The 57135-nt window shown below is 65.2% G+C and carries 46 protein-coding genes (2 of these 46 running past the window's edge); 25 read left to right on the forward strand and 21 right to left on the reverse strand.

The features are described from left to right. From rnd to N5C91_RS04460, 3 genes are all read left to right on the forward strand, one after another. A protein-coding gene (rnd, locus tag N5C91_RS04450; RefSeq protein ID WP_236171445.1) for a ribonuclease D crosses the window boundary here: on the forward strand, positions 1-768 show its 3' portion. It extends 372 nt beyond the left edge of the window; only the last 768 of its 1140 coding nucleotides appear in the window; its start codon lies off the left edge, out of view; its stop codon occupies positions 766-768. Positions 769-801: 33 nt separating this feature from the next. After that, positions 802-1095: a YcgL domain-containing protein gene (locus N5C91_RS04455; RefSeq protein ID WP_236171444.1), complete on the forward strand. Its 294-nt coding sequence runs from the start codon at positions 802-804 to the stop codon at positions 1093-1095. Positions 1096-1344: 249 nt separating this feature from the next. Continuing rightward, positions 1345-2277, forward strand: a complete 933-nt coding sequence (locus N5C91_RS04460) for a D-2-hydroxyacid dehydrogenase (RefSeq protein ID WP_236171443.1) — start codon at positions 1345-1347, stop codon at positions 2275-2277. Between the two features lie 147 nt (positions 2278-2424). Here the strand turns inward: N5C91_RS04460 and N5C91_RS04465 are convergent, their stop codons facing one another. Beyond that, a complete protein-coding gene (locus tag N5C91_RS04465; protein WP_236201746.1) occupies positions 2425-3018 on the reverse strand; it encodes a nitroreductase family protein in 594 nt (197 codons plus the stop codon). Between the two features lie 247 nt (positions 3019-3265). Here N5C91_RS04465 and N5C91_RS04470 point away from each other — a divergent pair, with 247 nt between their 5' ends. Beyond that, complete coding sequence (locus tag N5C91_RS04470) at positions 3266-3715, forward strand: YcgN family cysteine cluster protein (RefSeq protein WP_236175062.1); 450 nt, start codon at positions 3266-3268, stop codon at positions 3713-3715. 1 nt (position 3716) lies between these two features. Here the strand turns inward: N5C91_RS04470 and N5C91_RS04475 are convergent, their stop codons facing one another. Further along, a complete protein-coding gene (locus tag N5C91_RS04475; protein WP_236175061.1) occupies positions 3717-4064 on the reverse strand; it encodes a CPCC family cysteine-rich protein in 348 nt (115 codons plus the stop codon). Next, complete coding sequence (locus N5C91_RS04480; RefSeq protein WP_279828114.1) at positions 4064-6124, reverse strand: S9 family peptidase; 2061 nt, start codon at positions 6122-6124, stop codon at positions 4064-4066. Before N5C91_RS04480 ends, N5C91_RS04475 begins: the two co-directional genes overlap by 1 nt. 103 nt (positions 6125-6227) lie before the next feature. Here N5C91_RS04480 and N5C91_RS04485 point away from each other — a divergent pair, with 103 nt between their 5' ends. From N5C91_RS04485 to N5C91_RS04500, 4 genes are all read left to right on the forward strand, one after another. Continuing rightward, positions 6228-6698: an MFS transporter gene (locus N5C91_RS04485; RefSeq protein WP_236175059.1), complete on the forward strand. Its 471-nt coding sequence runs from the start codon at positions 6228-6230 to the stop codon at positions 6696-6698. Positions 6699-6762: 64 nt separating this feature from the next. After that, positions 6763-7209 carry an HIT family protein gene (locus N5C91_RS04490; RefSeq protein WP_236175058.1) on the forward strand — a complete coding sequence of 149 codons (447 nt, stop codon included), beginning with the start codon at positions 6763-6765 and terminating at the stop codon, positions 7207-7209. A 3-nt stretch (positions 7210-7212) separates the two neighbouring features. Beyond that, positions 7213-7986, forward strand: a complete 774-nt coding sequence (locus N5C91_RS04495; RefSeq protein WP_236175057.1) for a class II glutamine amidotransferase — start codon at positions 7213-7215, stop codon at positions 7984-7986. A gap of 98 nt (positions 7987-8084) precedes the next feature. Continuing rightward, complete coding sequence (locus N5C91_RS04500; RefSeq protein ID WP_279828117.1) at positions 8085-8609, forward strand: DUF2937 family protein; 525 nt, start codon at positions 8085-8087, stop codon at positions 8607-8609. 128 nt (positions 8610-8737) lie between these two features. Here the strand turns inward: N5C91_RS04500 and aceK are convergent, their stop codons facing one another. Next, positions 8738-10474, reverse strand: coding sequence for a bifunctional isocitrate dehydrogenase kinase/phosphatase (gene aceK / locus N5C91_RS04505; RefSeq protein WP_279828119.1), 1737 nt, complete (start codon positions 10472-10474; stop codon positions 8738-8740). Between the two features lie 151 nt (positions 10475-10625). On the opposite strand from aceK, the gene N5C91_RS04510 reads away from it, so the two are divergent. Further along, on the forward strand, positions 10626-11123 hold the full coding sequence (locus N5C91_RS04510) for a GNAT family N-acetyltransferase (RefSeq protein ID WP_279828121.1): 498 nt from the start codon (positions 10626-10628) through the stop codon (positions 11121-11123). Between the two features lie 85 nt (positions 11124-11208). Continuing rightward, positions 11209-12114 carry a DMT family transporter gene (locus N5C91_RS04515; RefSeq protein WP_236201752.1) on the forward strand — a complete coding sequence of 302 codons (906 nt, stop codon included), beginning with the start codon at positions 11209-11211 and terminating at the stop codon, positions 12112-12114. A gap of 250 nt (positions 12115-12364) precedes the next feature. On the opposite strand, the gene N5C91_RS04520 is transcribed toward N5C91_RS04515, so the two are convergent. The 5 genes from N5C91_RS04520 to N5C91_RS04540 form a co-directional block, all read right to left on the reverse strand. Beyond that, positions 12365-13270, reverse strand: coding sequence for a DMT family transporter (locus N5C91_RS04520; protein ID WP_279828123.1), 906 nt, complete (start codon positions 13268-13270; stop codon positions 12365-12367). 618 nt (positions 13271-13888) lie between these two features. After that, positions 13889-14935, reverse strand: a complete 1047-nt coding sequence (locus N5C91_RS04525; protein ID WP_236201767.1) for a polyamine ABC transporter substrate-binding protein — start codon at positions 14933-14935, stop codon at positions 13889-13891. Between the two features lie 260 nt (positions 14936-15195). Beyond that, positions 15196-16170: a cysteine synthase A gene (gene cysK, locus N5C91_RS04530; protein ID WP_279828125.1), complete on the reverse strand. Its 975-nt coding sequence runs from the start codon at positions 16168-16170 to the stop codon at positions 15196-15198. An 80-nt stretch (positions 16171-16250) separates the two neighbouring features. Continuing rightward, on the reverse strand, positions 16251-16451 hold the full coding sequence (locus N5C91_RS04535; RefSeq protein WP_236201755.1) for a helix-turn-helix transcriptional regulator: 201 nt from the start codon (positions 16449-16451) through the stop codon (positions 16251-16253). A gap of 9 nt (positions 16452-16460) precedes the next feature. Further along, entirely contained in the window at positions 16461-16850 is a 390-nt protein-coding gene (locus N5C91_RS04540) for a hypothetical protein (RefSeq protein WP_279828129.1), read from the reverse strand. A gap of 231 nt (positions 16851-17081) precedes the next feature. On the opposite strand from N5C91_RS04540, the gene N5C91_RS04545 reads away from it, so the two are divergent. The 4 genes from N5C91_RS04545 to N5C91_RS04560 all read left to right on the forward strand — a co-directional run bounded on the left by N5C91_RS04545 (position 17082) and on the right by N5C91_RS04560 (position 20810). Continuing rightward, positions 17082-17927 carry a MoxR family ATPase gene (locus tag N5C91_RS04545; protein WP_279828130.1) on the forward strand — a complete coding sequence of 282 codons (846 nt, stop codon included), beginning with the start codon at positions 17082-17084 and terminating at the stop codon, positions 17925-17927. Positions 17928-18048: 121 nt separating this feature from the next. Continuing rightward, entirely contained in the window at positions 18049-19230 is a 1182-nt protein-coding gene (locus tag N5C91_RS04550; protein ID WP_279828131.1) for a VWA domain-containing protein, read from the forward strand. Positions 19231-19455: 225 nt separating this feature from the next. After that, positions 19456-20475 carry an AraC family transcriptional regulator gene (locus N5C91_RS04555; protein WP_236175048.1) on the forward strand — a complete coding sequence of 340 codons (1020 nt, stop codon included), beginning with the start codon at positions 19456-19458 and terminating at the stop codon, positions 20473-20475. A 119-nt stretch (positions 20476-20594) separates the two neighbouring features. Further along, positions 20595-20810 carry a DUF3079 domain-containing protein gene (locus tag N5C91_RS04560; protein WP_024765270.1) on the forward strand — a complete coding sequence of 72 codons (216 nt, stop codon included), beginning with the start codon at positions 20595-20597 and terminating at the stop codon, positions 20808-20810. 75 nt (positions 20811-20885) lie between these two features. Here the strand turns inward: N5C91_RS04560 and N5C91_RS04565 are convergent, their stop codons facing one another. Together N5C91_RS04565 and N5C91_RS04570 are read right to left on the reverse strand one after the other, a co-directional pair. Then, positions 20886-21452 (reverse strand): hypothetical protein, encoded by a 567-nt coding sequence (locus N5C91_RS04565; protein WP_279828137.1) that lies wholly within the window; start codon positions 21450-21452, stop codon positions 20886-20888. A gap of 169 nt (positions 21453-21621) precedes the next feature. Then, positions 21622-24081 carry a DUF3772 domain-containing protein gene (locus N5C91_RS04570; protein WP_279828139.1) on the reverse strand — a complete coding sequence of 820 codons (2460 nt, stop codon included), beginning with the start codon at positions 24079-24081 and terminating at the stop codon, positions 21622-21624. Positions 24082-24334: 253 nt separating this feature from the next. Here N5C91_RS04570 and N5C91_RS04575 point away from each other — a divergent pair, with 253 nt between their 5' ends. From N5C91_RS04575 to N5C91_RS04590, 4 genes are all read left to right on the forward strand, one after another. After that, complete coding sequence (locus N5C91_RS04575) at positions 24335-25375, forward strand: histone deacetylase family protein (RefSeq protein WP_236175045.1); 1041 nt, start codon at positions 24335-24337, stop codon at positions 25373-25375. 104 nt (positions 25376-25479) lie between these two features. Further along, positions 25480-26577, forward strand: a complete 1098-nt coding sequence (locus N5C91_RS04580) for an extracellular solute-binding protein (protein WP_236175044.1) — start codon at positions 25480-25482, stop codon at positions 26575-26577. 210 nt (positions 26578-26787) lie between these two features. Further along, entirely contained in the window at positions 26788-27726 is a 939-nt protein-coding gene (locus N5C91_RS04585) for a DMT family transporter (protein WP_279828141.1), read from the forward strand. Positions 27727-27901: 175 nt separating this feature from the next. Beyond that, positions 27902-28036: a PA1414 family protein gene (locus N5C91_RS04590; protein ID WP_275094722.1), complete on the forward strand. Its 135-nt coding sequence runs from the start codon at positions 27902-27904 to the stop codon at positions 28034-28036. 61 nt (positions 28037-28097) lie between these two features. Here the strand turns inward: N5C91_RS04590 and N5C91_RS04595 are convergent, their stop codons facing one another. The 6 genes from N5C91_RS04595 to speB all read right to left on the reverse strand — a co-directional run bounded on the left by N5C91_RS04595 (position 28098) and on the right by speB (position 35395). After that, a complete protein-coding gene (locus N5C91_RS04595; protein ID WP_236175042.1) occupies positions 28098-28823 on the reverse strand; it encodes an MBL fold metallo-hydrolase in 726 nt (241 codons plus the stop codon). Between the two features lie 432 nt (positions 28824-29255). Further along, positions 29256-30857, reverse strand: a complete 1602-nt coding sequence (locus N5C91_RS04600) for a 5-guanidino-2-oxopentanoate decarboxylase (RefSeq protein ID WP_279828144.1) — start codon at positions 30855-30857, stop codon at positions 29256-29258. A gap of 100 nt (positions 30858-30957) precedes the next feature. Beyond that, on the reverse strand, positions 30958-32337 hold the full coding sequence (locus N5C91_RS04605) for a sodium:solute symporter (RefSeq protein ID WP_045212329.1): 1380 nt from the start codon (positions 32335-32337) through the stop codon (positions 30958-30960). Between the two features lie 131 nt (positions 32338-32468). After that, positions 32469-33983, reverse strand: a complete 1515-nt coding sequence (locus N5C91_RS04610; protein ID WP_279828147.1) for a cytosine permease — start codon at positions 33981-33983, stop codon at positions 32469-32471. A gap of 25 nt (positions 33984-34008) precedes the next feature. Next, positions 34009-34419, reverse strand: a complete 411-nt coding sequence (locus tag N5C91_RS04615; RefSeq protein ID WP_236175039.1) for a nuclear transport factor 2 family protein — start codon at positions 34417-34419, stop codon at positions 34009-34011. Between the two features lie 16 nt (positions 34420-34435). Then, positions 34436-35395, reverse strand: a complete 960-nt coding sequence (gene speB / locus N5C91_RS04620; RefSeq protein ID WP_279828149.1) for an agmatinase — start codon at positions 35393-35395, stop codon at positions 34436-34438. A 288-nt stretch (positions 35396-35683) separates the two neighbouring features. Between speB and N5C91_RS04625 the strand changes: the two genes are divergently transcribed. From N5C91_RS04625 to N5C91_RS04640, 4 genes are all read left to right on the forward strand, one after another. After that, complete coding sequence (locus N5C91_RS04625) at positions 35684-36580, forward strand: LysR family transcriptional regulator (RefSeq protein ID WP_024765259.1); 897 nt, start codon at positions 35684-35686, stop codon at positions 36578-36580. After that, on the forward strand, positions 36577-37170 hold the full coding sequence (locus tag N5C91_RS04630; RefSeq protein ID WP_279828153.1) for a DTW domain-containing protein: 594 nt from the start codon (positions 36577-36579) through the stop codon (positions 37168-37170). Before N5C91_RS04625 ends, N5C91_RS04630 begins: the two co-directional genes overlap by 4 nt. Positions 37171-37533: 363 nt before the next feature. Then, positions 37534-39144, forward strand: a complete 1611-nt coding sequence (locus N5C91_RS04635; protein WP_279828155.1) for an ABC-F family ATP-binding cassette domain-containing protein — start codon at positions 37534-37536, stop codon at positions 39142-39144. Between the two features lie 177 nt (positions 39145-39321). Further along, complete coding sequence (locus N5C91_RS04640; protein ID WP_236175035.1) at positions 39322-39759, forward strand: acetyltransferase; 438 nt, start codon at positions 39322-39324, stop codon at positions 39757-39759. Between the two features lie 121 nt (positions 39760-39880). Here the strand turns inward: N5C91_RS04640 and N5C91_RS04645 are convergent, their stop codons facing one another. Further along, a complete protein-coding gene (locus N5C91_RS04645; RefSeq protein WP_279828158.1) occupies positions 39881-40237 on the reverse strand; it encodes an antibiotic biosynthesis monooxygenase in 357 nt (118 codons plus the stop codon). Between the two features lie 74 nt (positions 40238-40311). On the opposite strand from N5C91_RS04645, the gene soxR reads away from it, so the two are divergent. After that, a complete protein-coding gene (gene soxR, locus N5C91_RS04650; protein ID WP_279828159.1) occupies positions 40312-40773 on the forward strand; it encodes a redox-sensitive transcriptional activator SoxR in 462 nt (153 codons plus the stop codon). 210 nt (positions 40774-40983) lie between these two features. Here soxR and N5C91_RS04655 read toward each other — a convergent pair whose 3' ends face one another. From N5C91_RS04655 to N5C91_RS04665, 3 genes are all read right to left on the reverse strand, one after another. Beyond that, positions 40984-42336 (reverse strand): HlyD family type I secretion periplasmic adaptor subunit, encoded by a 1353-nt coding sequence (locus N5C91_RS04655; protein ID WP_236201082.1) that lies wholly within the window; start codon positions 42334-42336, stop codon positions 40984-40986. A 5-nt stretch (positions 42337-42341) separates the two neighbouring features. Then, entirely contained in the window at positions 42342-44504 is a 2163-nt protein-coding gene (locus N5C91_RS04660; RefSeq protein ID WP_236175064.1) for a type I secretion system permease/ATPase, read from the reverse strand. 178 nt (positions 44505-44682) lie between these two features. After that, positions 44683-46041 (reverse strand): TolC family outer membrane protein, encoded by a 1359-nt coding sequence (locus N5C91_RS04665; RefSeq protein WP_236175031.1) that lies wholly within the window; start codon positions 46039-46041, stop codon positions 44683-44685. Between the two features lie 482 nt (positions 46042-46523). On the opposite strand from N5C91_RS04665, the gene N5C91_RS04670 reads away from it, so the two are divergent. Together N5C91_RS04670 and N5C91_RS04675 are read left to right on the forward strand one after the other, a co-directional pair. Beyond that, positions 46524-55844 carry a retention module-containing protein gene (locus tag N5C91_RS04670; RefSeq protein ID WP_279828162.1) on the forward strand — a complete coding sequence of 3107 codons (9321 nt, stop codon included), beginning with the start codon at positions 46524-46526 and terminating at the stop codon, positions 55842-55844. Between the two features lie 190 nt (positions 55845-56034). Next, a protein-coding gene (locus tag N5C91_RS04675; protein ID WP_236175029.1) for a thiolase family protein crosses the window boundary here: on the forward strand, positions 56035-57135 show its 5' portion. Its footprint extends 84 nt past the window's final position; the window shows 1101 of its 1185 coding nt (coding positions 1-1101); its start codon is at positions 56035-56037; the stop codon falls past the right edge of the window.

Genomic DNA, 57135 nt, shown 5'->3' on the forward strand with positions numbered 1-57135 from the left:
AAGCTGGTGCTGGAAATCCTCGGTCTCGACCTGCCCAAGGATGAAACCCGCTCCGACTGGTTGCAGCGCCCGCTGACCGACATGCAGGTGCGCTACGCCGCCGAGGATGTGCAGCACCTGGCCGAGGTCTATGTGAAGCTGGCGCCGCGCCTGAGCGACGAGAAGTTGCAGTGGCTGCTGGCCGATGGTGCCGACCTGACGCAGAACCAGAGCCGTGTCAGCGATCCGCAGCAGGCTTACCTCGACGTCAAGCTGGCCTGGAAGCTCAATCCCCAGCAGCTGGCCGTGCTGCGCGAACTGTGTGTCTGGCGCGAGGAGCAGGCGCGGTTGCGCAACAAGCCGCGCAACCATGTGCTGCGCGAGCACACCCTGTGGCCGCTGTCGCGCTTCCAGCCTGGCGACAAGGTTGCACTGGCACGCATCGACGACATGCACCCGCGTACCGTGCGCCAGGACGGCGACACCCTGATCGCCTTGATCGCCCATGCGGCGAAGCTGCCCGAGGCCGATCGCCCGCAGACCCTGCCCGAGCCGCTGCCGCGCGAAGTCACCCCGGTATTGAAGAAGCTGCGCGAAGTCGGCCAGAAGCAGGCAGAGCGCCTGGAGATGGCGCCCGAACTGATGTTGCGCAAGAAGATTCTCGAAGCCCTGCTCAAGACCGGCTGGCCGAACGGCCCCTACCAGTTGCCCGATTCGCTGCAAGGCTGGCGTCGCGAGCTGATGGGGCAGGCCCTGCTGGACAGCCTGGCTGCCCCCACTGCCGAATAACGCGGCTCACACCATCATGCAGAAAGAACCGATATGAAACGCATCTGCTCCATCTACAAGAGTCCGCGCAAGAACGAGATGTACCTGTACGTCGACAAGCGTGAAGCCCTCAGCCGCGTGCCCGAGGCGCTGCTGGCCGCGTTCGGCGCGCCACAGCACGCCTTCGACCTGGTCCTGAGCCCGGAACGCCAGTTGGCTCGCGAGGACATCAACGTAGTGCTGGAAAACATCGAGAAACAAGGTTTTCACCTGCAGATGCCGCCGGCGGAGGAGGAGTACATCCAGCACCTGCCGGAAGAATTGCTGCGGCGGAACGATCCGGTCTGATCCTGACTTCCTGATCTTCCCCGTCAAGCCGCGAACTCGCTCAGTGCTGGCACTGTGCAAGTTCGCGGCTTGAGCGCATTATGCGCGGAGAAACAGGGTTCAACGGAGCGGAACGCTTGGTCTCTGGCTGTGTCTATAGCCGCCTGACTTCCCTAGAACTGACCACGTTTATCCCAGGGAAGCTCCCTTGAAGCGAGTCCAGATGCGCCAGCCGGAAATGCTCCACCGTTCGAAGCGAAAGGCCTGACCATGCGCCTGCTCGTACTCGATCGCGAACACTCCCTCTACGCCGCCCTGCTGATGGCGGCCGAACCCCGTTTGACGGTGATCTCCGGCAACAACCCCGACACCCTGGTGGAGGCGGCTGCAGAGTGCCCGGTGTGGCTCGGCGAGCCGACCCTGGCGGCACAACTGCTGCGCCAGGGCGTGCATCCGGTATGGATCCAGTCCAGCTGGGCGGGCATCACCCCGCTGCTGGCCGACGACCTCCCCAAGGATTACGCCCTGACCCGTGCCGTCGGCATCTTCGGCCAGGTCATGACCGAATACCTGCTCACCTACATGCTTGCCCACGAGCGCCAGTTCCTCGGCCGCCTGGCCAGCCAGGTCGGCGTGCAGTGGGACGACCGCGCCCCGGGCAGCCTGAGCGGCCGGCAGATCCTCATTGTCGGCACCGGTGAGATCGGCCAGGCGGTGGCACACATGCTGGCGCCCTTCGGCGTGGACCTGGTCGGCGTGGCGAAGAACCCGCGCGCGCTGGTGCCCTTTGGGCGCATGGGCGGGCTGGATGACCTGCCGCGCCTGGCCGAGACCGCCGACTATGTGATCAACCTGCTGCCCGACACGCCGGAAACCGCGGATATCTACAACCTCGCGTTGTTCCAGCGGATGAAGCCCACCGCATTGTTCCTCAATGCTGGGCGCGGCACTTCGGTGGTCGACGAGGACCTGGTCGCGGCGCTGGAAGCCAACCAGCTGGCCGGCGCGGTGATCGACGTCTGTCGCCAGGAGCCGCTGCCGACTTCGCACCCGTTCTGGCACACACCACGCCTGCTGCTGACCGGCCACACCGCCGCGCCGACGCTGCCGAGCCTGCTGATCGACCTGTTCCGCGACAACCTCACGCGCTTCTGGGCGGGACAGGCGATGCGCGGCGAGGTGGATTTCTCCCGCGGGTACTGATCGTTGCGTACATGAAAAAGGCCCCTTTCGGGGCCTTTTCTTTTGCTCTGCTGCAGGAGCGAGCTTGCTCGCGAACCGCCTGCCACCGTGCATTGCAGGTTCGCGAGCAAGCTCGCTCCTACAAGTGCGGAAGCCCGGGGCGGGGGCTTACAGCGAGAAATCGCCCTCGGCGACGATCTCCGCCAGCGGCCGGCGCGCATTCGGTACTTCGCGGGCCTGCAGGCTCTCGGAGAGGATCGACTTGTCGCCCAGTTTGCCGATGGCGATCACCGCGTGGATCTCGTGATCCGCCGGGACCTTCAGCTCGCTGCGCGCCAGTTCGCGGTCGAAACCGGCCATGCCATGGGTATGCCAGCCCGCCAGGCTCGCCTGCAGAGCGAGGAAGCCCCACGCTGAACCCGTGTCGAAACTGTGCCACAGGGCAGGCTTCTCCTCGCTGGAGCCGGGCGGCGCGAAGGTGGTCTTGGACAGCACCACCACCAGCGCCGAGGCGTGTTGCGCCCAGCCGCGGTTGAACTCGCCGAGCAGGTTCAGGTAACGCTGCCAGTTCGGCGTGTCGCGCAGGGCGAAGAGGAAGCGCCAGGGCTGCGAGTTGAAGGAGGACGGCGCCCAGCGCGCGGCCTCGATGAAGCTCAGCAGAGTCTCCTGGGGAATGGCTTCGCCGCTGAAGGCGCGGGGCGACCAGCGATTGATGAACTGCGGGTCGATGGGGTGCTCGGAAACGCGAGGGTTGGCGCTCATGGTGGCTCCTTGAAGGGCGTGGAATCTGCCGATGGTGCCGTGGTCGGCCGGGCATCGCGGTGGGGGCGGGCGGCTGGCGGGTCTCGCGGCACTGGTAGCAGGCAGGCGGACCGGGCCCGTGGGGCGATCAAACTAACCAGCGCGACGCGCTCTGGCAAGCGCCGCGCGGTCAATGGTCGCCTGCGCTTGGCCTTACTGCTCGCGAGGCTTAGACTTTGCGCCCCGTGAAATAGCACCTGATTAAAAAATGGCCGCCAAAGTCGAACCCTTCTGGAAACGCAAGACCCTCGACCAGCTCGATCAGGAAGAGTGGGAGTCGCTGTGCGATGGCTGCGGCCTGTGCTGCCTGCAGAAGCTGGAGGACGAGGACGACGGTACCGTCTACTACACGCGCATTGCCTGCAAGCTGCTGGACCTGAAGACCTGCCGCTGCACCGATTACGCCAACCGCCGCGCCAGCGTACCCGACTGCATCCAGCTCACTCCGGCCCAGGCCGACGAGTTCCGGTGGCTGCCGCCAACCTGCGGCTATCGCCTGGTATCCGAAGGCAAGGACCTGCCGCTGTGGCACCACCTGGTCTGCGGTGATCCGGACGCGGTGCATCACGAGCGCATTTCGCAGTCCGGACGCATGCTCGCCGAAGGTTCGGTGGCGGAAGACGATTGGGAAGAGCACCTGATCTTCCGCGCCGGCTGAGTCAGCCCAGCGCCTGCGTGCGCAACCAGTAGCAGGCTTCCTCACCTGTCAGTGGGGCCTCGCCATCCGGCAGGTCCACGCGCTTTTCCCACAGCGGGAACCAGCGGTCATCTTTCTCGTCGTCGATGGTCGCCGGGCGCACCTGCGTGCGCAAGCGCCGTTCGCAGGCGCCCCATTGCACGAAGTTGACCTGCGCCTCGATCAGGCTCACGGCATTGGCACCGCCGCGCGCGTCGGGGAAGCACAGTTGCAGGTGATCATCTTCCCAACAGCAGATCTCGCAGATTTCGTACGACCCCGGAGGGTCGCCGAAACTGAAGTAGCCGCAGCAGGGGCAGGTGTAGAGCATCAGGCGTTGCCTTCGATGCCCAGTACCTTGAACAGGAAGGCGTACTCCAGCGCGACATCCTTCAGGCCCTGGTAGCGGCCGCTCATGCCGCCGTGACCGGCGCCCAGGTCGGTCTTGAGCAGCAGCAGGCGCTCGTCGGTCTTGCTGACGCGCAGCTTGGCCACCCACTTGGCGGCTTCCCAGTACTGCACGCGGCTGTCGTTGTAGCCGGCCACCACCAGCAGTGCCGGGTAGTCCTGGGCGCTGACGTTCTCGTAGGGCGCGTAGGCACGGATGCGCTCGTAGACCTCAGGCTCCTGCGGATTGCCCCACTCGTCGTACTCGGTGACGGTCAGTGGCAGGTCAGGGTTGAGCATGCTGTTGAGCACGTCGACGAAGGGCACTTCGGCAATGGCGGCGGCGAACAGCTGCGGGCTCTGGTTGAGCACTGCACCGATCAGCAGGCCGCCGGCGCTGCCGCCGCTGATGGCCAGTTGCGCCGGGGTGCTGTAGCCGTGGCTCAGCAGGTGCTCGGCACAGGCGATGAAGTCGTTGAAGGTGTTCTGCTTGTGCTCCAGCTTGCCGGCGCGGTACCAGGCTTCACCCAGTTCGCCGCCGCCGCGCACATGGGCGATGGCGAAGACGAAGCCGCGCTCGAGCAGGCTCAGGCGCGCGTGGGAGAACCAGGGGTCGAGGCTCTCGCCGTAGGCGCCGTAGCCGTAGAGGTAGAGTGGCGCCGGCTGGCCACGAGCGATGCTCTCGAGCACATCGCGGCGGCCGACCAGGCTGATCGGCACCTGTACGCCGTCGCGGGCGACCGCCCAGAGGCGGCGGCTTTCATAGGCGTCGGCATCGAACGGGCCTTCCACCGGGGTCTGCTTCAATACCTTCTGTTCGCCGCTGGAAAGCTCCAGCTGGCGGATCTGCGCCGGACGGTTGAGGGCTTCATAGCGCAGGCGGATCACCGCGCTGTCGAACTCCAGGCTGTCCTGCACGTAGAGGTTGTAGGCGGCGTCCGGCAGGTCGACACGGTGCGCCGGTTGGCCGTGCGGGTGGACTTCGACGATCGGCAGGCCGCCTTCGCGCAGGCTCAGGGTCAGCGCGCTGGCGCTCAGGGTCAGGCCTTCGAGCATCACGTCGTCGCGGTGCGCCACCAGCTCGCGCCAATGGGGGCGCATCGGCTGCGCTTCGCTGGCCTGGTAGAGGGCGAAGTTGATGCCGGTCTGGTTGCTGCGGATCAGCCAGGCCCAGTCACCCTCAAGACGACCGTGGTCCGGATAGTACTCGTGGCCTTCCTCGCGGGGCGCCAGGCAGACGAACTCGCCTTCCGGCGTACTGGCGTCCAGTACCCAGGCCTCACTGGTGGTCTTGCTGTTCAGCAGCAGCACCAGTTGGCGCTCGGAGCTGGCGCGGTAGCAGTTGAGGAAGAAGCGTCCGTCAGGTTCCTCGAAGATCAGCTGTGCGCCGCTTTCGCCCAGGCGATGGCGGTAGAGTTTGTGCGGACGGTGGGTGTCGTCCAGCTCGCCGAAGAACAGCGTGCGGTTGTCGTTGGCCCAGGTCAGGCTGCCATCGCAATCGTCGAAGGGCAGGGTGGTGACACTGCCATCAGCCAGTTCCTTCACGTACAGGGTATATATCTCGTCGCCACTGGTATCCAGGCTGTAGGCCAGCCTCGAATGATCGGGACTGATGCTGAAGGCACCGACCGACAGGAAACCGTCGCCAGCCAGGGCGTTCGGGTCCAGCAGCAACTGCTCGGCGCTCTCGTCGACGCTCAGCGAACCATCGGCCGGGCGCGGGCTGCGGTAGTGGCGCGGGTACTCGTCGCCAGCCGTGGTGCGCTGGTAATAGAGCCAGGGGCCCCAGGGCGTGGGCAGCGACAGGTCGGTCTCGCGGATACGGCTCTTGATCTCCTGGAACAGCGATTCGCGCAGGTTCGTCTGAGGAAGAAGCCGATCTTCGAGGTAGGCATTTTCTGCTTTCAGGTACTCGAGGACGTCTTCCGCATCGCGGTTTTCCAGCCAGGCGTAAGGATCGGCGGCGGCCTCGCGGCGGGCGATGGGGGGCTGGCGGTCAGTCATGGCGAATCCTCGGCGGCGGCATGGATGACGCCTGGCTGCGCACCCACGGGGAAAAGGAGCTATCATACGCACCCCTCTGTCGACACCGCACGTACGTACGCGCATGAACGAACACGATTACACGCTTGCCTGGGGCGCCTATATCGCCGCCGGCCTTGGCCTGACCCTGGTCTGGTTCCTGATGACCGGCTGGATGTGGCGCTGGCTGCGCGAACCCCTGCGGGTGATCGTCATCGTCCTGCTGTTCACCCCGACCCCGGTGGACCCGGCAAACAACCTGTACGCCCCGGCGATCGCGATCACCGCGCTGGACGTGGTGTTCAAGGTAGGCAACAACGCCTGGCGTGCCGTCTCCGATCTCGCCCTGGTACTGCTCGCGGCGTTTGGCCTGTACCTGCTGTTCGTGCTGATCCGCTGGCCGCTGGAGCGCTCCATGAAGAAGCGCCGCCAGGAGAAGATCGACGAAGACGAGCCGACCCTGCGCCAGTTGATGCAGCCTGAACTGGTTGAGGGCGTGGACTCCCACCCCAGCGAACGGCACGACAACCGCGCGCGGATCGAACCGCGCCTGTAGTCCGGCCTTGCGTCCCGCCCTGCACGCGTCCAGCATGAACTGAACGGCCTTTCGAGGAGTTCCCATGGACTGCGTGTTCTGTGCCATCGCGGCCGGTCGCGTGCCGGCCCGTACCCTCTACGAAGACGATCATTTCATCGTGCTGCTGGACATCTATCCGCTGCGCCCTGCGCACCTGCTGCTGGTGGCCCGCGAGCACGCGACCTTTCTGCACCAGCTCCCCGAGGCGGCGCAGCAGGACCTGATCCCGCTGGCCGAGCGCATGCAGCGTGTGTTGCGCCGCGCTGGCTATGGGCGGGTCGGCATCAACCTGCTGGTCAACGACGGTCCTGCGGCCAACCAGCATGTCCCACATTTTCATCTGCACCTTATCCCGCGTGAGTTGAGCGACTTGCCGGCGCTGCTGCTGCGCGCACTGACGCGGTTCCTGCCGCTGGGGCGGAAAAGGATGCAGAATCGCCTGGAACGCGAGCTGCATCAGCTGCGCGAGGCACTGATGGAGGAGAACTGATTCATGTGCGAGTTGCTCGGCATGAGCGCCAACGTCCCGACGGACATCGTCTTCAGCTTCACCGGGCTGATGCAGCGCGGCGGCGGCACCGGCCCGCACCGCGATGGCTGGGGCATCGCCTTCTATGAAGGACGCGGAGTACGACTGTTCCAGGACCCGACTGCGAGCGTCGACTCGGAAGTCGCGCGCTTGGTGCAGCGCTACCCGATCAAGAGCGAGTCGGTCATCGGCCATATCCGTCAGGCCAACGTCGGCAAGGTCTGCCTCTCCAACACCCACCCCTTCGTGCGCGAAATGGGCGGGCGCTACTGGACATTCGCCCACAACGGCCAGCTCGCCGACTTCCATCCCGAACCCGGGCTCTATCGCGCCGTGGGCGATACCGACAGCGAAGCGGCGTTCTGCGATCTGCTCAATCGTGTGCGCCGCGCCTTCCCCGAGCCGGTGCCGGTGGAAGTGCTGTTGCCCACCCTGGTCACCGCTTGCGCGTCGTATCGTGAAAAGGGGGTGTTCAACTGCCTGCTCAGCGACGGCGACTGGCTGTTTACCTTCTGCAGCACCAAGCTGGCCTGGATCACCCGCCGTGCGCCGTTCGGCCCGGCGCGGCTGCGCGATGCCGACCTGACCGTGGACTTCCAGTCGGAAACCACGCCCAACGACGTGGTGACGGTGATCGCTACCGAGCCGCTGACCGATAACGAGAACTGGACCCTGATGCAGGGCGGCGAGTGGATGCTCTGGTGGCGCGGCGAGATCGTCACCCAGGGGCGTATCTGAGCGGGACGTGAGGCAGTCCCGGAAGTAATGGGACGCGATGGGCGAGAATCGCCGCTGCCTTGCCTCTGGCATGCAGCTCACAAGAACAAGGGGGAAACATGCTGCGCAGTTATATTCGCATGGTGCTGTTCGCGCTGGGCCTGATGGTCGCGGTGCAGGTGCCGGGCTTCATCAAGGACTACGCACAACGCGTCGATGCCCACCGTATCGAGGCGGCCCAGGCCCTGGAGGGCTTCAAGGGGACTTCCGGGCAGTTCTTCCAGGGCGACCTGAATGCTCTGGTGGCGCACTATCGCGGCAGCCCGGACCCGGTTTTCCAGCGCGATGCCGACAATATCGAGCGGCTGATGCGCCGCGCCCAGCTGTTCGAGAACGAATGGCAGGCCCTGCAGGGCACTTGGTACCAGCGCGCCATGCACATGGTGACGGCGCCGAACCACGAGCTGCTGCAGGAAACCTATGCCAATTATCGCTACCAGGTGGTGCTGGAGCCCGAGGCCATCGGCTGGGCGCTGGCCGGCGGCCTGCTGCTGGCCTGGATTGCCGAGGTGCTGATGGCCTCGGTGGCGGCGCTGGTCGGCCTGGGCGACAACCGCCGCGCTTCGCGGCGGCACTGGAGCTGAGACCGCCGACGGCTTTTCTGTAGGAGCGAGCTTGCTAGCGAACCCTTGTCAACCTGACGTCCTGCTGTCAGGCGGGACACCGATGTTCGCGAGCAAGCTCGCTCCTGCAAGGTTGTGCCTGAGGTCCGCTACCGCGTCAGTGCTTCTTCTGGCGACTCATGCCGGCGGTAGGGGAAGACATCGATTACCTTGCCAGCCCGAATCTGCTCCTGCAGCCCCTTCCAGTAATCCGCGTCGAACAGGTTGCCGTGCAGCTTGGCGAACTGCCGGCGCAGCTTCAGGTCGACGAACAGGAAGCGTGGGAATTCCTCCGGGAACACGTCCATCGGCCCTACCGAGTACCAGGGCTCGGATGACATCTCGTCCTCCTCGTAGCGCGCCGGCGGGATGTGGCGGAAATTCACTTCGGTCAGGTAGCTGATCTCGTCGTAGTCGTAGAACACCACACGGCCGTGGCGGGTAACGCCGAAGTTCTTCAGCAGCATGTCGCCGGGGAAGATGTTCGCCGCCGCCAGTTGCTTGATCGCCAGCCCGTAGTCGTACAGCGCCTCGTGCACCTGGGCTTCGGTGGCGTGCTCGAGGTAGAGGTTCAGCGGCGTCATGCGGCGCTCGGTCCAGCAGTGGCGGATCAGCACCACGTCGTCCTCCAGCACCACCGTGGAGGGTGCGACGTCCAGCAGCTCGGCCAGGCAGTCCGGGTCGAACTTGCTCACCGGAAAGCGGAAGTCGGCGAACTGCTGGGTGTCGGCCAGGCGGCCGACGCGGTCGTGGTTCTTCACCAGCTGGTACTTCTGGATCACCGTGGCGTGGTCGACGGTCTTGGCCGGGTTGAAGTTGTCCTTGATGATCTTGAACACCGTATTGAAGCCGGGCAGGGTGAACACGCTCATCACCATGCCGCGCACGCCCGGGGCCATGACGAAGCGGTCGTCGGTGGCCGCCAGGTGGTTGATCAGCGCGCGGTAGAACTCGCTCTTGCCCTGCTTGTAGAAGCCGATGGAGGTGTACAGCTCGGCGATGTGCTTGCCCGGCAGCAGCCGCTTGAGGAAGGCGACCATTTCCGCCGGCACCGGCGCGTCGACCATGAAGTAGGAGCGGGTGAAGGAGAAGATGATCGAGACCTCGGCTTCGTCGGTGATCACCGTGTCGAACTGGATGCCGCGCCCTTCGTGGTGCACCAGTGGGAATACCAGCGGCCATTGCTCCTCGGGGGTGAACAGGCGGCCCACCAGGTAGGCGCCCTTGTTGCGGTAGAACACCGAGCCGATCAGCTCGATGGTCAGGGTCGGGTCCTTGCACACCCAGTCCGGCAGGTTGGCGTGCAGCAGGTGATCCATGCGCTCCAGGTCGCGCTCGCGGTCGTCGTAGTCCACGGCGAAGCGGTAGTCGTCGAAGATGCTCTCCAGCGCCTGGCGCAGCTTGCCGCCGGGGCGGTAGAGGCGCGTGTGCGGATCGCGCGAGTGGGCGCGCAGCGCGGGCCGGGTGGTGTGGACGAACATCGTGCCGTCGCTGATGTTGTCGTGGCTGAACAGACCGCAGAAGATCGAGTTGAACCAGGTCTCCGCCAGCTCGTCGTCCAGCCGCGGGTCTATGAGGGTGATGTAGGCGCTCTTGGCGATGGGCCAGCGCTCCACGTCCACCAGGTCGATACCGGCCATGGCGCGGGTCAGGCGCTCGACGGTCTCGGCGACCTTTTCCTCGTACAGGTTGATGCGCTCGGCCGAGGCCTGCTGCGCTTCCTGCCAATGTGCCTGTTCGAAGCGTGCGGGCGCGCCGGCGGTGATCCGGTGGAACTGCGCGCGGTAGTCGTCGAAGCCTTCGAGGATCAGGGTCGCGATCTCGGTCGCCGGCCAGTGCTGAGCCATGGGAGCGCCTCTGCAGAATTCTTGTGCAGCGAGCTTAGCCACGGCCAACGGCGAGGGAAAGGGCGAATTCTCCGGACGATCCTTCAGCTTTCCCGGGCGTATCCCACGTATGCTGGTCGGCCCGTTCTTTCTGGCAAGGAGCTGACAAACGATGGACGGCATCCGCATCGAACGCTGCACGGAGCAGCACATCAATGGCCTCGCGGCCCTCTACAACGAGCCTGCGGTCGCTCGCCAACTGCTGCAGATGCCGCACCAGGCGCCGGACCTGTGGCGCAAGCGACTGGTACTGGATGACGAGCGTCGGCTGACGCTGCTGGCGATGCACCAGGACCAAGTGGTGGGCAGCGCCAGCCTGGAACAGTACCCGCGCGTGCGCCGGGCGCATTGCGGCAGTATCGGCATGGGTGTGGCAACTGCCTGGCAGGGCCGGGGAGTCGGCACACGCTTGCTGGCGGAACTGATGGAAGTTGCCGACAACTGGATGGGCTTGCGCCGTGTCGAGCTCACCGTCTTTTCCGACAACCAGCCTGCCATCGCGCTGTACCAGAAGTTCGGCTTCGAGGTGGAGGGGCAATTGCGCGAATACGCCATTCGCGACGGCGTCTACACCGACGTGCTGAGCATGGCGCGCCTGCGCAGGAGCTGATGGTGGACTTTGAAAGTCAGCTGTGGATGGATGTGATTCTCCACCAGCGTAGTCTGGTGGCCTACCTGCCCTGGAGCTGTTCGCGATGAATCCCGCCGCCCTGCTGAACCTGCTCGCCCTGGCCGCCATCTGGGGTGCCAGCTTCCTGTTCATGCGCCAATTGGTGCCGGCCATCGGGGTAATGCCGACGGCGTTTTTCCGGGTGTTCCTGTCTGCGCTCGGGCTGGTGGTCATCCTGCTGGTGCTGCGCACGCGCTGGGATTTCCGCGGCAAGCTCGGGCGCATCCTGATCATCGGCGTGATCAGCTCGGGTATCCCGGTGCTGATGTACAGCCTGGCGGCGCAGACGTTGCCGGCCGGCTATTCGGCGATCTTCAATGCCACTACGCCGCTGATGGGCGTGCTGATCGGCTCGCTGTTCTTTGGCGAGGCGCTGACTGGCGCCAAGTCGCTGGGCGTGTTGCTGGGGCTGGCGGGGGTCGCCGTGCTGACCCGCGCCGGCCCGGTGCCGTTCGATGCCGGGCTGCTCTGGGGGGCTGCCGCCTGCCTGGTGGCGACCACCTGCTACGGCTTCGCCGGCTTCATCACCAAGCGCTGGATCAACGACCAGGGTGGCCTGGACTTCGGCGTCTCGGCGCTGGGCAGCCAGACCGGTGCGACGCTGTGCCTGCTGCCGTTCTTCCTCGGCACCAGTCTGGACATGCCGCTGGCGCCGCTGCTGGAGCCGAAAGTCCTGCTGGCCCTGGCCGGGTTGGGTTTTCTCTGCACGTCCTTCGCCTACGTCCTGTACTTCCGCCTGCTGGCCAGCATCGGCCCGCTGAAGACCATGACGGTGACTTTCCTGATCCCGCCCTTCGGTGTGTTCTGGGGCGTGCTGTTGCTGGACGAGTCGCTGTCCTGGGCGCACCTGCAGGGTGGCGTGCTGATCGCCGCGGCGCTGTGGCTGGTGCTGCGCCCGGCGCCGGTGGCGAAGGTGGAAGCGGCGGGGTGATTGGGTAGTGAGGGGCGGGCGCTGAAAGTTCGGTGCAGCAGGTTCCCCTCACCCCAGCCCTCTCCCTGAGGGAGAGGGAGCCGTTGGTGGCGGCTGACACAAGGGCTTCTCCCTCCGCCCAGACCGTCCCCTCTCCCTGAGGGAGAGGGAGCTGTTGGTGGCGGCCGACACAAGGGCTTCTCCCTGCACCCAAACTGTCCCCTCTCCCCTTGGGAGAGGGTTAGGGTGAGGGAGTCACCCTCGCAGCGGGCTATCCGTTATCCACCGCTTGTGCGTTCCCAGCGCCCTGCGCCGGAGCCGTCTTGCGAAACACCAGCATCAACCCCACCACGATCAGCCCCATGCCCAGCAGGCCAAGGGCGGACAGGCGATTGCCGAACACCGCGTAATCCATCAGCGCCGTGACCGCCGGCACCAGGTAGAACAGGCTGGTGACGTTGACCAGGTTGCCCGCCGCGATCATCCGGTAGAGCAGCACGGTGGCCAGCACCGAGACCATCAGTCCCATCCACAGGGCACTGAGGATGAACGCAGCATTCCACTCCACGTGCAGCGGCTGGAATGGCGCCACGGCGACGCACAGCGCCAGCCCGGCGATGTACTGCAGCGGCAGGGTACCCAGCGGGTTCTCGCGAATGTTCTTCTGCAGGATCGAACCGCCGGTGATCGACAGCAGCGCCAGCAGGCAGCAGGCCAGCCCGGCGAAGGTCAGCCCGGACAGTCCGATGCTCTGGTAGACCACCATCACCAGCCCGATCAGCCCGAGCGCGAGACCGGCAAGGCGCGGCGCCGAGTGCCGGCGTTCGAGCAGGAAGCTGGTGAGCATCGGCTGCACGCCCAGTACCGTGGCGATGACGCCGGGGGTGACGTGCAGATCCAGCGCCATCAGGTAGAAGATCGGATAGATGCCCAGCATCACCAGGCCGGTAAGCACGGCATGGCGCACCTGTTTGCGCTCACGTGGCCAGCGCAGGTCGATCAGTGGGGAAATGACCAGCAAGGCGAGCAACGCGGTGCCGAAGCGAGCGATGAGGAACACCATCGGCGATGCATGGGCCAGGCCCCACTTGCTGATGATGGCGGCGCTGCTCCACAGCAGCACGAACAGCGAGGTACTGGCCAGGCCAGCCAGGGAAGAACGAGTGAACGAAATCATGCAATGCACCTGTCGTCAGGCAGATCACGACCGGCCTGCGCAGGGCCGGACACATACCGGGAGCCGCGTCAGTTGAACGCGGAAAACCAGGCGGTGAAAAACGCGTGAGGCGTCAGAAGCTCACGCCGGGTGGCGGGTAGGCCGCACCGGGTGGCGGAGGCGACGCGACAGCGACGACAGGAGGGGGAGGGCAGGCCGCGCCCGCACCCGCGCCGCGTGCCGGGGAGGCTGCAGCGCTGATTGCCGGATCGGGCAATGGGTATCGGGACATGGACGGCGAACCTGTTCAGTGGCGCAGCAACGGTGCTGCGTGGACTGACTATAGCGGCGCCGAAAGCCGCTGGCGAGCCCTGTGCGAGTCGCGCGGCAATCTGCGATTCCTGCGACAGAAACGACAACGCGCACAGGCTGCACCTGTGCTGGCGCTTTTCGCAGGGGCGAGCCTGCTCGCGAACCGATTCCGTCGCGGCGCCCGTTCGCGAGCAAGCTCGCTCCTACAAGGCGTTCGCCTCCGGCATTGCTCAGGGGCGCGGGCTCCGTCTGCGAATCCGGCCCGGTGCAATCGGCAGAAACGACAACGCGCGGCCAGGGCCGCGCGTTGTCAGGCAAGGGTGACGCTTACTTGCCGGTCTTGATGGTGTTCCAGGTGCGGGTACGCACGCGGTCGATCTTCATCGGCATGGATTCGAGGGCGAACAGCTTGGCCATCTTGTCCTGCGGCGGGTAGATCGCCGGGTCGGCCTTGATCGCCTTGTCCACCAGCGGGTCGGCGGCCAGGTTGCCGTTGGCGTAGTGCACGTAGTTGCTCACGCCGGCCATCACTTCGGGGCGCAGCAGGTAGTTCATGAAGGCGTAGGCGGCCTTTTCATCCGGCGCGTCGTTCGGCATGGCGACCATGTCGAACCACAGCGGCGAGCCTTCCTTCGGGGTGGAGTACTGGATTTCCACGCCGTTCTTGGCTTCCTTGGCGCGGGTGGCGGCCTGCAGGATGTCGCCGGAGAAGCCGACGGCTACGCAGATCTCGCCGTTGGCCAGGTCGCTGACGTACTTGGAGGAGTGGAAGTAGCGGATGTACGGACGCACCTTGAGCAGCGCTTCCTCGGCCTTCTTGTAGTCATCCAGCTTCTGGCTGTGATGCGGCAGGCCCAGGTAGTTCAGGGTGATCGGCAGCAGTTCCGGACCGTTGTCCAGCACCGCGACGCCGCACTTGGCCAGCTTTTCCATGTACTCGGGCTTGAAGAAGATGTCCCAGGAATCGATCGGCGCGTTGTCGCCGAGGACTTCCTTGATCTTCGCCGGGTTGTAGCCGATGCCGGTGGTGCCCCACAGGTAGGGGAAACCGTGCTCGTTGCCCGGGTCGTTCACTTCCAGCGCCTTCATCAGCACCGGGTTGAGGTTCTTCCAGTTCGGCAACTGGCTCTTGTCCAGCTTCTTCAGCGCGCCGGCCTGGATCTGCTTGGCCATGAAGTGGTTCGACGGCACCACGATGTCGTAACCGGATTTACCGGTCATCAGCTTGCCATCGAGGGTCTCGTTGCTGTCGTAGACGTCGTAGGTCGCCTGGATGCCGGTTTCCTTGGTGAAGGTCGGCACGGTGTCCGGGGCGATGTAGTCGGACCAGTTGTAGATCTTCACGCTGTCGGCCTGGGCGGCGCCGGCGGCCATCGTGAGCGAGAGTGCAAGGGTGGAGAGCAACGGGGCGGAAATTTTCATTCTTGTGTTCCTGACAACGGTGCGGAAAACCCCGGCCATCCACGAAAGATGGGCGACGCTGTGTCGCGGGGCTGGGCAAGAATTAACCATTTTGCCGGAACATGGCGAGGGGCCATGGCTGCCTGCGGGTCCGCAGACAGCGCACGTGACCCAGGCCGCACCCGATCGGAACGGCCGGTAGGAAACTGCCCCGGAGCGGGGCAGGTAATGTCTTACTGGACCAGTTCCTGGTCCTCGAACAGGCCGTCGAAGAGCATGGTGGAGAGGTAGCGCTCGCCCGAATCCGGCAGCACCACCACGATGGTCTTGCCCTGCATGGTCGGTTCTTCGGCGAGCTTCACCGCGGCGGCCATGGCAGCGCCGCTGGAGATGCCGCAGAGAATGCCTTCTTCCTGCATCAGGCGCAGGGCCATGTTCTTGGCGTCCTCGTCGGCAATGGTGGCGACGCGGTCGACCAGCGACAGGTCGAGGTTCTTCGGCACGAAGCCGGCGCCGATGCCCTGGATCTTGTGTGGGCTGGGCTTGATCTCCTCGCCGGCCAGTGCCTGGCTGATCACCGGGGAGGCGACCGGCTCCACGGCTACCGAAAGGATCGGCTTGCCCTTGGTATTCTTGATGAAGCGCGACACGCCGGTAATGGTCCCGCCGGTCCCCACGCCAGCCACCAGGACGTCCACCGCACCATCGGTGTCGTTCCAGATTTCCGGGCCGGTGGTCTTCTCGTGGATCGCCGGGTTGGCCGGGTTGTCGAATTGCGCCGGCATGAAGTACTTGGCCGGGTCGCTGGCGAGGATTTCCTCGGCCTTGGCGATGGCGCCCTTCATGCCCTTGGCCGGCTCGGTCAGCACCAACTCGGCGCCCAGGGCCTTGAGGACCTTGCGACGCTCCAGGCTCATGGAGGAGGGCATGGTGAGGATCAGCTTGTAGCCCCGGGCGGCGGCGACGAAGGCCAGGCCAATGCCGGTGTTGCCGGAGGTCGGTTCGACCAGGGTCATGCCCGATTTCAGACGGCCACTGGACTCGGCATCCCAGATCATGTTGGCGCCGATCCGGCACTTCACCGAGTAACCCGGGTTGCGCCCTTCGATTTTGGCCAGGATGGTGACGCCGCGCGGGGCGATACGGTTGATCTGGACCAGCGGCGTGTTGCCGATGGACTGCGCGTTGTCGGCGTAGATGCGGCTCATGATGCGTTCCTTAGGTTGGAGCTGTGCAGACCCAGCAGCCTATGCCCGGCGGGCTTCGTAGTCCAGTCGGGGCGCCCGGCTCAGTCGGGCTGTGCGTCGCTGAAGATGGCCTCGATGGGTAGGCCGAAGGCGCGGGCTATACGAAAGGCCAGCGGCAGGCTGGGGTCGAACTTGCCACTCTCGATGGCGATCACGCTCTGCCGCGAAACGCCCAGTTGCGCGGCGAGGTCCTGCTGGCTCCAGCCGTGCTCCGCACGCAGTTCCTTGAGGCGATTGTGCATAGGTCTTCCTCAGGCAAAACGCCGGCGCAGCAGCACCACGGCAACGCCGTAGACGGCCCAGAACAGCGGGAAGGCGAGGATCACCGGAAAGCGTGGCCAGGCGGCGTACTGTTCGAGGAAGCCCCAGGCGCTGAACAGCCCGACCACCACGCCGCCGGCCAGCATCGCCGCGCGGGACAGGAGGAAACGCAGGAACTCGTCCGGCTCGCTGCACAGGTAGCGGTCGAATACATAGAGCATCGCCAGCAGCGGCAACGCCGGAGAGGCGGCGGCCAGGACGCGCAGGACATACGGCAGCTTCTGCAGGTCCAGCCCCCAGCTGATCAGCGCCACCAGGGCGGAGTAGAGGAACATGAGGGCGGCGCAGGACAGGGTGTAGCGGCGCAGGGCGGGATTCATCGCGGTCTCCATTTGATGTAAAGCAAACTTAACATCGGGAATTCTGCGATGTAAAGTAAACTTGTCATCGGCAGGCCAATCGCGATCAGTCATCCCCTGACCCGCCATTCAATGACTGAATGCCGCGTCTGCGTTCACACTCGCCTTGGCTGCGCGGTATAGTCGCAGCTTGTCCGACCATTCGCCCGGCCCGGCAGAACGCCCGGCCCGCTATCGTTCGAGGATTCACCGATGAAGTTCGAAGGCACCCAGTCCTACGTCGCCACCGACGACCTCAAGCTGGCGGTCAACGCCGCCATCACCCTGCAGCGCCCGCTGCTGGTGAAAGGCGAGCCGGGCACCGGCAAGACCATGCTCGCTGAGCAGTTGGCGGAGTCCTTCTGCGCCAAGCTGATCACCTGGCACATCAAGTCCACCACCAAGGCCCACCAGGGCCTCTACGAGTACGATGCGGTGAGCCGCCTGCGCGACTCGCAGTTGGGTGTGGACAAGGTCCACGACGTGCGCAACTACATCAAGAAGGGCAAGCTCTGGGAGGCCTTCGAGGCCGAGGAGCGCGTGATCCTGCTGATCGACGAGATCGACAAGGCCGACATCGAGTTCCCCAACGACCTGTTGCAGGAACTCGACAAGATGGAGTTCTTCGTTTACGAGACCAACGAGACCATCAAGGCCAAGCAGCGCCCGATCATCATCATCACCTCGAACAACGAGAAGGAACTGCCGGACGCCTTCCTGCGCCGCTGCTTCTTCCACTACATCGCCTTCCCCGACCGCGAGACGCTGCAGAAGATCGTCGACGTTCACTACCCGAAGATCAGCGGCACGCTGGTCAGCGAGGCGCTGGACATCTTCTTCGACGTGCGCAAGGTGCCGGGCCTGAAGAAGAAGCCTTCCACCTCCGAGCTGGTGGACTGGCTGAAGCTGCTGATGGCCGACAACATCGGCGAAGCCGTGCTGCGCGAACGCGACCCCACCAAGGCCATCCCGCCGCTGGCTGGCGCCCTGGTGAAGAACGAGCAGGATGTGCAACTGCTTGAACGCCTCGCGTTCATGAGCCGCCGCGCTTCGCGCTGAAACACCGTACTGGTCAGCCCCTGTAGGAGCGAGCTTGCTCGCGAATCCTGTGAGCCTCGCAAAGAGCTTCGCGAGCAAGCTCGCTCCTACACGGGTATCCGCTTTACGAGAGGGTGCAGCCATGCTGCTCAACCTGTTCAACGAAATGCGCGCGGCCAAGGTGCCGGTGTCGGTGCGCGAGCTGCTCGACCTGATCGATGCGCTCAAGCACCGCGTCGTGTTCGCCGACATGGACGAGTTCTACTACCTCGCCCGCACCATCATGGTGAAAGACGAGCGCCATTTCGATAAGTTCGACCGGGCCTTCGGCGCCTACTTCAAGGGCCTGGAAAAGCTCGACGACCACCTCAAGGCGCTGATCCCCGAAGAGTGGCTGCGCAAGGAATTCGAGCGCCTGCTGACCGACGAGGAGCGCGCGCAGATCCAGTCCCTGGGTGGTCTGGACAAGCTCATCGATGAGTTCAAGAAGCGCCTCGAGGAGCAGAAGGAACGCCACGCCGGCGGCAACAAGTGGATCGGCACCGGCGGCACCAGCCCGTTCGGCTCCGGTGGCTTCAACCCCGAGGGCATCCGCGTCGGCGACGCCGGCAAGCGCCAGGGCAAGGCCGCCAAGGTCTGGGACCAGCGCGAGTACAAGAACCTCGACGACCAGGTCGAGCTGGGCACGCGCAACATCAAGATCGCCCTGCGCCGGCTGCGCAAGTTCGCCCGCGAAGGCGCGGCGGAAGAGCTGGATATCGACGGCACCATCGACCACACCGCGAAGGACGCCGGGCTGCTCAACATCCAGATGCGTCCCGAACGCCGCAACACCGTGAAGCTCCTGCTGCTGCTGGATATCGGCGGCTCGATGGACGCCCACGTGAAGGTCTGCGAGGAACTGTTCTCGGCCTGCAAGACCGAGTTCAAGCACCTCGAATACTTCTACTTCCACAACTTCATCTATGAATCGGTGTGGAAGAACAACCTGCGCCGTTCCAGCGAACGCACCGCCACCTTCGATCTGCTGCACAAGTACGGGCCGGACTACAAGGTGGTGTTCGTCGGCGACGCCGCCATGGCGCCGTACGAGATCACCCAGGCCGGCGGCAGCGTCGAGCACTGGAACGAGGAGGCCGGGTACGTCTGGATGCAGCGCTTCATGGAGAAGTACAAGAAGCTCATCTGGATCAACCCGTACCCCAAGGACACCTGGAACTACACCGCCTCCACCGGCCTGGTGCGCGAGCTGGTGAAGGAGCAGATGTTCCCGCTGACCCTGAGCGGCCTGGAAGAGGGCATGCGCTTCCTTTCCCGTGGTTGAACTCTGCCGCGACTGAGCACCGGGACGGTGCGTCCGCAGCGTCCCGATGTCCGCAAAGGTAACCCCGCAGCGGAGGCTCGAAACTTTCGCATCACGCCCGAGGCCCCGTAAGATGGGGATCGATCCGGCCAGGCTGGGTGGCCGGCACGCAACTTGCCTGCTCCTGACCTGCCCCTGCGCTGGTAACACTGACGGGGGCGCCGTAGCGTCTACGATGGGCATCGAATGAATCCTCTGACCTTCTCCCGCTCCACCTGGCTCAACTCCCTGCACATGACCTCGCTGACCGTCGCGCTGATGGAGTCCGAGGGGCACAGCCGCGAGTCCATCCTCGAGGGCAGCGGCATCACCGGCGACGACCTGCTCGACCTGCGTCGGCTGGTCAGCCCCTGGCAGGAACAGCAGGTCTTCGGCAATGTGCAGAATCTCGCCGGCGAGCCCGCACTTGGCCTGCGCCTGGGCGTACGCACGCGGATCACCGCCTATGGCCTGCTCGGCTACGCGCTGATCTCTGCGCCGACTCTGGGCGAAGCGCTGCGCATCGGCCTGAGCTACCCGGTGTTGCTGGGCACCTACTTCCACCTCGCGCTGGAAGTGGATGGCGACATGGCCTGGCTGGTCGCCACCGGCTACGGCGAAGAGGAGGAGTTGCGCCCGTTCAATACCGAGCTGTGCCTGGGCTCGCTGAAGGTGGCCTGCGCCGACCTGCTCGGCCAGCCGCTGCCGCTGGTGCGCGCGGAGTTCGACTACGAGGGCCCGGTCGATCGCCGTGCTGCCTACGCCACGTTGTTTGGCTGCCAGTTGAGTTTCAACTGCGCGCGCAGCGCCATCGGCTTCCCTGCCAGCTGGCTGGACATGCGCCTGCCGCTGGCTGATGCCGTGACCCACCGCGAGATGCTCGAACAGTGCCGCCGCCAGAACATCGACCTGGCCGCCCGCCGCGCCTGGCTGGACAAGGTCCGCGCAATCCTCGGTGAGCGCCTGCAGGAACCACCGGGCCTGGAAGAACTGGCGCGCCGCCTCAACTGCTCCTCGCGCAGCCTGCGCCGCCACCTGCAGCAACAGCAGACCAGCTACCAGCAACTGCTCGACGAATTGCGCTTCGCCCGTGCCAAGGAACTGCTGCAGGACGGCGACATGCCGATCTACCGCATCGCCGAGGAACTCGGCTTCAGCGAGACCGCCAGCCTGCGCCACGCCTTCCAGCGCTGGAGCGGCCAGCCGCCAAGCCACTTCCGCGCTTGAGAGCCGTGCGCAGGAGCAGCGCCTGAAATTCGCGCGAAGTTGCCGTAGATCAAGGAGCAGGCGCGTCTGACAGGCATAGCCTTCAGGAATCCCACAAGGAAACCTCCGAGGGCCTGACCGTGGCCAAGAAATTCCCGCTCAATCCACCGCACCCCGAACGCATCTGCTGGGGCTGCGACCGCTACTGCCCGGCCACCAACCTGGCCTGTGGCAACGGTGCGGACCGCACCATGCACCCGGCCGAGATGCTCGGTGACGACTGGTATCAGTTCGGTGATTGGGGTATCGAGGCGCCGAAAACGATTTCTGCCGTGCAACTGGAGCCTTCCAGCTAGCACACACCCGCGCCGTTGCGGCGCCGGCCATGAAAAAGCGCGCATTCCCTCCCCGGAATGCGCGCTTTTTCGTCATCAGCCCTTGGTGGGCGTGATGCCGTAGATCTTCTGGAAGCGGGCGATCAGGCCGACCGGCTTCTTCTCTTCCTTCTGCATCAGGTACACCACGCGCTCGCCGTTGGGGCCGCTGGCGATTTCGGTGTGGCGGAAGATCGGTTCGCCCAGGCCGTTCATGTCGACCATGTCGCCGTAGCGCTGGGCCACGTAGATCACGCCTTCCTGGCGGATTTCGCCGTAGAAGCCGGCGGCCGGCGGCAGGCTCTGCTTGTAGAACTGGTAGGAGGCGATCTTCTTCGCGTCCTTGTCCTTGTCCTCGGCGCGCACGACCAGGACCACGTTCTGGCCGAACTTGTCCTTCTCGCCGACTTCCTTGGTGTAGGTGGTCTTGCCGGTCACGATGTAGTCGCGGTAAACGGTGGCGTCATCGAACAGGTAGAGGGTTTCGTCAGTACGCACCAGGTACCAGTCGTCGTTGTTGGGCGTGGCTTCCTTGCTGGCTACCGGAGCCTGGGCGGCGCAGCCAGCGAGGGCGGCGACGAGCAGAGCGATGGATGCAGCTTTGTTGGCTTTGTTATTGAACATCTCGGGGGCTTCCCTGGGGTTGAAAGCCTGCGAGTTTCACGGCGCCACATAACCGATTGATGACGGGCAAATGACGAATTGTTTCCGGCCGCAAGCGCCTGGAATTCGTGGCTGCGTGCGGCACGGATGGCTACGCGAGGCTGCTCCGGGCGGTCCCGCAGCAACTGCTCTAGGGCTGGGGTTTGGGCAGAGGAGTTTCCTCTGCCGAAGGCTCTGGCACCTCGTCGGTTGGCTCGGCGCGGGTGAGCGACGGACGCTGCAGGATCAGGTTCTGGGGCGTAGAGAGATTGATCCCGGCCTCGCGCAGGCCACTGAAGATGGTGAACAGCAGGTCGCTCTTGGTGCCGTACACCGCCCGCGGGCTGCTGACGTTGCCGGAAGCTGCCAACGTCAGGCCGGTGGCGCTGAGGTCCTTGAAGGTCACCGAAGGAGCGGGTGTCTCGACGATGTTCTCGTGCTCGGTATAGGCCTTGAGCATCAGTTCGCGGACCTTCTGCACGTCGGTGTCGAGCGGCAGGGTGAGGTTGATGCCGACCACGCCCAGGGCGCTGCCCATGGTCACGTTGCGCACGTTCTGCGAGATGAACTGGGAGTTCGGCACGATCACCGTGGACTGGTCGGACATCTGGATTTCCGTGGCGCGCACGTTGATGCGGCGGATGTCGCCCTCGACGCCGCCGGTCAGACTGACCCAGTCGCCGACCTTGACCGGACGCTCGGTAAGCAGGATGAGTCCGGAGATGAAGTTCTGCACGATGGCCTGCAGGCCGAAACCGATCCCCACCGAGAGGGCACTGACCACCCAGGTCAGGCTGGTGAGGTTGATGCGCAGCGCCGAGAGCACCAGCAGCACCAGGATGACCATGCCGATGTAGCCCACCAGGGTCACCAGCGATGCGCGCATGCCCACGTCCATGCTGGTTTCCGGCAACAGCTCGTCGGCCAGCCAGCGCTTGAGCAGACGCAGGCCGAACAGCCCGGCGGCGAGGGTGCCGAGTGCCAGCAGGATGTCCTGCGGGACGATGTTCAGCCGGCCCAGGGACTGGCCGCTTTCCACCAGTCGCACCAGGCCCTGGAGCAGCTCGCCGGGGCTGGTGCCGGTGGTGGAGAAGGCGATCAGTACGGTGGACAGCACCAGCAGGGTGCGCCCGGCACCGGTCAGCAGGGTGGCGAACTGCGCCTGATGGCGCGGGTCGACACCGAGGTTCTCGGCCAGCCGCGCGCCGAGCTTCTGCCTGGGCGAGAGCAGCGCTTCGCAAAGGTCGACGAACAGGGTCGTGAGCAGGTAGCCCGTGGCACAGACGACGCTGGCCCAGAGCAGTTTGCCGGCGAGGAAGTAGGCCAGCGACAGGTAGCCACTGACCAGCGCCAGGACGATCAGCAGCACGGTGATCATCATTGCCAGCACGATGATCCCGGCCAGCGCCGAGGTCTCGTGGCCCTCGGTCTCGCGACGGGCGCGACGGTAGCGGTACAGCGCGATGGAGAACAGCACGGCGGTGGCGATGGCAGTGATGGCGTTCACCGCAACGGTCAACGCCAGGCTGGCACCGCTGACGCTGTTCAGGCGCTCCTGGGTGCCAAGCACCAGCAGCAGCCAGGCCATCAGCCAGGGGAAGGGAGAGAGGGCGTCGGCCACCGGGTCGGGGAGATCCGGCAGGCGCCAGGACGGTCGCTGCACGGCGAGCAGGGCGCGGCCCAGGCCGGCGGTGAAGGTGCAGAAGATCACCAGGGTGAGCAATTGATCGCCCAGGCTGGTCATGCTGCCGTTGAGTTGATCGTGCCAGTCCAGCCCCTCGCGGATCAGCGCGGCACCGCCGCCCAGAGTAACGATGGTGGCGAGGCTGACGGCCACGGCAAGGGCGCTGCGACGCAGGCGGCCCACCGGAATCCAGCGGATCATCGCCTTGGTCAGCAACTGTTCCAGCAGGCGCCGGCCGGGAATCCACAGCAGCGCGCCGAGGACCAGGCAGCCGATGAAGGGCCAGCGGTGCTCGGGTTGCCAGGTCAGCGCAAAGGCATCGCCGATCTGCCCGCGAACTGCTTGCAGGCGGGACAGGTCATCGTCGGTGGGGCGGATCAGGCTCGACCAGAAGCGCGGGCTCAACGGCGGCGGGTAGCGCGTGGCGATCTGCGAGTTGAACTGGCTGCGGCGCAGATTGACGATCTGTGCGGCAAGGTCCTGGGCGTTCCTGTCCAGCTGGTTGGCGCGGTCCTGCTGCTTCTGCTGTTGCTTCTGCTCGGCCAGCAGGTCATTGCGCTGGTTGGTAAGGCTCTGCGCCTCATTGGGGGTGGCGGGGCCGAGTACCTTGAGCTGGTCGTCGCTGCGCGCCAGTTGCGAGCCGAGATCGGTGGCGCTCTGATCGGCGCGCGCCTGAACCTGCAGTGCGGCCTGGCGCAGGTTGGACAACAGGCCGTCGTCGCTGTCGGCGGAAACGCGCTGGCGGATCAGTTCCAGGCGCTCGCTCAACTGGTCGAGGCTGGCGTCTTCGGGCAGCTCGGGCAGTTCGATGGTGTCGCCGGCCTGGACATCGGTCGGCTCGTCCGCCAGCACGACGCCGGCTCCGGCCAGCGCCAAGGTCAGCATCAGCAGCGCGCGGCTGCAGGCGCGTATGAAGGTTTCCCGCATATTCCCCCATCCTGTGGTCAAAACGCTTGTCGGTGTTCGACCGGCCAAAGGCCGGGACAATTCCCTGGAGCATAGCGCCGCAGTGGCTGGCCTTTGCCGGGGGAATCCGGATAATCAATGCATGCAGATGGTTAAGGGTCAGAAATTCTGGCCACATCGATCCCCTTTTGGCCGCTTCCGCTGTTCTGTGTCGGGCGGTCGCTGGGCAGAATTCCCGTCACCGGACAACAAGAATCCTTCAGAGGGTACTCCCATGCTTACCGTGTACAGCGATGATCACCGCCTGCATTTCGGCCAGTCCGAACTGGTCGACGGCAAACTCCAGCCCTGCTTCGAGATGCCCAGCCGCGCGGATACCGTGCTGGCCCGCGTGAAGTCGCAGAATCTGGGCGAAATCATCGAGCCCAAGGATTTCGGCATGGAGCCGATCCTGCGCGCGCACAACACCCGCTACGTCGAATTCCTCAAGGGCGCCTGGGCCCGCTGGGCGGCCGAAGGCCACAGCGGCGACCTGGTCTCCACCACCTTCCCGGGCCGCCGCCTGCTGCGTGACGGTCCGATCCCGACTGCGCTGATGGGCGAAGTGGGCCACTACAGCTTCGACACCGAGGCGCCGATCACCGCCGGCACCTGGCAGGCCGTGTACAGCTCGGCCCAGGTCGCGCTGACCGCCCAGGACCACATGCGCCAGGGTGCCAACACGGCTTTCGCTCTGTGCCGTCCGCCGGGCCACCATGCCGGCAGCGACTTCATGGGCGGCTACTGCTTCCTGAACAACGCCGCCATCGTCAGCCAGGCGTTCCTCGACCAGGGCGCCAAGCGCGTGGCGATCCTCGACGTCGACTACCACCACGGCAACGGCACCCAGGACATCTTCTACCGCCGCAACGATGTGCTGTTCGCCTCGATCCACGGCGACCCGCTGGTGGAGTACCCGTATTTCCTCGGTCACGCCAACGAGCACGGGGAGGGCGCCGGTGAAGGCTACAACCACAACTACCCGCTGCCCCATGGCACCGGCTGGGATGGCTGGTTCGCCGCGCTGGACGATGCGTGCCGGAAGATCGCCGACTACGCGCCGGACGCGGTGGTTGTATCGCTGGGTGTGGATACGTATAAGGACGACCCGATTTCCGAGTTCAAGCTGGACAGCCCGGACTACCTGAAGATGGGCGAGCGCATCGCCGCACTGGGTATCCCGACTCTGTTCATCATGGAAGGCGGTTACGCGGTGGAGGCCATCGGCGTCAACGCGGTGAACGTGCTGCAGGGCTACGAAGGCGCTGCACGCTAAGTAGAGAAGATCGGGCGGATGAATTTCCGCCCGATTGCTTTTTATGGCTCGCGACCCGTCGTTGGTAATGGTCAGAGTGCGAGCGCATCCAACTGGGGAAGGACATGAACAAGAATACCGCGCTGCGCGGCCTGCTCGCCGCCGCCACCCTCGTCACCGCCGGTGCCGCCAGCGCCGCGCCGGAAGTGCGCATCTACAACTGGTTCGACTACATCGGCCCGGACACCCTCAAGGGCTTCCAGAGCGAGACCGGCATCAAGCCGCAATACGACGTTTACGACAGCAACGAAGTACTGGAGGCCAAGCTGCTTTCCGGCCACTCCGGCTATGACGTGGTCGTGCCCAGCGACAGCTTCCTGCCCAACTACCTCAAGGCCGGCGTGTTCCAGCCGCTGGACAAGAGCAAGCTGCCGAACTGGAAGAATCTCAATCCCGCCCTGCTGAAGGTGCTGGAGAGCAAGGACCCGGGCAATCAGTACGTGATGCCCTACATGTGGGGCACCAACGGCATCGCCTACAACGTCGACAAGGTCAAGGCCGTGCTCGGCGACAACGCGCCGGTGGACTCCTGGGACCTGGTGTTCAAGCCGGAGAACCTGGCCAAGCTGAAATCCTGCGGCGTGGCCTTCCTTGATTCGCCCACCGAAGTCATCCCGCAGGTCCTGCATTACCTTGGTCTGTCGCCGAACAGCCACAATCCGGACGACTACAAGAAAGCCGAGGCGCTGCTGGCGCAACTGCGCCCGCACATTACCTACTTCAGCTCCTCGAAGTTCGTCACCGACCTCGCCAACGGTGATGTCTGCGTGGCCCTGGCCTGGTCCGGCGGCGCCATGCAGGCGGCCAACCGCGCGAAGGAAGCCAACAACGGCATCCACATCGAGTACCGCATTCCCAAGGAAGGCGCCGCAGCGTGGTTCGACGTGCTGGCGATTCCGAAGGACTCGAAGAACGTCGAGCAGGCCCACGCCTTCCTCAACTACCTGCTGCGCCCGGAAGTGGTCGCGCCGATCTCCGACTATGTCGCCTACGCCAACCCCAACCAGGCGGCGGACGGGCTGATCTCCAAGGAGCTGCACGACAACCCCAACGTCTACCCGCCGGCGGACGTGCAGGCCAAGCTGTTCTCGGTGGAAATGCTGCCGCCCAAGCTCGAGCGTATCCGCACGCGCACCTGGACCCAGGTGAAATCCGGCAAATAATGTCGCCCACGGCGCTCTGAACAGCGGATTTCCGTTGGCGACCGAGCGCCGCGAACTGGCATGATCGGCGGACCTTCTTCGAGGAGGTCCGCCGATTTTCATTGGGCTTCCCGATAATCCTCAATTGCTGAGCCTTGAGTGCTGAGCTTTGCTGCCGAGCCTTGCCATGACCTGCCGGACTGCTGCACACGCCTTCTCAGGGAGGCGTTCATGAATTCCCCAGCCACTATCGTTGAGCGCAAGGGCGCCGATGCCTTCGCTATCCAGGTCATGACCGGCCTGTGCATCATCTGGGGTATCCAGGCGGTGATGGTGAAACTGGCTGCCCACGACATCGCGCCGATCATGCAGGCCTTCGGCCGCAACCTGGTGGCCGCCGTGGTGGTGGGGCTGCTGATGTGCTGGCGCGGTGGTTGGGAAGGCTTCCTGCGCCATGGCACCGTCAAGGGCGGGCTGCTGGCCGGCGTGCTGTTCGCCGCCGAGTTCTTCTTCATCGCCCAAGGGCTGGTCTATACGTCGGCCTCGCACATGGCGGTGTTCATCTATACGGCACCGATCTTCTCGGCGCTGGCGCTGCACTTCCTGCTGCCCAGCGAACGCCTGCGGCCGCTGCAATGGCTGGGGATCGGTGTGTGCTTCGCGGGGATCGCGATGTGCTTCGGTGGCGGGTTCGACCTGGCGAACATGGATGGCCGCATGCTGCTGGGCGACGCCTTCGGTGTGCTGGCCGGCTTCGCCTGGGGCATGACCACGGTGGCCGTGCGCACTACGCGGCTGTCCGAGGCCAAGCCGATCCTCACGCTGTTCTACCAGTTGCTCATCGCTGCGCTGCTGCTGCCTTTCGCCGCGCTGGCGCTGGGCAAGACCCAGGATGTGAGCTTCACCGCCATCGGTGTGGGCAGCGTGCTGTTCCAGGGCCTGGTGGTGTCGTTCTTCAGCTACTTCACCTGGTTCTGGCTGCTGCGCCGCTACCTGGCGTCGAACCTGGCGGTGTTCTCCTTCATGACGCCGATGTTCGGCATCGCCTTTGGCGTGCTGATCCTCGGCGAGCCGCTGACCCTGAACTTCGTCGCGGGCGCCGTGCTGGTGCTGGCCGGCATCACGCTGGTGAGCAGCGAACAGTGGATACGGCGGATGCTTCGTCGCTGATATGGGAATTGTCGCGCTCTTGATTCAGGTCAGGCGCCGCGAGGAGGGAAGACGATAGTCTTTGTTTCAAGGAGTGAGTGGCACGGGCGGAGAGTGGGACGCCGGGCTATTCTTCCTAGGGCGGCCCATGGTGGTAACGGGTCGCCCGACCTGAATTCGAACGAGGAGGCATTCCATGAAAGTCTGGCTGCAAAGCATTGCGTGGAAACTCGGTGTCGCGCTCGGCCTGATCGAGCCTCCACGTCTGCAACCCATCCCCATCCGCAGCGACGAACAGCGTCGCCTGATGGAGCAGCGCCGGCGCTACTGATCGCGCCCCGCTACCGCAAGAGAAAAACCCGCCAATTGGCGGGTTTTTCATGGTGCGCCCGTTATTCGTGGGCCTTGAACCAGTCGTCGATCATCGATTTCAGCCTTTCCCCGGAGAAGCTGTCGAAGTGCCCGCCGTGCACGGTGCGCACCGGCAGCTCGCGCAGGCGTGCGAGGCTGGCGGCGTAGTCGTCGAGGTCGGAATGGTAGGCGTCCTCGATCAGCGGGCCGTCGTAGATGATGTCGCCGGAGAACAGCGTCTGCGTCTTCTCTTCCCAGAGGCTGATGCCGCCCGGTGAATGGCCGGGGGTGTGCAGGACCTGCAGGGCGCGGTCGCCGAGGTCGAGCACGTCGCCTTCGTCGATGGTGCGGGTGGCCGGCGCAGCCTTGACGCGGTATTCGGCGTAGCACAGCGGACAGTCCGGGTGGGCATCGAACATCTCGTCGTCAACAAAGGCGCTGGCCAGGGTGCGCTCGCCGTCGGGGCTGGCGAGGATGTCGGCTTCGGCAGGGTGTACCAGGCGCTCGGCGAACTCGTGGTGGCCGGCGATGTGGTCGAAATGGGTATGGCTGGCCACGGCCAACAGCGGGCGCTCGGTGAGCCAGGGCAGTTGTTCGCGCAGGCTGACCAGGCCCGAGCCGCTGTCCACCAGCACGTCGCGGTCGCGCCCCTGGATGTGCCACATATTGCAGCGGTAGAAGGGGCGGACGTAGGGCTCGTGGATCAGGCTGACGCCGTCGTAGCAGTGACGGACCTCGAACCAGCGGTCGCGGGTGACGATCTTCATGGTTGCGCGCCTTGTCGTGCTGAACGTAGGGCGTACAACCGTTCATGGTTGTACGCCGATGCACCGTGCCATTGATTGATGGCAGGGCCAGGCTCGGAGCGTTTGGGACTCTCGTAGGGGCGAGCTTGCTCGCGAACAGTTCCGAGCTGGGTGGTTCGCGAGCAAGCTCGCTCCTACAGGAGAGGGTAGAGCCACCCTAACCTCTCCCAGGGGGAGAGGGAACCGTTCGGAGCCTTGGGGGGATTGGAGCGGTGTCGCCGGTAGCTGCGCCGCCGCTCGGCTCTGGCGGATTCCCGCTCCCCCTGGGAGAGGGCAGGGGGATGGAGTGACGCGAACGTAGGGCGAATAACCGTTCACGGTTATCCGCCATCAGCGCCGGAGTCGAGGGCTGGCGGCGGATAACGCTGGCGCGTTATGCGCCCTACGAAAGCGTCACGGTGCGAAAGGCGCCGCTTCCATCACTTCCACGATCAGCGGGCGATCGCTAGGCGCGCTGCGCAGCAATTCCTGCAGATGCGCGTGGTCGCGAGCGCGTTCGGCTTCGCAACCAAAGCCCTTGGCGATGGCGAGGAAGTCCGGGGTGTAGATATCCACGCCCAGCGGGGTGATGTCGCGGCGTTCCATGTAGCGCTTGATCTCGCCGTAGCCGTGGTTGTTCCACAGCAGGACGATGATTCCCACCTTGGCTTCCACGGCGCTGGCCAGTTCGGTCATGGTGAACTGCAGGCCACCGTCGCCCATCAGGCTGATCACCGGGCGGCCCGGCTCGCCGAGCTTGGCGCCGATGGCGGCCGGCAGGCCGTAGCCGAGGGTGCCGTAGCCGGTGGAAGCGTTGAACCAGCGGCGGCCGCCGTCCAGTTCCACCAGGTGGTTGCCGCTGTAGACGGTCTGCGTCGAGTCGCCGACGAAGCGCGCATCGGGCAGCACCTCGAGGATCTTGCCGAACAGCTCGCGGTAGTGCGCCCAGCCGCTGAAGTCCTCGGCCAGTTGCGCGCGTACCTTGGCTGCGCGCTGGGCGCCGGGGCTGTTGGCGTCGGCCTGGCGGGCCGGCAGCAGTTCGAGCAGGGCGCGCATGGCGGTGCGGGCGTCGCTGTGGATGGCGATGCTCGGCGCGTAGTTGCGCATCAGCTGCTGCGGGTCGATGTCGATGCGGATCAGCTCGCCGCCGATCTTGAAGTTGCCGTCGAACACCACGTCGTAGTCGGTCTCGCCCAGCTCGGTACCGATGGCCAGGACCACGTCGGCCTGCTCGGCCAGCTCACGCACGGGGATCAGCGACTGGTTGCTGCCGATCAGCAGCGGGTGTTCCGGTTGCAGCAGGCCCTTGGCGTTGATGGTCAGTGCGGTCGGGGCGTCGAGGGCGATGGCCAGCGCGCGGGCTTCGGCCTGGGCTTCGACGCAGCCGCCGCCGAGCAGCAGCAGCGGGTTCTTCGCCTTGGCCAGCTTGGCGGCGGCCTCGTGCAGCGGCGAGCGCGCCGGAGCCGGGCGGGCCAGTTGCACGCGCGGGCGCACCTGCATGTGGTCGGCCGGGGCGGTGATGATGTCCAGCGGCAGCTCGATGTGCACCGGGCGCGGACGCTCGCTGTCGAACACGGCGAAGGCGCGGGCCAACACGGCGGGGAGTTCCTCGACGCTCATCAGCGTATGGCTGAAGGCGCTGACGCCGGCGACCATGGCGCGCTGGTTCGGCAGCTCGTGCAGGTAGCCGTTGCCGTGGGCCAGGCGCGAGCGTTCGTTGACGCTGCTGATCACCAGCATGGGGATCGAGTCGGCGTAGGCCTGGCCCATGGCGGTGAGGATGTTGGTCATGCCCGGGCCGGTGATGATGAAGCACACGCCCGGCTTGCCGGTGACGCGGGCGTAGCCGTCGGACATGAAGCCGGCGCCCTGTTCGTGGCGCGGGGTGATGTGGCGGATGCCGCTGTGGGGCAGACCGCGGTACAGCTCGACGGTGTGTACGCCGGGGATGCCGAAAACGGTATCGACGCCCCAGGCTTCGAGTTGCTTGACGAGGAATTCGCCGCAGGTGGTCATGGCAGTTCCTTGGAGTTCGTGGGTGAGGTCGTGGTCGTTAATCATGCAAAAGGGCGCGGAGATCAGCTCGCCGCGCCCTTTTGCCTAGCGCAATGCCTTGTCAGGCCGCGTCGGCAACAGCTGCCGGGCGGGGCGACAGCAGGCTGACGACGATGAAGCTGACCAGGCCGATGGCCAGGCTGTAGTAGATCGGGGTGTTGGCGTCGAAGCCATCCTTGAGCATGAACACCAGCGCGGTGATGAAGCCCAGGGCCATGCTGGTGATCGCGCCGGCAGTGGTGGCGCGCTTCCAGTAGATGGCACCGATCAGCGGGATCAGCATACCGCCCACCAGCAGGTTGTACGCCAGGGTCAGGGCGCTGATCACGTCATTCACCACCAGGGCGATGCCCAGGACCAGGATACCGGTCAGCAGGGTGCAGATGCGGTTCAGGCTCAGGCGGGTGGAACGCTGGCCGGTGAAGATCGGCAGCAGGTCTTCGGTGATGGTGGTGGACGCGGCGAGCAGGCCGGCGCTGGCGGTGGACATCATGGCGGCCAGTGCAGCGGCGATCACCAGGCCACGGATGCCGTCCGGCAGGGCGGACTGGACGATGGCGGCGAAGGCGTTGTTGACGTTGTCCAGGTCGGGCAGCAGCACCTTGGCGCACATGCCGATCAGCGCGCCGACCAGGCCGTAGATCACGCAGTACACGCCTGCAGCGGTGCCGGCGTACTTGGTGACCTTCTCATCGCGGGCGGTGAACACGCGCTGCCAGATGTCCTGGCCGATCAGGATGCCGAAGAAGTAGATCAGGAAGTAGGTGATGATGGTGTCGTAGCCGATGGTGTGGAAGCTGAAGGCGGTGCTCGGCAGCTTGGCTACCAGCTCGTCCCAGCCACCGACACGATGCAGGCAGATCGGCAGCAGGATGAACATCAGGCCGACGGTCTTGATGATGAACTGCACGATGTCGGTCAGGGTCAGCGACCACATGCCACCGATGGTGGAGTAGATCACCACGACGCCGCCGCCGAGCAGCACGGACACCCAGAACGGCAGGCCGAACAGGACCTGCATCACGGTGCCGATGGCCAGGGTGGAAACCACGCCGATCATCAGCGCATAGGCGAACATGATCACCGCCGAAGCCTGGCGTGCCATCGGGTTGTAGCGGCGCTCCAGGACCTGGGTGACGGTGAAGATGCGCAGCTTGAGCAGCGGCTTGGCGAGGAACAGGTTCAGCGCGATGATGCCGGCGCCGAGTGCGGCGCACAGCCAGAAGCCGGAGATGCCATGGACGTAGCCCAGGCGCACGGTACCAACGGTGGAGGCGCCGCCCAGCACGGTAGCGGCCATGGTGCCCATGTAGAACGCCGGGCCGAGGTTGCGGCCGGCCACCAGGTAGTCTTCGTGGGTCTTGGCGCGGCGCATGCCGTACCAGCCCAGCCACAACATGCCAGCGGCATATATCAGTACGACGATCAGATCTAACGCCATGGTCGGCTCCTCACACTTGCATTGTCATTGTTGCCGCGCGCTTGTGGCGTGCGGTAGGGCATCGGACCGGCGGCAACCGGTCCGATGGGGCTTTCAGGTGATGCGTTTTGCGTCAGCTTGCGAAGCCGGGCTCAGGCCGCCGGCTCGCTGATGCTGCGCACCGGGCGGTCATGGCTGCCGACCCAGCGCGGGCCCTTGGGGCCGTAAACGCCGGCGGGTTCCGGGAAGGTCCGCAGCAGGGCGATGTAGAGCAGCGCGGCGACGCCAAGGGTCACCGGCAGGCTGATGTCGATACCGCCGGCCAGGTTGCCCAGCGGGCCGACGAACTGGCCCGGCAGGTTGACGAAGCACAGGCCCAGGGCCGCGCTCGGGATCCACGCACCCATGCCACGCCAGTTCCAGCCGTTGTGGAACCAGTAGGCGCCGCCTTCCTGGCCACGGGTGAACACCTGCAGGTCATCGGCGTGGTAGAAGCCACGACGGATGATCAGGCCGAGGATCATGATGATCATCCACGGGCTGGTGCAGGTGATGATCAGCACGGCGAAGGTGGACACGCTCTGCACCAGGTTCGCGGCGAAGCGACCGATGAAGATGAAGGCAATCGACAGCAGGCCGATCAGCAGGGTGGCCTGTACGCGGTTGAGCAGTCGCGGGAACACGCTGGACATGTCCAGGCCGGTGCCATACAGCGAGGTGGTGCCGGTGGACATGCCGCCGATCACCGCGATCAGGCACACCGGCAGGAAGAACCAGCTCGGCGAAACCGCCAGCAGGCCGCCGACGTAGTTGTTCTGCGCGATGTAGTCCGGGGCGTTGACGGCAACGATGGTCGCGGTGGCCAGGCCGAACAGGAACGGGATCAGGGTCGCCAGCTGGGCGCAGATCACCGCCAGCATGATGCGCTTCTGCGAGGTCTGGCGCGGGATGTAGCGCGCCCAGTCACCGAGGAAGGCGCCGAACGATACCGGGTTGCTCATGGCCAGCAGGGCGGCGCCGATGAAGGCGGCCCAGAAGCCTTCGCTGTCCATCTGCACGGTGCCGGCGTAGCTGGCATCGAACGGGCCGGAGAAGGCGAACAGGCCGAGCAGGAACAGCAGGCTTGCGGCCCATACGGCGATCTTGTTGACCATCAGCATGAAGCGGAAGCCGTAGATGCAGACGATCAGCACCAGCACGGCGAACAGACCGTAGGCCAGGCCCAGGGTCAGGTCGGTTTCCGGCAGGTCGAACAGGCGCTTGGCGCCACCGATCAGCGCATCGCCCGAGCTCCACACGGAGAGCGAGAAGAACGCGACAGCGGTGAGCAGCGACAGGAACGAACCGACGATCCGCCCGTGCACGCCGAAGTGGGCGCCCGAGGAGACCGCGTTGTTGGTGCCGTTGAGCGGACCGAACAGGCCCATCGGCGCGAGGATCAGCGAGCCGACCAGTACGCCGAGGACGATGGCCCAGACGCCGGCCTGGAACGACAGCCCGAACAGCACCGGGAAGCTGCCGAGCACGGCGGTGGCGAAGGTGTTGGCGCCACCGAAGATCATGCGGAACAGGTCGGTGGGCGTGGCGTTGCGTTCGCTATCCGGGATCTGTTCGACCCCGAATGTCTCGATGGTTGTAATTGCGTGTGCGTTGTTCTTGTTATCCATGACTTCCTCCCGGGGAGCCCTGTCTTTATGGCGTCGGAGACGGTGACAGGTGCTCGTGTGTGGCCAGCCAGCGGCCCTGTTTCGGATCACGGCGGAAGATGATGGTCTCCCGTTCGTGGTTCAGGCTTTCCTCTCCCTGGATGCGCAGCCGCGTGGCGACGTCGTGGCAGAACACCGCCACGTCTTCGCTTTGCAGGCTCACAAAGGTGTTGCTCGAAAGGCAGTCAAGGACTTCGAAACCATCGTCACGCAGCCAGCCTTCCCACACTTCGCGATAAGCCGCGCGCGACAGCAGCGGCACCGGCCAGGTGTGGAAGATGAAGGAGGCGTCTTCGCTGAAGGCGGCGAAGTAGGCTTCGGTGTCGGTGCGCGCGAAGGCTGCCACGAGATCGCGGGCAGCCTCCAGCACCTGTGCTACGCAGGCGTCGTTATTCATGGGTGTGCTCGTGCGCTCAGCGGCGCTCTACGCCCGGGAGGATGCAGAGCATTTCGTACAGCAGGTTGGCGCCGAGCAACGAGGTGTTGCCGGTGGTGTCGTAGGGCGGGGAGACCTCGACCAGATCGCAGCCGATGATGTCCAGGCCCTGGCAGCCACGGACGATCTCGATCGCCTGGATGGTGGTCAGGCCGCCGATTTCCGGGGTGCCGGTACCGGGCGCCCAGGCCGGGTCGATGCCGTCGATGTCGAAGGACAGGTACACCGGGCCGCCGCCGACTTTCTCGCGGACTTCGGCCATCAGCGGTTCCAGCGACTTGTGCCAGCACTCTTCGGCCTGCACTACGCGGAAGCCCTGCTTGCGGCTCCAGTTGAAGTCTTCGGCGGTGTAGCCCTGCGCACGCAGGCCGATCTGCACCACGCGGTCGCAGTCCAGCAGGCCTTCTTCCACCGCGCGGCGGAAGGTGGTGCCGTGGGCGATCTTCTCGCCGAACATGTGGTCGTTCACGTCGGCGTGGGCGTCGATGTGAACCAGGCCGACCTTGCCGTGCTTCTTGTGGATGGCACGCAGGATCGGCAGGGTGATGGTGTGGTCGCCGCCCAGGGTCAGCGGGAGGATGCCGTGGTCGAGGATCTTGTCGTACGCCTCTTCGATGATGCGTACGGCTTCCATCAGGTTGAAGGTGTTGATCGCCACGTCACCGATGTCGGCGATGTTCAGCGAGTCGAACGGCGCAGCGCCGGTAGCCATGTTGTACGGACGGATCATCACCGACTCGGCGCGGATTTCGCGCGGCCCGAAACGAGTGCCGGAGCGCAGGGAGGTGCCGATGTCCAGGGGCACGCCGACGAAGGCGGCATCGAGCTGGTTGAGCTCTTCGGTGGACTGGATATGCGGCAGGCGCATCATGGTGGCGATGCCGCCGAAACGCGGCATTTCGTTACCGCCCAGGGGCTGGTGAAGTTTCTTGTCCATGGGGAGGGCCTCAGGCTGATCGCTGTCTTCGTGGAAACAGGCTTGTTGAATACTGGGGGTCGATTTTCTTCATGCCGGGTAGTGGAAAAAATCGCTGGCTACAAATAATCACTTCAGAGTTTTCTAAACTAATGGCTGCGGCTAGACTGCGCCACCTTGCCGCAGCAGACGGCTCGCCGGGCTTGTGGCCTGTGGTTCCTGAATAGATAGGTGGCTTGCTATCATCCGTTTTTCAGGTATAGAAACTACTGAACTAGAGCGGCCCGGCCGCGGTTTTGCGGAGTCTTCATGAGCGCGAGCGCATTGCCCGACGTCAAACTGCTGCGGATTTTCGCCTGCGTGGTGCGCAGCCAGGGCTTCGCCGCGGCACAGCAGGAACTGAACCTGTCGACCTCGGCGATCAGCACCTACATGAGTCAACTGGAGAACCAGCTGGGCATCGTGCTCTGCCACCGTGGGCGTGGCGGTTTCGGCCTGACCAGCAAGGGCGAGCTGTTCCACCAGGAAACCCTGCGCATCCTCGGCGAACTGGAAGGCTTCGAGCGCTATGCGGCGACCCTCAAGGGCGAGCTGCGCGGCACCCTGAACCTCGGCGTGTTGGATTCCACCGTGAGCGACCCGGCGCTGCCGCTGGCGGATGTGATCGGCTCCTTCAGCAGCCTGCACCCCGCGGTGCACCTGCACCTGCAGGTGCAGAGCCCGTACGAGCTGCAACTGGCGGTGCTGGACAACCGCCTGGACCTGGCCATCGGTTCGTTCTTCAGCCGGATGAACGGCCTGGTCTACCAGCCGCTCTATAGAGAGCAGCACTGGCTGTACTGCAGCGATCGCCACCCGCTGTTCGACGGACGGCGCATCCCTGCCGAGCTGATCACCCAGCAGCGCATGGTCGGCCGTGGCTACTGGAGCCAGGCGGAGCTGGCGCGGCACGGCTTCAAGCACAGCGCCGGCACGGTGGAAAGTATGGAGGCGCAGCTGATCCTGATTCTTTCCGGCGGCTACATCGGCTACCTGCCCGAGCACTACGCCCACCCCTGGGTGGAGCAGGGCCGCCTGCGCGCGTTGCTGCCGGCGACCTTCGGCTACCAGGCGCCGTTTTCGCTGATCCTGCGCCGGGGCCGCTCGCGCGAGCCGCTGATCCAGAACTTCCGCGACCTGCTGCGCACCCAGCCGAGCCAGTCATGAGCCGCGCCCGTTGTCCGCGCTGCGAGCGCCCGTTGAAGCATTGCCTGTGTGCGCTGATTCCCCGTGTGGATAACCGCACCCGCGTGCTGCTGTTGCAGCATCCGAGCGAGGTCGGCCACGCGCTGAACACTGCGCGGCTGGCGGCGCTTGGCCTGGTCAATGCGGAATTGATGGTTGGCGAGGATTTCAGTGCGCTGGACCTGTCCGCCTGGGACGCCTGGCTATTGTTCCCCGGCGAATCCGCTGTCGGTCTGGCTGATCTGGCCGTGCAGCCTGTGGATAAACCACGCCTGCTGGTCGTCCCTGACGGGACCTGGCGCAAGGCGCGCAAGCTGCTGCACCTCAACCCGAACCTCGCCGCGCTGCCACGCGTTGTGCTGCCGGAAGGACTCACCTCGCGCTACCGCCTGCGCAAGGCGCCGGCCGAAGGCGCGCTGTCGACCATCGAAGCCGTGGTGCATGCGCTCGATGCGCTGGATGCGCCGCAGTCCCACGCCGCGCTGCTGCGCCCGTTCGATGCACTGATCGACGGGCAGATCGCCGCGATGGGCGAGGAAACCTTCCAGCGCAACCACGGGCCGCGCTGCTGATCCGCTCCTACGAGATACCTCTGCGCTTGAACCATCCCTCACCCTAGCCCTCTCCCAAGGGGAGAGGGGACCGTTCGGTGCAGGATGAAACCTTCGCGTCAGTCGGCTCGGACTGCCCCCTCTCCCTGAGGAGCGGGGCGCGCAGCCAGGGTTGGGGTGAGGGGGAAGACGCAGAGACGGGCTATCCAGAGAAGACAGTTGCTCCTACAGGAGCAGGAGCGCGGGGACGCGCGTATACTGCGCCCCTCATTCCCCTTCGCGAGGTATTCGTCCGATGCGTCATTGATGCCGCCGTGGTTTCACGGCCCGTTTCCGTCCCAGGTTCCGTTCCTGGGGGTTACCCGGCATCCGATGGATTGGCGTATGACGAACCCTGTCTCCCTGACGCTGCATGGCGTCACGTTTCAATTGCCCACGGGCGAACCGCTGTTTCACGACCTCGATGAAACCTTCGATGGCCGTCGCACCGCATTGGTCGGGCGCAATGGCGTGGGCAAGTCCGTGCTGGCGCGGATCATGGCGGGCGAGCTGGCTGCCAGCGCCGGTCGTTGCCTGCTCTCCGGGCCGGTGCATTACCTGCCGCAGCGCCTCGAGCCGCAGGCGTTCGGCAGCGTGGCAGAGTTGGCCGGCGTACAACCGCTGCTGGATTCGCTGGCGCGCGTCGAAGCCGGTGGGGTCGCCCAGGCCGATTTTGAACGCCTCGATGGCCACTGGGACATCCGCGCCCGCTTGGAGGCGGAACTGTCGGCGGCCGGGCTCGCCCATCTGCTGCCGGATACGTCCGCCTCGCGCCTCAGTGGTGGCGAGTGCACACGGGTTGCGCTGCTTGGCGCCTGGCTCAGCGGCGCCGATTGGCTGATCCTCGACGAACCGAGCAACCACCTTGACCGCACCGGCCGCGATGCCCTGTGCGACCAACTGCAGCGCTGGCGCGGCGGCCTGATTCTGATCAGCCATGACCGCCTGTTGCTCGACGACATGCAACGCATCGTCGAGCTGTCTTCGGCTGGACTGCGCAGCTACTCCGGTGGCTACGCCTTCTACCGTGAGGTGCGTCAGCAGGAGCAGGACAACGCCCAGCGCGAGTTGCAGCGGCGCAAGCTGGAGCGTGATCGCCAGCAGCACGCCATGCAGGAGCAGCGCGAGCGCCAGGAGCATCGACAGGCGAAGGGGCGCAAGGAGGCGAAGGAAGCCAATCAGGCGAAGATCCTCGTCGATCGGCAGAAGGAACGCAGCCAGGGCAGCATCGCGCGCCTGGCCACACAGCATGACGAGCGGCGGCAACGCCTGACGCGGGAGGTGAGCGAGGCTTTCGAGCAGTTGCGCGAGGACCGCGCGGTGGTCCTCAACGCGCCGGACTGCGAGCTGCCCGAGTCCCGTGGGGTAATGCTGCTGGAGTCGCTGCGCCTGCCATACGGCAACGCTGCGTCGCTGGACTTGCAGTTGAACGGGCCTCGCCGTGTGGCGGTCACCGGGCGCAACGGCAGCGGCAAGTCGACCCTGCTCAAGGTGATGGCCGGCGTACTCAGCCCCGCTGCTGGCTCCTGCGAAGTGAGGGTGCGCAGTGCCTATCTGGATCAGCACCTGACCGCGCTGGCGCCGGAGCGTTCGGTGTTCGAGCAGCTACAGGAGCGCAATCGCGTGGCGGACCCTGCGCTGCTGCGTACCCGGCTGGCGCAGCTGGGTTTGCCGGCGGCACGGGTCGAGTTGCCCAGTGCGCTGCTCAGCGGTGGCGAGCGGCTGAAAGCGGCGCTGGCCTGCGAACTCTACGCCGAGCATCCGGCGCAGCTGCTGCTCCTGGACGAGCCGGACAACCACCTCGACCTGCCTTCCCGCGAGGCGCTGGAAAACCTCCTGCGTCAGTACCGGGGCGCGCTGCTGGTGGTCTCCCATGACGCTGCGTTTCTCGACCGGCTCGAACTCGATGCGCGGCTGGAGTGCGGGGAGATCGGCTGGCGCTGGCTGGCCGGGTGAGGCTTTACCGGTCGGGAAGGGCTGGGTAGGATCGTCGTCCTTCCCTCTCCGGCTGCCTCTGCCGTGCACCGCCCAGGCGTTGATTCGCGAAGCGGGCATTCATGCTGCCGACGCTCCAACGGCCGTCACCTGCGTGGCGCGCTATCCCATTGTGATTTGCTGAATCAGGATGAATTCATGCTCATTCGCCAACGCATTGCCGCAGACAACCCGCGGCTGCTCGACATCTGGCTGGGCGCCGTGCGCGCGACCCACGACTTCCTGCAACCCGCCGACATTGACGCGCTGCTGCCGCAGGTTCGCGATCTCTACCTGCCCGCCGTCGAGGTCTGGGTGGCGGTCGATGCCGACGACTGCCCCCAGGGCTTCATCGGCCTCAACGACACCCATGTGGAAATGCTTTTCATCGACCCGGATTGCCGGGGGCGGGGCCTTGGCCGCGCGCTGCTGGATTTCGTGCGCGAATCGCGCGCTACGCTGAGTGTCGACGTCAATGAACAGAATCCTCAGGCGGTGGGGTTCTATCTGCACTATGGCTTTGTCCAGACCGGGCGCTCGCCGCTGGATGGCGAAGGGCGGCCATTCCCCTTGCTGCATATGAGCCTGCCGGCATAAGCGGCTCTGTGTAGGAGCGAGCTTGCTCGCGAATGGATTTCCCGACGATGCCGTTGCCTCAGACGGGTTCGCGAGCAAGGACTAGGCGTCCCCCTCGCTCCTACAGATCCGCCCGGGCGATTTACGTTGCGGATTCCGTCTCGCCGCTGCCGAAGCGGATGCTCCGCGCGCCGAGCCTGAGCAGGCTGTCGGCGAACAGGTCGCTGGCGGTGTGGCGGCAGTCCCAGGCGGCTTCCCAGTCTTCCTGGCGGCGCCAGTGCAGGCGACCGACCAGCCGTTGTGGCTCGCCTTCGGCATGCAACTCGCTGGCGAGGTAGCCGGGGCGTCGGTAGAACAGCTCCTGCAGGTGCGACAGGTAATCGCCCAGCCGCGCGGCAATGTGCGGGCGTTGCCGGGGTGGTACGTCAATCTCGATCTGCAGGATGAAGTGCGGGTTGTCCACGCAGGCATGGGCGGTGATCGGGGCGGGTTGCGTCATGTTCCTGGGCTCCCTGGCTTGAACCGAATGCCTGGCGAGGGTAAAACCTCAACTTAAGTTGAGGTCAATAGCCCATGAAAGAATCTTCTTCCTGCTCCATGCACCGCGAGCTGAGCGTCGGCGAGCTGGCCAAGCGTGCCGGCGTGGCGGTTTCCGCGCTGCACTTCTACGAGGCCAAGGGCCTGATCAGCAGCTCGCGCAATGCAGGCAACCAGCGCCGTTATTCCCGCGACACGCTGCGTCGGGTGGCGGTGATCAAGGTGGCGCAACGGGTCGGCATTCCGCTGGGGGAGATCGCCGAGGCATTGGGTTCGCTGCCGAAAGGGCACAACCCGTCGGCGGCGGACTGGGCGCGGTTGTCGGCACGCTGGCGCGAGGACCTGAACGAGCGGATCGAGAAATTGCTGCTGCTGCGCGATCAGCTCGACGGCTGCATCGGTTGCGGGTGTTTGTCGATGGAGGCCTGCCCGTTGCGCAATCCGGGGGACAAGTTGGCGGAGGAGGGGCCGGGGGCGCATTGGCGGGGAGAAGGGTGAGTTGGCAGCTGTATTGGACCAAGAGCCCCTCACCCTAACCCTCTCCCAGAGGGAGAGGGGACTATCCCGAGTGAAGCGGGGCTGGCGAGTTGGTCGGATGCCTTTGTGCGAGGAGAAGCCCGGCCTTCAAGCCGGCACGGACGGCTCCCTCTCCCTCCGGGAGAGGGTTGGGGTGAGGGCAAGCCCGAGCGGAGAAGTCCCACAAGGAACTCACCGCTCCCGCAAAGCCTCCCACCGAGCCTTGAGCACCGGCTTCAGGATGTAGTCCAGCACGCTCTTCTCGCCGGTGATGATGTCCACCGTCGCCACCATGCCGGGGATGATCAGCAGGGGCTTGGCGTCGGTGCCCAGGTGATTCTTGTCGGTGCGCACCTGGATCATGTAAAAGCTGTTGCCCTTGTCGTCGGTGATGGTGTCGGCGCTGATCACTTCCAGCTTGGCCTTGAGCCCGCCGTAGATGGTGTAGTCATAGGCGGTGAACTTCACCGTGGCCGGCTGGCCGGGGTGGAGGAAGGCGATATCCTGCGGGCGCACTCGCGCCTCCACCAGCAGGTTGTCCTCCAGCGGGACGATTTCCACCATGTCGTTGCCCGGCTGCACCACGCCGCCGATGGTGTTGACCTTGAGCTGCTTGACGATGCCGCGCATGGGCGCGACCACCAGGGTGCGGTTGACCTTGTCGTCGATCGCGCGGCTGGTGGCGGTGAGCTTGTTGAGGTCGGTGCGCACGTCGTTGAGTTCTTTCAGCGCGTCGCTGCGAAAGCCCAGCTTCGACTCCTCCACCTTGCGCTGGATCTCGTTCACCGCCGCTTCGGCGCGGGGAATGGCCAGGTTGGTGGCGTTGAGGTCACCGCTGATCTCCACCGCGCTGCGGCGCAGGCGCAGCAATTCCACCGGGGACACCGCGCCGGCCTTCACCAGCGGCTCGGACATGTTGATTTCCTGCTGCACCAGCCCGAGGCTCGAACGGTACTGCTGGGTCTTGGCGCGGAACTCCTGCAGTTCCTGGGTCTTCTGCCGCAGTTGTTCCTGGAGAATGTTCAGCTCGCTGCTCTGCCGCTGCATGCGGGTCTGGTACAGCGCCATCTGGTCTTCCACTACCTGCGGTGCGGCTTTCTTCAGGTCGTCGGTGAAGTCCGGCGTGCGTCCGTCGGCTTCCGCTTTCAGGCGTTCCACGCGGGCTTCCAGGGAGTTGCGGTCGGCCTCGGTCTCGCCCTTGTTGGAGGAGAAACGCGTGTCGTCCAGGCGCAGCAGTGGCTGGCCCTTGTTCACCACCTGGCCTTCGCGGACGAAGATTTCCGAGACGATGCCACCCTCCAGGTTCTGGATGGTCTGTACCTTGGAGGAGGGGATGGCCTTGCCTTCGCCCTTGGTCACTTCCTCGATGTCGGCGAAGTAGGCCCAGGTGATGGCCGCCACCAGCAACCCGAGCGCGGCCCAGAGGGTGATGCGCGTGGCATTGGGCGAGTCTTCCAGCAGGGTGCCCTGGACCTCGGGCATGAATTCGGTGTCGCGGGCGCCGTTGCCGCCCAGGTAGCCGCGGATCGATTGCGAAAAGTGCATGGCCATTACCCCGCTGCCGGGCCGACGTGGCCCTTGCGCAATGCTTCGATGACCGCGTCTTTCGGGCCGTCGGCGACGATCCGGCCGCTGTCGAGCACCAGCAGGCGGTCGACCAGGCTGAGCATCGAGGTGCGGTGGGTGACCAGCAGCAGGGTCTTGTCGCGGCAGGCTTCGTGCAGGCGCTTGCGGAGGATTTCCTCGCTGCTGTTGTCCATCGCGCTGGTGGGTTCGTCGAGCAGCAGGATCGGTGGGTCGAGCAGCAGCGCGCGGGCCATCAGCACCGCCTGGCGCTGGCCGCCGGAGAGCAACTGGCCGCGCTCGCCCACCGGGCGGTCGAAGCCGGCCGGGTGTTGCCGGGCCAGTTCGCTGACGCCGGTCAGCTCGGCCACTTCGAGCATCCGCGCATCGCTGACGTAGCGTGCGCCGAGGGTCAGGTTGTCGCGCAGGCTGCCGGCCAGCAGCGGCAGGTCATGGGCCACGTAGCCGATCTGCTGGCGCAGGTCGGAGACGTCGAGTTGGCGCAGGTCCAGGCCGTCGAGGAGGATCTGCCCTTCGTCCGGGTGATAGAAGCCCATCAGCAGCCGGCCGAAGGTGCTCTTGCCCGAGCCGCTCTTGCCGATGATGCCGATTTTCTCGCCGGGGGCCAGGCGCAGGCTGACGTGGTTCAGCGCCGGAATGGTCTGCTCCGGGTAGCTGAAGCTCAGTTGGCGGACCTCCAGCGCACCGTGCAGCTGAGTGCGCTCCAGCGGGCGCTGGCGGGCCTGGCGCTCCTGCGGCAGCTCCATCAGCGCATCGGTGCTCTTCATGGTCAGGCGCGCCTGCTGGTAGCGCGTGATCAGCCCGGCGATCTGCCCCAGCGGCGCGAGCACGCGGCTGTTGAGCATGTAGCTGGCGACCAGCGCGCCGACGCTGAGGTTGCCGTCGAGGATGCTGTAGACCCCGGCACAGATCATCGCCAGGCCGGCGAACTGCTGCAGGAACAGGGTGCCGTTGGTGGCCAGCGCGGAGAGGAAGCGCGCGTGGTTGTCCAACCGCGCCAGGGCGCCGTGGGTGGCTTCCCAGCGGTACTGGCGCTCGCTCTCGGCGCCGCAGGCCTTGAGGGTTTCCAGGCCGCCGAGGGTCTCGATCAGCAGGGCCTGGCGTTCGGCGCCCAGGGTCAGGCTCTTCTGTACGGTGTCGCGCAGGCGGCTCTGGATGATCAGGGCGAACACGATGGTGATGGGGAAGGCCAGCAGCGGCACGGCCACCAGCCAGCCGCCGAGCAGGCCGATGACCAGGATCATCAGCAGCGAGAAGGGCAGGTCGATCAGGCTGGTCAGGGTCAGCGCAGTGAGGAATTCGCGCAGGCCCTGGAAGTCATGGATGCTCTGGGCGAAGCCGCCGACGGTCTCGGGCTTGGCCTTCAGCGACATGCCGGTGATGCGTTCGAACAGGGTGGCGGAAAGGACCACGTCGGTCTTCTTGCCGGCCATGTCCAGCAGGTTGGAGCGCAGCACGCGCAGCAGCAGCTCGAACATGGTGCCGATCAGCAGGCCGGCCGCGAGCACCCAGAGGGTCGACAGCGCCTGGTTGGGCACCACGCGGTCGTAGGTCTGCATGACGAACAGCGGCACCAGCATGCCCAGCAGGTTGATCAGCAGGCTGGCAACCAGGGCATCGGTGTAGAGCCAGCGCGACAGCCGCAGGGTGTCGCGGAACCAGGCCTCGACGCGCGGCACCAGCGGCTTGCGCGCCGCTTCCAGTTCGTGGCGCGGGCGAGCGAAGAGTGCCTGGCCGCTGTACTGCGCAGCCAGTTCGTCGGCGCTGACGGCCTGTTCGCCGCCTTCGGTTTCACAGGGCAGGATCAGCGCCTGGCCGTCGTCGCGCCATTGGCGCAGCACGGCGCTGCGGCCGTCGTTAAGCAGCAGCAGGACCGGCAGGTTCAGGTTGGAGATGCTCTTCAGCTCGCGGCGCAGCAGTCGCCCCTGCAGCCCGGCACGGGCGGCGGCGCGTGGCAGCAGGTTGGCGGAGAGGCGCTGGTTGGGCAGCGGCAAGCCGGCGGCCAGGCTGTTGCGACTCACCGCGCAGCCATGCAGCCGGCAGAGGATCAGCAGTCCGTCGAGCAGGGGATCGTCATGGCTCAGGCGCGGATCGCCCGGCGCGGGTGTGCCGCGCTCCTGGATGATCATGGTCACGCTACTTCCTCCCGGGCCGGGCCCACCCGCGTCAACCGTGCCGGGCGAACACTTGCAGGTGTTCGCCCGGCCACTCCGGTCGTCGGGTTATCCATGCCCCGTCGTATCGCTTCACGGTCGTCAGCCCTGCGCCGGGCGGCGCAGGGCACAGGGACGGACGCGAGCGACTTTCTTATTTCAGGTCAGGCAGGCGTGCCTCGTTTTTCACATCCGACAGCGCTACGGCTTCGTGCGGCGCCACCACGTGCTGGGACTTCAGCAGCGCGCCCATGCTGCCGAGCACGCGGTACATCGAGTACTCCTCGGTGTAGCGCACTTCGGTGTAGCGACGGTTGGCGGTGAACAGTTCGTTCTCGCTGTCCAGCAGGTCGAGCAGGGTGCGCTGGCCGAGGGTGAACTGTTGCTGGTACGCCTCGCGCACTTTGCGGGTGTAGTCGGCGTATTCACGTGCTGGCTGGGTCTGTTTCTTGGAGTTTTCCATCGCGTCCCAGGCCAGCGAGAGGTTCTCGTTGAGCAGCCGCAGCGCGTTGTTGCGGACGTCCTGAGCCTCATTGATCTGGTGCGAGGTGGCGTTCAGGTGGGCCTTGTCGCGCATCCCGTTGAACAGGTTGTAGCGCATCACCACCTGGGCTTCCCAGCTGTTGTAGTGGCCTTCGTCGCCATCGACGTTGTTGTTGGCCGCCTTGGCCAGCTCAGCGTCGAAACGCGGGTAGAAGGGCGCCTTGGCGGCCTCGTACTGGGCTTCGGCGGCGTTGACATCGGCCTGTGCCGATTTCAGCAGCGGGTTGTCGCTGAGCATGTTCTGCCGGGCTACCAGCAGGTCCGGCGGAACTTCCGCCTTGACCGTGGAGGGCGCTTCCAGCTGGTCGGGCATGCGTCCGGTGGCGCTGTAGAAATTCGCCTCGGCGTCGGCCAGGTTCACTTCCTCGGTGTAGAGGTTGTTCTGCGCCAGGGCCAGGCGGGCGATGGCCTGGTCGTTGTCGGCGGTACTGCCGACGCCGCGCTCGCTGCGCAGACGGATCTGGTCGCCAATGCGTTCGTGGGCCTGCAGGTTGTTCTTCGCCAGGGCCACCATCTCGCGGCGCTTGAGCACTTCGAGGTAGACCTCGACGGTGCGCAGGGCCGCGGTTTCCGAGGTGCCGAGGATGCGGAAGGCCTTGGAATTGACGTTGGACTCGTTGCGCTTGACCTCGTTGGGGGTGCCGAAGCCGTCGAACAGCATCTGCCGCAGACGAATCTCGGCATCACCCCGGGTCAGGGTTTCATCGTTGTGGTTGCCCGCTGCGCGGGTGGTGGGGCTGTCGGTGTTCTCGCGGCCGTAGCCCGCGACAAGATCGACGGTCGGCAGGTAGCCGCCCCTGGCGAATTTCAGTTCTTCATCCGCGGTGAGGCGGCTGTTTACGCTCTGGCTGATTTCCGGGTGGTATTGCAGCGTGCTTTGTATAGCTTCGGTCAGCGTCATGGCTTGCCCATGAGTCCCCGACACCGCCAAAAATACACCGCTCCATAGTGCCGCGTTACGACTGCGCATGGCTTTGCTCCTGGTGTTCTTGTACTTCGATGCTCTTGGATCGCCAATTTATTGGCTTTTTTCTCTTATCAAGCGTTTCACGCCTGTAACATCAGAGCTAAGAACAACTTTTCGAAAACCTCAGAAGAATTTTTCACAAGGGTTATTCGGAAAAAATCTTATGAGCCCTGTGAAAAGCAGCACATTGTTTGAACGTGCAAGCCCTCGTGTTTCCTGGGTATGGGCCGGATAAGGCGCTTGCAGAAGAAGCCAGGTACGGTTTGTAGCAGTTAGGGCGGGGACCACCGCAGAAGGACAAGAAAACGCGTGGCCAGCATGACAAAAAATTGTCGCTGGCTTTTTGATGCAAAAACGCTAGCAGTCCTTTTTGCCCTCTTCGCAACTTTCTTCGCAGCATCCCGATACAAGCGGTGCCATGGCCTGTTTCGGTCAATCGCGCGTCGGTGGAACCGACCGCGGGATGTGCAGCGGAGGAAGGACTCATGGCTACTTTGATGGGTGTCGTCAGCAAGGTAATCGGCGAAGTGTTTGCGGTAGCCGCCGATGGATCGCGTCGTCCTTTGGAACAGGGAGACAAGGTTTTTGTCGGTGAGCAGCTGGTCACCGGCGCCAATGGCGCAGTCGCGCTGAAGGTCGCAGGAGGCGGCGAGATCACGCTGGGGCGTGACAGCTCGCTGCCGCTGACCTCGCAGATGCTTTCCGCCGCGCACCAGGCGGAGCAGGGCGACCAGGCGGTTGCCCAGCAACAGCCGGCGACGCCGACCAAGCAGGACGTCACCGACGTCAAGGCGCTGCAGGCGGCCATCGCCGCGGGCGCCGACCCGACCCAGCAAGCCGAAGCCACTGCCGCAGGGCCCAGTGCCGCAGGCGCGGCCAACAACAAGCCAGGCGGCGGGCACTCCTTCGTGCTGCTGACCGAGGTGGGCGGGCACATTGACCCGAATATCGGCTTCCCCACCGGCCCGATCGGCTCGGGCCCGTTGCCCCTGCGTGAGTTCGACGGTGTCCCGCAGCCTCGCGCCGAGGCCGTTACGCCGCCGGAGGTGGTGCCGCCGGATGGCCAGCCGAGTGCGGGCCCCAGCGGCCCTGGCGGTGCCAGCGTATTCGAGGCCGGCTTGCCCGGCGGGATTCCCGATGGTGCCGGTGAGGGCGCGAGCTACTCCGGCAACCTGGGCTACAACTTCGGAAGCGATGGTGTCGGCAGCTTCGCCTGGGGCACTGCGGGGCTATCCAGCCTGACCTCGGGTGGTGTCGCCATCACCTACAGCGTCAGCCCTGACGGCCATGTGCTCACCGGCAGCGCCAATGGCACGCCGGTGTTCACCATCACCCTCACCAATATCAACACCGGCGCCTTCGAGGTCACCCTGCTGCAGCCGGTGGATCACCCGGTGAAGGGTTCCGAGGACACGCTGACTTTTGATGTTCCCTACACCATCACCGATGGCAACGGCACCTCGGCCAACGGTACCCTGACCGTGGGTATCGTCGACGACGCGCCGCAGGCCAGCCTGTCCGCCGACAATGGTGTGGACGTGCTGCTGCAGACCCATGACGCCAACACCATCGGGGCAGCATTCGACACCTCCAGCGCCGACTACAGCGCGGCGTTCAAGGTGACCGCCAACTATGGCGGTGACGGCGCCGGCACTACCGAGATGAGCTACAGCCTGAACCTGGTCGGCGGTAACGGCGCCAACTCGGGCCTGACCAGCGGCGGCGCGACTATCTACCTGTACAGCGTGGGCGGCGCCATCGTCGCCTCCACCTCGGCCAGCGCCGCCGGCATCAGCGGCGAGAACACCATCTTCAGCCTGTCGGTGAACGGCAGCACCGGTGTGGTCACCCTGACCCAGTACAGCGCCATCGATCATGCCCTGCCGGGCAGTGAAAGCGGCTATGCCAGCCAGACCGCAGTGCTCGATTCCGGCCTGGTGCAACTGCAGGGCAACCTGACGGTCACCGACCGCGACGGCGACAGCGTTTCCTCCAGCAGCTCCATCGACCTCGGCGGCCGCGTGAGCTTTACCGACGATGGCCCGAGCATTGCGGTGGGCAACACCGAGGGCCTGCACCTGACGGTGGACGAAACCAGCCTCGGCCAGGCTGCCACCAGCAGCGTCGCCGCGGGCGACCTGTTCAATGCGCAGTTCGGCGCAGACGGTGCCGGCTCGATTACCTACAAGGTCAGTGCCACTGACAACACCGACAGCGGCGTGAAGGACAGCGCCACGGGCGACAAGATCTTCCTGTTCAACACCGCCAATGGTGTCGAAGGCCGGGTGGGCGGTGCCGACGGCGCCGTCGCCTTCCGCGTGACCCTGGGTGCCGATGGCAAGATCACCCTCGACCAGGTGCGCGCCCTGGTGCACCCGGACGCTACCGACTCGAACGATCCGCTGAGTCTGGGCGAGGGCAAGATCAGCCTGACCGCCACCGTGACCGACGCCGACGGCGATCACCAGAGCGCCAGCCTCGACCTGGGCAGCAGGCTCACCTTCCTCGATGATGGCCCGAGCATCTCTGTCGGCAACACCGAGGGCCTGCACCTGACGGTGGACGAAACCAACCTCGGCCAGGCTGCCACCAGCACGGTCGGCGCAAGCGATCTGTTCAACGTCCAGTTTGGCGCTGACGGTGCCGGCTCGGTCACCTACAAGGTGTCCGCGACCGACAACACCGACAGCGGGGTGAAGGACACCGCTACCGGCGACAAGATCTTCCTGTTCAACACCGCCAATGGTGTCGAAGGCCGGGTGGGCGGTGCCGACGGTGCAGTCGCCTTCCGCGTGACCCTGGGCACCGACGGCAAGATCACCCTCGATCAACTGCGCGCGCTGGTCCATCCGGACGCCACCGACTCGAACGATCCGCTGAGCCTGGGTACCGGCAAGATCAGCCTGACCGCCACCGTGACCGACGCCGATGGCGACCACCAGAGCAGCAGCCTCGACCTGGGCAGCAGGCTCACCTTCCTCGATGACGGTCCGAGCATTTCCGTGGGCAACACCGAGGGCCTGCACCTGACGGTGGACGAAACCCACCTGGGCGTCACCGACACCAGCAGCACCAGCGTGGCCGACCTGTTCACCACGCACTTCGGCGCTGACGGCGCGGGCTCAATCACCTACAAGGTGGGCACCACCGATGGCACCGACAGCGGCCTGACGGACACCGCCACCGGCGCGAAGATCTTCCTCTTCAACACCCTCAACGGTGTGGAAGGGCGAGTCGGCACCAGTGCCGACGTAGCCTTCCGGGTCACCCTCGATCCGGACGGCAAGGTCACCCTCGACCAGCTGCGCGCGGTGGTTCACCCGAACCCCAGTGACGCCAATGACGGGGTCAGCCTCGACCCGAATACGCTCACCCTGACCGCCACCATCACCGACAAGGATGGCGACAGCTCCTCGGCGCACATCGACCTGGGCAGCAAGCTGACCTTCCTCGACGACGGCCCGAGCATCGAGCCGTGCAAGGATGCCGACATCAAGCTGACGGTGGACGAAACTCACCTGGGCGTCACCGACACCAGCAGTACCAGCGTGGCCGACCTGTTCACCGCGCACTTCGGCGCTGATGGCGCGGGCAACATCACCTACAAGGTAGGCACCACCGATGGCACCGACAGCGGCCTGAAGGACACCGCCACCGGCGAGAAGATATTCCTCTTCAACACCCTCAATGGTGTGGAAGGGCGAGTCGGCACCAGCGCCGACGTGGCCTTCCGGGTAACCCTCGATCCGGATGGCAAGGTCACCCTCGACCAGCTGCGCGCGGTGGTTCATCTGAACCCCGGTGACGCCAATGACGGGGTCAGCCTCGACCCGAATACGCTCACCCTGACCGCCACCATCACCGACAAGGATGGCGACAGCTCCTCGGCGCACATCGACCTGGGCAGCAAGCTGACCTTCCTCGACGACGGCCCGAGCATCGAGCCGTGCAAGGATGCCGATATCAAGCTGACGGTGGATGAAACCCACCTGGGCCAGGCTGATACCAGCAGCCTGAGCGTGGCCGATCTGTTCAACGCCCACTACGGCGCCGACGGTGCCGGCAGCATCGTTTACAAACTGAGCGCCGCCGACAACACCGACAGCGGCCTGAAGGATACCGCCACCGGCAGCAGGATCTTCCTCTACAACACGGCCAACGGTGTCGAGGGGCGCCTGGAGGGAACCAGTACGGTCGCCTTCCGCGTGGGCATCGATGCTGATGGCAAGGTCACCCTGGAACAACTGCGCGCGATGGCGCATCCGGATACCACCAATCCCGACGACGCCCTGCACCTGGATGGCCAGGTCACCCTGACGGCGACCATTACCGATGGCGACGGCGATCACCAGAGCGCCAGCATCGACCTGGGCAGCAAGCTGACCTTCCTCGATGACGGCCCGAGCATCGCCCCTTCGAGCATCTACGACATCAGCCTGGAAGTGGACGAGTCCAACCTCGGCAGCGATGCGCGCGTCGAGTCGAGCCTGGTTTCGCTGCTGTTCGAGTCGCACTTCGGTGCCGATGGCGCGGGCAGCATCACCTACAAGGTGAGCACCGTGGATGGCAGCGACAGCGGCCTGCGCGAGACCGCCAGCGGTGACCGCATCTTCCTCTACAACGAGAACGGCACGGTGGTCGGCCGCGTCGAGCACAGCAACGCCATCGCCTTCGTCGTCAGTGAGGACAACGGTGCGCTGATGCTCGACCAGCGCCTGGCGCTGGTGCACGGCAATCCGAACGACTCGGATGAACCGCTGCGCCTGGAGAACGGCAAGATCACCCTCACCGCGACCATCACCGATGGTGACGGTGACCATGCCTCGGCCTACGTCGACCTGGGCAGCAAGATGGTGTTCTACGACGATGGTCCGAGCATCGAACCCTGCACCACCGCCGACATCAGGCTGACGGTGGACGAGACCCAGCTGGGCGTTGCCGCCAGTGCCTCGGCCAGTGACGTGGCGGCGCTGTTCAGCAGCCACTTCGGCAATGACGGGGCTGGTGGCATCACCTACAAGCTGACTACCACCGAGGGTATCGACAGTGGCCTGAAGGACACCGCCACCGGCAGCAAGATCTTCCTCTACAACACCGCCAATGGCGTCGAAGGGCGCGTGGAGGGCACCAGCCTGGTGGCGTTCAGCGTCACCCAGCAGAACGGCGTCATCACTCTCGACCAGCAGCGCGCGCTGGTGCATCTGATCACCACCGACTCCAACGATCCGCTGAGCATCGGCGCCGGCAAGATCAGCCTCACCGCGACCATTACCGATGGCGATGGCGACCACGCCTCGGCGAGCGTCGACCTGGGCGGCAAGCTGACCTTCCTCGACGATGGCCCCAGCATCCAGCCGTGCACCGATGCCGATATCAGCCTGGTGGTGGATGAGTCCACCCTTGGCAGCGCCGCGCGTGTCGAGGCGTCGCTGGTGTCGCAACTGTTCACCACCAGCTTCGGCGCCGATGGTGCGGGAAGCGTTACCTACAAGGTCAGCGTGGCCCAGGACGGAACCGACAGCGGCCTGCGCGCAAGCGCCGATGGCGCGCGCATCCTGCTGTTCAACGACGGCAACGGGGTGGTCGGCAAGGTTGAGGGCAGCAACACCATCGCCTTCGTGGTACGCCCCGATGGCGGTGCGCTGACCCTGGAGCAACGTGTCGCCTTCATCCACCCGGACAGCCACAACGACGATGAAACGCTGAGCCTGGTGACCGGCAAGATCACCCTGACGGCCACCATCACCGATGGCGACGGCGACCATCAGAGCGCCAGCATCGACCTGGGCAGCAAGCTGATCTTCCACGACGACGGGCCGAGCATCGTCGCCAACCAGGCCAATGGTCCGGCGCTGGTGGTGGACGAGAGCAACCTGAACGCCAATGCCAGTGCCAGCGTCAGCAGCCTCTTCACCAGCAGCTACGGCGCGGACGGCGCAGGCTCGCTGGTGTACAAGGTGGTTGCCAGCAGCCAGGGCGGCGACAGCGGCCTGAGCGTCACCAATGGCGACAAGGTCTACCTGTTCAATGAAAACGGCGGCGTGGTCGGCCGCGTCGGTGGGGCCGGCGGCGCCATTGCCTTCACCGTGACGGTGAACAACGGCAACGTCACCCTCGACCAGCAGATGGCGCTCAAGCACCCGGACGGAGCCAACCCGGACGACGTGCTGAGCATCGCCGGCGGCAAGATCAGCCTCACCGCCACCATCACCGATGGCGACGGCGACTCGCACAGCGCCAGTGTCGAACTGGGCAGCCAGTTGAGCTTCCACGACGATGGCCCGAGCATTACCGCCAGTTCGCAAGGTGCCCCGGCGCTGACCGTGGACGAGTCGAACCTGGGCAGCGATGCCAGCGCCAATGTCACCAGTCTGTTCACCAGCAGCTACGGCGCCGACGGTGCGGGATCGCTGGTGTACAAGGTGGTGGCGGCGGCCGAAGGCAGCGACAGCGGCCTGCGCGTGACCAACGGCGACAAGATCTTCCTGTTCAACGAAAACGGTGGCGTGGTCGGTCGGGTTGGTGGAAGCGGTGGCGCCATTGCCTTCACCGTGACGGTGAACAATGGCAGCGTGACCCTCGACCAGCAGATGGCCTTCAAGCATCTGATCTCTACCGACCCGAACGACGCACTGAGCATCGCTACCGGCAAGATCGCCCTGGTCGCGACCATCACTGACGGCGATGGCGACTCCCAGTCGGCGAGCCTGGAGCTGGGCAGCAAGCTGACCTTCCTCGACGATGGTCCGAGCATCAGCGTGGACAACAGCGCCGTGCCGACGCTGACGGTCGATGAAAGCAACCTGAGCATCGATGCCAGCGCCAACTTCAGTACGGCCTTCAACGCCAACCCCGGCGCCGATGGCGGCAGCACTGCCTATAGCCTGACGGCTACCAGCGGTACCCAGAGCGGCCTGCAGACCACTGACGGGCAGAACATCGTGCTGGTCAAGGTCAGCGATACGCAGGTCGAAGGCCGGGTGGGCAGCACCAGTGGGGCGACGGCCTTCAAGGTGACGCTCGACAGCAGTGGCGTGGTCAAGCTCGACCAGCAACTGGCCCTCAAACATCCCAATGCCAATGACCCGAACGATTCGCTGAGCCTGGCCAACGGCAAGATCGGCCTGACCGCCACGGTGACCGATGGCGACGGTGATTCGAAGTCCGTCAGCGTCGACCTGGGCAGCAAGCTGAACTTCCTCGACGACGGCCCGACGGCGGTGGACGATTCGCCGCGCTGCCTGGTGCAGCAGGCGCCGCCGGCGGTGAACCTGACCCTGGTGGTGGACGTTTCCGGCAGCATGCAGGGCGACAAACTGGCCAACGCCAAGGCGGCGCTGGTCAACCTGGTGCAGCAGTATGCGGCCATGGGCATCGCCATCCACGTGTCGCTGCTGACCTTCGCCAGCACTGCCAAGGACCTCGGCGACTTCAACTTCAGCGGCAGCTCCGACGCTCAGTACACCTCCCTGGTGAACAAGATCAACGGCCTGCAGACCGAGGACAACACCAACTACCAGGTCGCGCTGAACCTGGCCAAGACCAACGTCACCTCCGATATCACCGCCAGCGGCCATGACCCGGCGGCGATCAACCGGGTGTACTTCATCTCCGATGGTCAGCCCAACGAAGGCAACACCAGCAGCGCCATCACCCAGTGGAAGGCATTCCTGGCCAACCCGGACGGTGACAACAACGACGCCACCAACCACGTCGATGCCTACGCCGTGGGCCTGGGCACCTCGATCACCAACGCCGACCTGGTGGGCATCGATGGCAAGGGCACGCCGATCATTGTCACCCAGCCCAGCGACCTCACCGCCACCCTGCAGAACCTGGTGACCATCGACTCGGTCAGCGGCAACCTGCTGGCCAACGATGTGCCGGTGAGCGCCGATGGAACCGTGCGCATCAGCCAGGTCGAGTTCGGCGGCGAGAAGTTTGCCGTGGATGCCTCGGGCAACTTCACCAACGTCAACCCCAGCGCGACCAGCGCGACCGGCAGCTACAGCAGCAGTACCGGCCTGCTGACCATCCAGACCAGCAGCGGCACGCTGACCGTGTACCTCAAGGATGTGGCGGGGCACCATGCCGGTGACTACACCTACGCCTCCAAGGCGGGCGTGGCCTTCCCGGAAAGCGGGCAGATCAGCGAGGTGTTCAAGTACACCATTGTCGATGGCGACGGCGACACGGCGTCGGCCAACCTCAATATCTGCCTGAAGTACGGCCAGCCCATTCTGGTGGTCGGCAGCAACGCCGGTGATGTCGATGGCTCTTCGGTCCTGCACACCGTTCCCAGCCCGCTGGATGCGGACAAGGCCGGGCAGATCAATGGCAGTGGCGGTAACGACGTACTGATCGGTGATGCCGGCGGAGTCTCGGTCTATACCCAGCCGGGCAAGAACTACAACATCTCGCTGATCGTCGACACCTCCACCAGCATGTCCGACGCCTCCGGCAGCGGTATGTCGCGCATGGCCCTGGCGAAGAACGCGCTGATCAACCTGGTGAACACCATCAAGGGACATGACGGGGTCATCAACGTCAACCTGGTGTCGTTCGCCGACACCGCCAAGAGCACCAGCTTCAACGGCCTGACCACAGCCAACGTGACCTTGCTGATCGCAGCGATCAATGCCCTCAGCGCAAACGGTGCGACCAACTACGACGATGCCATGCAGAAGGCCTCGGCGTGGTTCAACAGCCAGGTCAATACCAACCATGCCGATGCTGCCCACGGCTACGTCAACCTGGCGTTCTTCCTCACCGACGGCAACCCCACTGTCTACAACGGCAACGCCGGCAGTGGCAGCAGCACCAACTACAACGACATGAACGTCGCGCTCACTTCCGGGCACGACATGCTGCACCATGACGGCGCCCTGGTCGGCGACAACTCGGTGAGCGTCAATGCCATCGGTATCGGCAGCGGCATCAACAGCGACTACCTGCGCTACTTCGACAACACCAACACCACCGGTACTGTCGGCACCAGCGTCGATGGCACTACCCTCACCAACTCGGTCGGCCAGCCGCAGATCATCAACACCGCCGAGCAGTTGCAGGCGGCGCTGCAGGAAGGCTTCAGCACCAGCACACCGGCGACGGTGGGCAACGACCATCTGGTCGGCGGCGCGGGTAACGACATCATCTTCGGCGATGTCATCAACACCGACCAACTGGCCTGGGCCGGGCATGCCGCCGGCACGCACAACGGCCAGGGCTTCCAGGCGCTGGTGGACTACCTGACCGCGACCAATGGTACGGCGCCGACGGCGGCGACGATCAGCAACTACATCGTCCAGCACGCCGATCAGTTCAACGTCGCCGGTGACACCCGCGGCGGTGACGACATCCTCGAGGGCGGCCCGGGCAATGACCTGATGTTCGGCCAGGGTGGCAACGACAAGCTGATCGGCGGGCCCGGCGACGACATCATGTACGGCGGCACCGGTGCGGATGAGTTCATCTGGAAGTCCGGCGATACCGGTCACGATGTGATCAAGGACTTCAACATCGCCGAGCACGACGTGCTGAACTTCGCCGACCTGCTGCAAGGGGAAACCGCCACCGCCTCGTCGCTGGCGCACTACCTGACCTTCTCGGTCAGCGCCGGCACCACCACCATCGGCGTCAGCCCCACCAGCGGTGGCGCCGTCACCCAGACCGTCGACCTGGCCAACGTCGACCTCGCCTCCAAGTACGCGGGCCATGCCGGTAGCGGCGTGCTCTCGGCGGGAGATACGCAGACCGTGCTCACCGGCCTGCTGGGGGACCACGCGATCAAGACCGACACCGTCTGACCCCGTGTGACGCCAGTCGAAACCGCCGCCTCCGGGCGGCGGTTTCGTTTGGGCCCGGCGTATCGGTCAATGGGGAGGAACAGGGCTCGGCTATACGGCTGGTGAATGATCGTCGCTCTGCGTCCTCACTGGCGCCTATGCTCGGGGCCAGACCATCCTCCCCAACGAACAACAAGCAACGAGGTTTCCCATGCGCGAAGTGGTGATCGTCGACAGCGTCCGTACCGGCCTGGCCAAGTCCTTCCGGGGCAAATTCAACATGACCCGTCCGGACGACATGGTCGCCCATTGCATCGACGCGCTGCTGGCGCGCAATAACCTCGATCCGCTGCTGGTGGATGACTGCGTGGTCGGCGCCGGTTCCAACGAAGGCGCCCAGGGCCACAACATCGGCCGCAACGCGGCGGTGCTGTCGCGCCTGGGTATCCACGTCGCCGGCATGACCCTCAACCGCTACTGCTCCTCGGGCCTGCAGGCCATCGCCATTGCCGCCAACCAGGTGGCCTCGGGCTGCAGCGACATCCTGGTGGCCGGCGGCGTCGAGTCGATCAGCATGACCGCGGGCAAGATGAACCGCGACAACTTCGTCAACCCGCGCCTGGAGTCGGACTTCCCCGGCATCTACTACCCGATGGGGCAGACCGCCGAGATCGTCGCCCGCCGCTACAACGTCACCCGCGAAGCGCAGGACCTGTACTCGCTGCAGAGCCAGCAGCGCACCGCGCGCGCCCAGGCCGAAGGCCTGTTCGACGATGAAATCGTGCCGATGAGCGTGAAGTACCTGGTGGAAGACAAGGCCACCGGCGAGAAGAAGGTGCTCGATGCCGTGGTCGACCGCGACGACTGCAACCGCCCGGAAACCACCCTCGAGGGCCTGAACTCCCTCAAGCCGGTGTTCGCCGAGGACGGCTCGGTCACCGCCGGCAACGCCTCCCAGCTGTCCGATGGCGCTTCCATGACCCTGGTCATGAGCCTGGACAAGGCACTGGAACTGGGCCTCAAGCCCAAGGCCTTCTTCCGCGGCTTCACCGTCGCCGGTTGCGAGCCGGACGAAATGGGCATCGGCCCGGTGTTCTCGGTGCCCAAGCTGCTCAAGGCCAAGGGCCTGCAGGTCGCCGACATCGACCTCTGGGAGCTCAACGAAGCATTCGCCTCGCAGTGCCTGTATGCCCGCGATCGCCTGGGTATCGACAACGAGAAGTACAACGTCAACGGTGGCTCCATCTCCATCGGCCACCCCTTCGGCATGACTGGCTCGCGCCAGGTCGGCCACCTGGTGCGCGAACTGCAG

The sequence above is a fragment of the Pseudomonas sp. GD03903 genome (assembly GCF_029840045.1).
Classification (GTDB): domain Bacteria; phylum Pseudomonadota; class Gammaproteobacteria; order Pseudomonadales; family Pseudomonadaceae; genus Pseudomonas; species Pseudomonas pseudonitroreducens.

What these genes read in the sequence shown, in the direction of transcription:
- N5C91_RS04630 (WP_279828153.1), top strand. Translation starts at nt 36,577, where the DNA reads ATGAGCCGCGCCCGTTGTCCGCGCTGCGAGCGCCCGTTGAAGCATTGC.
- N5C91_RS04495 (WP_236175057.1), top strand. Translation starts at nt 7,213, where the DNA reads ATGTGCGAGTTGCTCGGCATGAGCGCCAACGTCCCGACGGACATCGTC.
- N5C91_RS04585 (WP_279828141.1), top strand. Translation starts at nt 26,788, where the DNA reads ATGAATTCCCCAGCCACTATCGTTGAGCGCAAGGGCGCCGATGCCTTC.
- N5C91_RS04600 (WP_279828144.1), bottom strand. Translation starts at nt 30,857, where the DNA reads ATGACCACCTGCGGCGAATTCCTCGTCAAGCAACTCGAAGCCTGGGGC.
- N5C91_RS04525 (WP_236201767.1), bottom strand. Translation starts at nt 14,935, where the DNA reads ATGGCCGCCGGCGCCGCCCAGGCCGACAGCGTGAAGATCTACAACTGG.
- N5C91_RS04540 (WP_279828129.1), bottom strand. Translation starts at nt 16,850, where the DNA reads ATGAATCCCGCCCTGCGCCGCTACACCCTGTCCTGCGCCGCCCTCATG.
- N5C91_RS04595 (WP_236175042.1), bottom strand. Translation starts at nt 28,823, where the DNA reads ATGAAGATCGTCACCCGCGACCGCTGGTTCGAGGTCCGTCACTGCTAC.
- N5C91_RS04605 (WP_045212329.1), bottom strand. Translation starts at nt 32,337, where the DNA reads ATGGCGTTAGATCTGATCGTCGTACTGATATATGCCGCTGGCATGTTG.
- N5C91_RS04510 (WP_279828121.1), top strand. Translation starts at nt 10,626, where the DNA reads ATGGACGGCATCCGCATCGAACGCTGCACGGAGCAGCACATCAATGGC.
- N5C91_RS04615 (WP_236175039.1), bottom strand. Translation starts at nt 34,419, where the DNA reads ATGAATAACGACGCCTGCGTAGCACAGGTGCTGGAGGCTGCCCGCGAT.
- N5C91_RS04670 (WP_279828162.1), top strand. Translation starts at nt 46,524, where the DNA reads ATGGCTACTTTGATGGGTGTCGTCAGCAAGGTAATCGGCGAAGTGTTT.
- N5C91_RS04550 (WP_279828131.1), top strand. Translation starts at nt 18,049, where the DNA reads ATGCTGCTCAACCTGTTCAACGAAATGCGCGCGGCCAAGGTGCCGGTG.
- cysK (WP_279828125.1), bottom strand. Translation starts at nt 16,170, where the DNA reads ATGAGCCGCATCTACGCCGACAACGCGCAGTCCATCGGCAACACGCCG.
- N5C91_RS04475 (WP_236175061.1), bottom strand. Translation starts at nt 4,064, where the DNA reads ATGCTCTACACCTGCCCCTGCTGCGGCTACTTCAGTTTCGGCGACCCT.
- N5C91_RS04535 (WP_236201755.1), bottom strand. Translation starts at nt 16,451, where the DNA reads ATGCACAATCGCCTCAAGGAACTGCGTGCGGAGCACGGCTGGAGCCAG.
- N5C91_RS04635 (WP_279828155.1), top strand. Translation starts at nt 37,534, where the DNA reads ATGACGAACCCTGTCTCCCTGACGCTGCATGGCGTCACGTTTCAATTG.
- N5C91_RS04460 (WP_236171443.1), top strand. Translation starts at nt 1,345, where the DNA reads ATGCGCCTGCTCGTACTCGATCGCGAACACTCCCTCTACGCCGCCCTG.
- N5C91_RS04515 (WP_236201752.1), top strand. Translation starts at nt 11,209, where the DNA reads ATGAATCCCGCCGCCCTGCTGAACCTGCTCGCCCTGGCCGCCATCTGG.
- speB (WP_279828149.1), bottom strand. Translation starts at nt 35,395, where the DNA reads ATGGACAAGAAACTTCACCAGCCCCTGGGCGGTAACGAAATGCCGCGT.
- aceK (WP_279828119.1), bottom strand. Translation starts at nt 10,474, where the DNA reads ATGGCTCAGCACTGGCCGGCGACCGAGATCGCGACCCTGATCCTCGAA.
- N5C91_RS04470 (WP_236175062.1), top strand. Translation starts at nt 3,266, where the DNA reads ATGGCCGCCAAAGTCGAACCCTTCTGGAAACGCAAGACCCTCGACCAG.
- N5C91_RS04575 (WP_236175045.1), top strand. Translation starts at nt 24,335, where the DNA reads ATGCTTACCGTGTACAGCGATGATCACCGCCTGCATTTCGGCCAGTCC.
- N5C91_RS04455 (WP_236171444.1), top strand. Translation starts at nt 802, where the DNA reads ATGAAACGCATCTGCTCCATCTACAAGAGTCCGCGCAAGAACGAGATG.
- N5C91_RS04570 (WP_279828139.1), bottom strand. Translation starts at nt 24,081, where the DNA reads ATGCGGGAAACCTTCATACGCGCCTGCAGCCGCGCGCTGCTGATGCTG.
- N5C91_RS04555 (WP_236175048.1), top strand. Translation starts at nt 19,456, where the DNA reads ATGAATCCTCTGACCTTCTCCCGCTCCACCTGGCTCAACTCCCTGCAC.
- N5C91_RS04625 (WP_024765259.1), top strand. Translation starts at nt 35,684, where the DNA reads ATGAGCGCGAGCGCATTGCCCGACGTCAAACTGCTGCGGATTTTCGCC.
- N5C91_RS04590 (WP_275094722.1), top strand. Translation starts at nt 27,902, where the DNA reads ATGAAAGTCTGGCTGCAAAGCATTGCGTGGAAACTCGGTGTCGCGCTC.
- N5C91_RS04490 (WP_236175058.1), top strand. Translation starts at nt 6,763, where the DNA reads ATGGACTGCGTGTTCTGTGCCATCGCGGCCGGTCGCGTGCCGGCCCGT.
- soxR (WP_279828159.1), top strand. Translation starts at nt 40,312, where the DNA reads ATGAAAGAATCTTCTTCCTGCTCCATGCACCGCGAGCTGAGCGTCGGC.
- N5C91_RS04545 (WP_279828130.1), top strand. Translation starts at nt 17,082, where the DNA reads ATGAAGTTCGAAGGCACCCAGTCCTACGTCGCCACCGACGACCTCAAG.
- N5C91_RS04610 (WP_279828147.1), bottom strand. Translation starts at nt 33,983, where the DNA reads ATGGATAACAAGAACAACGCACACGCAATTACAACCATCGAGACATTC.
- N5C91_RS04660 (WP_236175064.1), bottom strand. Translation starts at nt 44,504, where the DNA reads ATGATCATCCAGGAGCGCGGCACACCCGCGCCGGGCGATCCGCGCCTG.
- N5C91_RS04520 (WP_279828123.1), bottom strand. Translation starts at nt 13,270, where the DNA reads ATGATTTCGTTCACTCGTTCTTCCCTGGCTGGCCTGGCCAGTACCTCG.
- N5C91_RS04655 (WP_236201082.1), bottom strand. Translation starts at nt 42,336, where the DNA reads ATGCACTTTTCGCAATCGATCCGCGGCTACCTGGGCGGCAACGGCGCC.
- N5C91_RS04500 (WP_279828117.1), top strand. Translation starts at nt 8,085, where the DNA reads ATGCTGCGCAGTTATATTCGCATGGTGCTGTTCGCGCTGGGCCTGATG.
- N5C91_RS04665 (WP_236175031.1), bottom strand. Translation starts at nt 46,041, where the DNA reads ATGCGCAGTCGTAACGCGGCACTATGGAGCGGTGTATTTTTGGCGGTG.
- N5C91_RS04485 (WP_236175059.1), top strand. Translation starts at nt 6,228, where the DNA reads ATGAACGAACACGATTACACGCTTGCCTGGGGCGCCTATATCGCCGCC.
- N5C91_RS04465 (WP_236201746.1), bottom strand. Translation starts at nt 3,018, where the DNA reads ATGAGCGCCAACCCTCGCGTTTCCGAGCACCCCATCGACCCGCAGTTC.
- N5C91_RS04645 (WP_279828158.1), bottom strand. Translation starts at nt 40,237, where the DNA reads ATGACGCAACCCGCCCCGATCACCGCCCATGCCTGCGTGGACAACCCG.
- N5C91_RS04565 (WP_279828137.1), bottom strand. Translation starts at nt 21,452, where the DNA reads ATGTTCAATAACAAAGCCAACAAAGCTGCATCCATCGCTCTGCTCGTC.
- N5C91_RS04640 (WP_236175035.1), top strand. Translation starts at nt 39,322, where the DNA reads ATGCTCATTCGCCAACGCATTGCCGCAGACAACCCGCGGCTGCTCGAC.
- N5C91_RS04580 (WP_236175044.1), top strand. Translation starts at nt 25,480, where the DNA reads ATGAACAAGAATACCGCGCTGCGCGGCCTGCTCGCCGCCGCCACCCTC.
- N5C91_RS04480 (WP_279828114.1), bottom strand. Translation starts at nt 6,124, where the DNA reads ATGACTGACCGCCAGCCCCCCATCGCCCGCCGCGAGGCCGCCGCCGAT.